The sequence below is a fragment of the Pedobacter ghigonis genome (assembly GCF_903166585.1).
GTDB classification, from domain to species: Bacteria; Bacteroidota; Bacteroidia; order Sphingobacteriales; family Sphingobacteriaceae; genus Pedobacter; species Pedobacter ghigonis.
In genome coordinates, this window is sequence record NZ_CAESCM010000018.1 from 57,672 (window position 1) to 106,640 (window position 48,969).

Consider the following 48,969-nt stretch of genomic DNA (forward strand, 5'->3'; position numbering starts at 1 on the left):
ACAGTGCTTACGATCGTTACATCAATGGCGATGATAATGCACTTTCGGCTGCGGCAGCCCGCGGGCGGCCGTTGTTTATTGGTAAGGCCAACTGCAACAACTGCCATTCGGGAGAAGATTTTACCGCCGATCGTTTTAAAAATATTGGCCTTTATAATGGTAAAACCCTCAAAGATGCCGGACGTTTTACCATCACGAAAGACAGCACAGCCATTGGCGAATTTAAAATACCGGGACTGCGTAATGTGGCTTTAACCGCTCCCTATATGCACAACGGGCAGTTCAAAACACTTAAAGAAGTTGTGGCATATTATAACAATCCATCGGCGGTGGTACACGATGGCATTAACCGCGATTTATCGCTCGATAAACCACTCAATCTATCCGATGGCGATATCAACGACCTGGTCGAATTTCTGAAAGCGCTTACTGATGAAAGATTTTTAACCGCTAAAAACAACCCGGCCAAAAACTAGACAATTAAAGGAATGGCACATCGTTTTTGCGCAAAAAAAAAAAGCGCAACAGCCCTTGTTATGCCCAAATTTTAACACATAAAATGAAAAAAAACATACTATTAATAACCACAATACTCTTTTTTGCAATCAATACCTTTGCGCAAAAAAGGCTTATAACGGGTGTGGTCACTTCGGCCGACGATCAAACACCTATTCCCGGAGTATCGGTAAAAGTAAAAGGCCTTAACGAAGGTGCCTCTACCACCAAAAACGGCAGTTATCAGGTAGCCATCCGTAATGGTAAAATTCTGCAGTTTTCTTTTGTAGGTTATAAAACACAAGAGGTAGAAATTGGCCAGCAATCGGTCATCAATGTTAGTTTAGTACCCCTGGCCAGCAGTTTGGATGAAGTAAGTATTGTAGGTTCGCACAATGCCAACCGTACCAAATTAAACTCGGCCAACCCGGTTGATATTATTGATCTGAAGGCGCTGCAGGAGTCGGCACCGCAGGTGAGTGTAACGCAGTTGCTGCAATATGTATCGCCCTCGTTCCATTCGTCGGTTTCGGGTGGAGGCGATGCAGCCTCGGCTACTTCAACCGCACAGTTGCGTGGTTTGGGTGTCGATCAGTTATTGGTGCTGATTAACGGCAAAAGACGCCACAAAAGTTCCAACATTAGCTGGGGTGGCCTGGGTAATGGTGCTACTGGTTACGATTTAAATGCCATTCCAACCGGAGCCATCGAACGCATCGAAATCCTGCGCGATGGTGCCGCTGCACAATATGGTTCTGATGCCATTGCCGGTGTAATTAACATTGTACTGAAGAAAAGTACCGAGGAACTTTCGCTTACTTCAACCGCGAGTGCGCGCAAACGTGGCGATGGTTTAACTACCCGCACCAGCAGTAATTACGGACTTAAACTCGGTAATAAGGGTGGTTATTTAAATGTAACGGGCGAGTTTGCCACCCAGGCAGTTTCGTTACCGGTTGGCAATTCTGAATCTGGTTTGTACATTGGCCCGGCTTACGGTGGTGGTGCCAATACCAGGGGATTCGACCAGATTTATACTAAAGATATAGACGATGCCATTTTAGCCAGCAGGGGGATAGACCGCCATTATTTCGATCAGCGTGGAAGTACCAACAAAGCCATTGATGGTTTATTGTTTTTTAATGCTTCCGTTCCGCTAAAAGATGATGTAGAACTTTATTCATTCGGAGGCATCAGTCACCGCACCTCACAATTTACTGCTGTGTACCGCCCGCCAGGCTGGACTGAGCGGAACAATACCTTTATTTATCCCGACGGTTTTTTACCAGCTATGGATAACATTCTTTCCGATAAATCGTTGGCTATTGGTGTAAAAGCCAAAGTGAAAAACTGGAAGGTGGATATTTCCAACGTATATGGCATCAACGATTTTTCCAATGTAATCAGCAATTCACTCAATGCCAGCCTGGGCCAGCGAAGTCCGCGTAAGTTCGATGCAGGAAGCTACAATGCTAGCCAAAATACTACCGGTTTAGATTTTAGCCGTTATTTCGACAAGGTATTGAGCGGCTTGAACGTTGCTTTTGGCGGCCAGTACCGGGTAGAAGCCTATCAGATCATCGCTGGTGAGGAAGGTTCGTATTCAAAAGCCGATCTCCGCACCATTTATGGCATTGATACTACTGCAACCGGTATTCCTTACACAACTTCGCTGGGTTTAACGCCTTTAAACGGGCTTTCTCCGGGTTCGCAAATTCATGCCGGTTTTCGTCCTTCAAACGAAGTTAACGTAAGCAGGTCTATTTCTGCGGCTTATTTAGATGCCGAATTAAATATTACGCCTAAATGGCTGGTATCTGGTGCATTAAGGGTCGAAAACTATTCGGATTTTGGTAGTGTATTTACCTATAAAGCTGCTTCGCGCTTTGGCATTACCGATTGGTTAGGCGTAAGGGCTTCCATTAATTCGGGCTTCCGCGCGCCCGATCTGGCCCAGTTTTACTATACCGAAACCTCTACTACTTTTCAGAATGGGGTAGCTATCGATCAGGTTACGGCCAATAATGTAAATCCGGCTACTACAGCCTTGGGTATTCCTGCCTTAAAGGCCGAGAAATCGAAAGGTTACACAGCCGGTTTTACCGCTTCGCCATTGCCAAACGTAGAACTTACGGTCGATGCCTACCAGATTGATATTAATGACAGGGTGGGAAATACCGGGCGTTTTTCGGCAACCGATACCAATTTACCGGCCGATGTACGGGCACTATTTGTACAAACCGGAACCGTGCAGGCCAAGTTTTTTTATAACTCTTTCAGTACCCGAACCAGGGGGATAGAAGTAGCCGGTAGCTATAAATTTCTTTTCGAAAACGGTGGAAATGCCTCTTTTCTGGCCAGTGCCAATTTCTTAGATACCAAGCTCACCAACGTAAATACGCCCAAAGGATTGGAAGCTTACCGTTACATTATATTCGACGAGTCGGAACAGGCACGTGTAACCAACAATATTCCCTCAACCAAAATCAGTTTACAGGGTACCTACAATTATAAAAAATTAAACCTCTTATTACGTACCGTGTATTTTGGATCCGTGGTATCAGTTTCGCAGCTTAATGCCAATTTTCCGAAACCCGATTATTACTACCAAACATTTAGCCCGATTTGGGTAACCGATATTTCGGTCGGCTATAAATTAACCAACTACCTGCTGGCCACTGTAGGCGCCAATAATTTATTTAATGTATTGGGCGATTATAGCGTTCCGGCACCGGGAAGCAACATTACCCGTAATCCTGGTCCAGGCGGCGCGCAGGCAGGTACCAATGCCGGCATTCAGCCATTTGTAAGATTATCGGCCAAATTTTAATCCTTAAAACAAGCACATGAAATTTTTAAAGAACATACATCAGTTAAAACAGTTGACGTTTATCCATAAACTGGTACTGGCTGCCTGGGTTTTAATTGCGGTTTTACCATCGTGCAAGAAAACCGAATACCTAGATACCGATAATGCCGATCGCGAACCTTTAAGCGCGAAGGTGAAACTGGTAAATGCACTCAGCATTACTGCGCCGGTTAATTTTCTGGATTTTACCCGGCAAATTAATACCACACTGGTTGCCCATAATGTGGCTACCACTTATCTCGATACCCAGTTTGGTAAAGTACAGTACAATACTACCGAGGGCAGCAATACCAGTTATAAATCTTCCTATATTTTTGGCGGCGCGGCTTCTTTTGCACAGGAAACAGATAAAGCATCGTTCGCAGGGCCGAATGGACCAATTGCCGGTTACTACCATACTTTGTTTACCGTTGCCAAGCGCAGGCCAAGCAAGTTAAATCCGGGTAACCGAGATAGTTTGGTGCTGGTGTACGACGATTTAACTGCACCGGCTGCCGGTAAAGCCAAAATCAGGTTTGCCAATTTCTCACCCGATGCACCTAACCTCGATTTAAAAACCACTGCAGGCACTTCCTGGTTTGCCAATGTGGCTTACGGTAACTTTGGCGATCAGGTGCAACTAAGCTACGATGCCAATGGAAAAGCACCAGCTACCATTTCGGGGCTGAGCTGGAAAACGCTGGGGCCATTTAAGGAAATTGCTGCAGGTTCCGCACAAAACCTCGAGCTTAGAAACAACAGCACAGGTACGCTGGTACCGGTAAAAACTGCGGCTTTGAGCAATCTTAATTTTGAAGAAGGTAAAATCTATACGCTGTTTATCAATGGCAACCTCGCTACTGATGCCGCCTTGCAAGCTACACTGATTGTACACACTAAATAATGGATACTGATGAGAACAAATAACAGAAGGAATTTTATTAAAACCTCCCTCACCGCAGTTGCAGGCCTGGCTTTGAGTCCGGCTTTATCGCATGCTTTTGTTTTGCAATTCGTACAAGAGCGATTAAAATATCCCTTTAATGCGTTCGAGCCTTATATCGATGCGCTTACCACCGAGATCCATTATACCAGGCACCATACGGCTTACATCAAAAATGTAAACGAAGCCATTGCGGCCGAAAAAATACCTTACACTACTGTCGAAACTTTTTTCGAAAATGCGGCCAGTCTTTCGCCTAAAGCGCGCAACAACGGTGGCGGGGCCTGGAACCATAATTTCTTTTTCGCTACGCTAAAGCCCGGTAGTGCATCAGTACCCAAAGGGAAATTAAAAGCAGCCATTGATAAAGCTTTTGGCTCGGTTGATCGTTTTAAAGAACAATTTGCACAAGCAGCAGCCAGCCGTTTTGGCTCTGGCTGGGCCTGGCTGGTTAAAGATAAGGGACAGCTTAAAATCACTTCTACGGCCAATCAGGATAATCCATTGTTTGGTTCGGCAGAAGTGAAAGGCACTCCTTTACTCGCACTCGACGTTTGGGAACATGCCTATTACCTCAAATACCAGAACAAAAGGGCCGATTACATTGCTAATTTCTGGAATGTGGTTGACTGGGATGTAGTAGCAGGCAGGTTAACCTAATAGTTTGAATACAAGGCCATTTGATGGCTTAAAGAAGCCCTGCTTTCTGCAGGTTATATTTGGTTAGAAGAGCGGAACTCGCCCGGATAGGGAGTTCCGCTAATTTATTATGGCTGTTATCCTTTTTTGAAATGTTTGTTCAATGCATTCTGAACTTTAGCCACATCAGTTTCGATGGCTTTTTTTACGCCCGCACCAAGTGCTTTGGTAAAATTAGGTGCAACATGGATGGCTGAAGCATCATTTACAATAATCAATTCGAGTGGATTAGCCCCAAATTTTAATGCTACTTTTAATTTAGAAACCTCTTTTTCAACGTTTTTGCTAAATTCATAGCTATCGCTCAACTCGTCAAAACAGTCGCGTGCAGCCTGAAATACCAGCTCAGTTTCAATATCTAAACCGTTTATAATGATGGTAGTGGCCTGTAATTCTTTTTTTAGGTCTTCGTTTCCTTTTACTGTGGTGTGGATGGTTTGCAAAGGCTCCAGTAAATCTTCGCTGATCACGATTAATTTTTTATCGGTGATTACAATTTTTGCATGATTGCCGGTTTCATCAAACAACTGTTCTACGTGAATGATATCGTTACCATCTTTAACTACAGATACATTTTGTGATTGTTTTTCAACTTTCGAATCGGCGATGGCATTTTTCAGTACGTTTACCAGATAATCGAGAACCGGATATTGATTAATTTCAGACATGTATTTAATAATTTTTTTTGCAAAGATAGGTTTGCAAACGGATCAAAGAAGTTTTAACAGGATTTTTTTTGGAAGCAGGACAATACAGGATGAAACTGAAGAATTTAATCTTTAATTTTATAAATAACCACCCTAACCAAATTGATATGAGAATTAGCCATTTAACATTTCTTGCTTTTTTAACCTTGCTAACCGTTTCGGGTTTTGCACCCGATAAACAGTATGCCCAACGTTTGGGTATTATGTCGGGCTTAGGGCAAGACAGTATTGCCCATGCCGGTGGTTTTACCATGATTGGCGAATCGGTAAGGAAAATGCTTGCCCCTGCTGTAACCGACGATGCTTTTAACGCCAACCTGAAACAGATGAAAGCTGCCAGGTGTAAAGTAACCGTGTGTAACCTGTTTTTTCCGGGGAACATTAAAATAGCAGGTCCAGATGTGGTAGAAAGCAAGGTTTTATCGTACGCCGATTCGGTACTTTCGAGGGCAGGGCAGGCAGGCGTAAAGCTGATTGTTTTAGGTAGCGGAGGTTCGCGCAATATCCCGGTAGGTTACGATCTGGCTAAAGCTAAAACAGATTTTGTGGCACTTTGTAAAAAAATAGGGCAGCTTGGGGCAAAATATAAAGTGGTAATAGCACTCGAAAACCTCGAAACCACCGAAACCACTTTTATTACATCGCTTAAATCGGCTGCCGAGATTGTAAAAAGAGTAGATCACCCCAATTTCAGACTTAATGTAGATATTTTTCACATGATGCGCGAAGGAGAATCGCCTGATGAAATATGGGCTGCAAAAGGCCTGGTAGGCTATTGCGAAGTGGCAGAAAAAGAAAAACGTACACTACCAGGTGTAATGCGCGACGATTTTAAACCTTATTTCCGCGCCTTGCGCGATATTAATTACAAGGGCCTTATTTTTATTGAAGGAAGCATTGGCAATGCTGCGGTAGAAATACCCGCTGCTTACAAATATTTATCGGCGCAACTGGCCGAAGTTGATGCAGAAAAGGGATAGCCTATATGCGGGTTAAAAACAATGCACAGGTATATCAGGTGGGTGAGGACACCCACCTCTAGCGTTGCTAATGGGCGGTGTCTCCACCGCTCAATTGATATTTCGCAGAAATTTAAACGGTTTCTAAATATGATTTCAGTCTGGTTTGATATAATTAGATAGTAATTTCCTGGTTAGTTCTTATAGCAGCCTGAAGCCTTCAGTTTCTACAGGCAGCTTAACAGGACTTTCGTTAGCTAATTACTTTCTCTACATTCTACAACGCTCAACTTGAGTTAATTACTTGCCTATCAATATAAAACTACATCCGGTTTACTGTTAATTTCAGTGCAAACTGACCGAATAATATTATCTTTGCAACCGATTGCGATGGACACTTACAGCTCATTTTCGGATAATGAACTAGCTTTCTTACTGACTAAGGATGATGAGCTGGCTTTTACCGAAATTTACAACCGTTTTTACGGTTTGTTGTTTATCCATGCCAGTAAACGCTTAAACAGCGAGGAAGAAGCCAAAGACCTGGTACAGCAATTATTCGAAACTTTATGGATCAAAAGGGCACAGGTAGCACCCGACGGTAATTTATCTGCTTATCTGTATGCAGCCACCCGAAACAGGGTGATTGATGTATTTGCGCATCAGAAAGTTGAGGATAAATACATTGGTTCTTTACAGGGCTATCTTGATCGGGAACATGTATTAACCGATTACCTGGTGCGTGAAAAAGAAATGGCTGCTTTAATAGAGCGCGAAATAGATGCTTTACCCCCGAAAATGCGCGAAATCTTCTTAATGAGCCGCATGGAGAATAAAACCCACAAAGAAATTGCCGAATTACTCGAAATTTCTGAGTTAACAGTAAAAACGCAGGTAAAAAGAGCGCTTAGAATTTTGCGTTCGCGTTTAGGTTTGGTTACCTATCTTCTTTTTATGCTTAAAACCTATCATTAAGGGGAAAATCCTGCTTTTTGGCGAGATAAAGGTTGTGATTTAAAGATTTTGAGTGTCAGATTTTTAAAATGGGCAATCAAATTTTATACCTTCTGAAAAAAAAAGTAAAAAAATATATTTCCGCGTACCCCCAGGCTATACCCTTCGCCGTATATACATTATCAACCCTAAAAGATTGTTGTTAATGGAGAAAAATGCGAAAATATTGTTGGATAAGTACTTGTCAGGTAATTGTACCCCCAACGAAAAAGCCATTGTAGAACAATGGTATCAGCAACTTCCTTTTGAAGGCGATACGCCAAAGCAACAACGCATTACCGCTACCCAGGCTGAGGTTTGGCAACAGTTACAACTGGGCAGAAAAAGGGCAAAGCAGCTGGTGCTGTATAAGCGCATTGCAGTGGCGGCCAGTATCTTATTGTGCCTGAGTGTTGGTCTTTACCTGGCAACGCGTACCAATGTGCAACAACAGCTTGTAGTAAGTACTTTAAACGATGTTAAGCCCGGTCGCAACAAAGCCATTTTAACCCTGGCCGATGGTTCTGTTATTGATCTGGATAATGCCAAAACCGGTCAAATAGCCATGCAGAACGGTATTGTTGTTCGTAAAACAGCCAATGGTAAACTCGAATATATTATTAAAGATGCCGCAGGTAACACCAATCAAACAATCAGTAACAATCTAATTTCGACCCCAAGAGGTGGCGAATATCAGGTAACCTTACCCGATGGTACAAAAGTTTGGCTAAATGCAGCTTCCACTTTAAAATATCCTTCATCATTTGCTAAAAACGAACGGAGGGTATCGCTGCAGGGGGAGGCTTATTTTGAAGTTTCAAAAGATAAAAACAGACCATTCAGGGTTGTTACGAATCAGCAAACTGTAGAAGTGTTGGGTACACATTTTAACATCAATGCCTATAATGATGAGGCAGTGGTTAAAACCACGCTTTTAGAAGGTGCCGTGAATGTTTCGAATGGTACAAACAGCTTAAAACTAAAACCTGGCCAGCAGGCGCTATTTAACCTTGCCGATGCAAAACTCCGCATAAACCCGGATGTAGATGTGGATAAAGAACTGGCCTGGAAAAACGATCTCTTTGCTTTCGATAACGACGATTTGAAAACCATTATGCGGCAGATATCGCGCTGGTACGACCTCGATGTGGTATATCAGGGTAAAATAACCGACGAAAAATATGTGGGTGAAATCCCAAGAAACAGCAATTTATCCGAAGTATTCAAAATATTGGAACTTAACCACGTTCATATTGATGCCAAAGGTAAAGTGCTTACTGTATCTGGCAGTAAAACCAGATAGACTTTGCCCGTCACTAAAAAGGCAATAAACCAAACAATTAATCAACTAATTAAACTAAACTGTATGATGAAAAAATTACCTGAAATCTAATTTCGTACCGCAAAAAAAACCGAAAGCGTCGCAACGCTTCCGGCAGAAATTTTGGACACAGCAGCTTGCTTCGAAACCCAGCTGCTATTTATTAACCTCATTCAAAACAAAGGTATGAAATTAACTACCCTTTACAACCCCGTATGCGCTATACGGAGGGTAAGGATTAAATTTTTATTGGTCATGAAATTGACTGCTATATTACTACTGGTCGGCACTTTGCATATTTCTGCCGCCACATTTTCGCAAACTGTAACCCTATCCCGTAGAACAGCTCCGTTAAAAACGATATTTAAGGAGATTAAAAAACAAACCGGTTACTTTTTCTTTTACAAAGGTCAGCTTTTAGAAGGCAAGCCCGAGGTTACTGTAGAGTTAAAAAATGCCAGCCTAACCGAGGCCTTAAACTCGTCGTTAAAAGGGCTAAACCTCAATTTTAATATTGTAAACAAAACCATTGTAATCAGCAATAAAGAGAACCAGCCCCTGGAGCCGCTTGCTGTAGTCAGCCAGATCGAAGTTAAAGGTAAGGTGGTAGATAAAGACAATGACGAAAGCTTGCCTGGTGTTAATATTTCCGTAAAAAACGGCGCCAGTATTGGCGTAACTAACGAGAAAGGCGAGTTTAAGGTAACGATTGCCGAAGGCGCTACACTTGTTTTTAGCTATGTGGGCTACGAAATACAGGAAGCCAAAGCAAGCGCGGGCAAAACACTGAATATTAGGCTCACGGCTAAACAGACGCAGATGACCGATGTAGTGATTACCGGTTATCAGGCCATCAAGAAAGATAACTATACCGGTAATGCCATTACGATATCCGGAGATCAGCTGAAAAGGGTAAATCCGCAAAATTTGCTTCAAAGTATAGGCACATTCGACCCATCGTTTAAACTGATTGATAATAACCTTGCCGGCTCAAATCCTAATCGAATTCCGTCTATTAATGTCAGAGGCGCTTCAGCATTACCCAGTGGCGATGGTCAGGTACTTAGACGGGATGAAATTCTTGGAACAGCCAATATGCCGGTTTTCATGCTTGACGGGTATGAAGTAAGTGTGCAGAAAGTGTTTGATCTTGACGTTAACAGAATTGCCTCTGTTACCTCATTGAAAGATGCTGCTGCTACCGCTATCTATGGTTCGCGCGCAGCCAATGGCGTAATTGTGATCACTACTAAAACACCTTTGGAAGGCAAACTAAGGGTTGAATACAATTACGAATTGAATCTAACTGCTGCAGATCTAAGCGATTATCAGGTTTTAGATGCAGCTCAAAAACTGGATTATGAAGTTCTGGCAGGTTTATATAATTCTGCTAAGCAACAGGTATCTCAGGATCAGCTGGATGAAATTTATTACCACAAAAAGGCAAATGTTGTGGGTGGTGTTAACAGTTACTGGCTTTCTCAACCCTTACGTAATACGATCGGAAATAAACATGCTATAAATCTTGATGGAGGTTCATCGGCCTTTCGGTACAATGTTAACCTACGCTACCAAACAAGACCTGGAGCAATGAAAGGATCGCAAAGAGACCAGTATTCAGGTGGAATGAGTTTCCAGTACAACGTTAAGAAAATTCAGTTCAGAAATGAATTATCTGTAACCCAGGTAGGGGCTACAGAATCCCCGTATGGTGATTTTTCAAGTTATGTAAGGATGAATCCCTACTATCCTTTGCAAGATGCGAATGGCATGGTTATGCGAATTTCAGATGTCTACGAAAAACAGGACCGATCAAAAGAATATGTGTTTAATCCACTGTATGATGCCAGTTTAAGTAGTTTTAATAAATCAAAGTATACCGAAATCATTGATAACCTTTCTGCCGATCTGGAAGTGGCAAAGGACTTGAGGTTAAGGGCTCAGATGAGCATAACCACGCGATCAAACGCCGATGATGTATTCACATCTCCCATGGCAAATAAATATTATCTGTACACTTCAGATAAAATCGACGAAAAGGGCGAGTACACAAATAGGGAGATGAAAGAAACCTATTGGGACAGTAATATCAGGTTAACCTGGTTAAAGCAGATAGGCGGCCATTATTTTAATGCACTAGTAGGTGTAAACGCCAGGACAGAACTTCGCGATCAAAAAGAATTTACCGCAATCGGATTTGCGAACGACCGCTTTACCAGTATAGGATTTGCCAAGGGATATGCCGAAGATGGAAAACCATTAAGTAAGCTCGAAAAAGCAAGACTTTTCGGTTCTTTCATCACCATGAACTACTCTTACAAAAACCGTTACCTGATGGATGGAACTGTTCGTATCGACGGTTCTTCTAAGTTCGGTGTAAACAACAGGTTGGCTCCGTTTTGGTCGTTCGGATTAGGCTGGAATGTACATCAGGAGGAATTCTTTAAGGATAATAAAGTAATCAGTCAACTGAGAATAAAGGCCTCTACAGGTCTTACTGGTTCAGTAGAGTTCGATCCCTATTTATCGCGGACCATTTATAAATATAATACCGGAAACTGGTATTCATCAGGCATTGGTGCTAGTGTAAACAGTTATGGTAATGAAAACCTGGGTTGGCAAAAAACACGGATGACGGATATTGGCGTAGATATCGGGTTATTTAAAGACCGTATTATGATTACGCCAAGGGTATACAAGAAGTTTACCAAAGATATTCTGGCCGATATCACCTTACCTCCTTCAACAGGTTTCTTATCGTATAAAGAAAACCTTGGAGACATGGAGAATAAAGGAGCTGAATTAGGACTTACAATAGATGCGGTGAGGAGCAAAGACTGGTCGGTAAACCTGAATGCCAGTATGGTTTCCAACAGAAATAAGGTGGTAAGGATCTCGAATGCCTTAAAGAAATATAACGATAGGGCCGATGAATTGCAGTCGGTAAAACCTGGAGATGGCGGCTACAGGGGGATTCCATTACTTCGTTTTAGCGAAGGACAACCTTTCAATGCTATTTATGGTGTACGTTCATTGGGTATTGATCCGGAAAACGGACGTGAGTTATACCTCAAAAAAGACGGCAGCATAACCTACGATTATGATAAGCGCGATTACGTTGTAATTGGCGATCCTAACCCTAAAGTGAGCGGTTACTTTGGCGGAACGGTTAACTACAAAAGATTTAGTCTTTATGTGCAGTTTCAAACCTTTTTCGGAGGCGACAAATATAATTTAACCCTGGTAGAGCGTGTTGAAAATGCAGATCCACGCTATAATGTTGACAGCCGCGTGTTTGAAGAAAAATGGAAGAAGTCTGGTGACCTCTCTTTTTACAAAAATATAGCTGATATCGGCGAGACCGATGTAAGTTCAAGATTTATACAGCCTGATAATCTGATCAACCTTCAATCAGTCAACCTTTCTTACGACATGAGTAAAAAAATAGCATCCAAACTATCGATGTCAAGTTTGATGTTCCAGGTAACTGCAAATGACGTGGTGCGCTGGTCGTCGGTTAAAGAAGAAAGAGGTATTAATTACCCGTTTACCAGGAGTTTAACCTTTTCTGTTAGAGCAGCTTTTTAAACTTTTTAATCACAGATTTAAAATAAAAAACATGAATATTAGATTATTAATCTGCCTTATTTTAGTAACAGGATTATTCAGTTCCTGCAAGAAATGGCTGGAAATTGAGCCGGAATCAGAAATCGCCGCCCCAATTTTATTCAGTACCGAAAACGGTTTCATGGAAGCAATAAATGGCGTGTATAACCGCAGTACCGAATCAGATCTTTATGGTAAAGAACTTACCTTCGGTACAACCGAGGTATTGGCGCAAAATTTTTCGATGCGTGATGACGGACAGGATTACAGGCAGACCTCCTTGTACAATTATAAACATGGCGAGTTTATCAAACGGAAGGATAAAATATGGGCTGGTTTATACAATTCCATTGTAAACTGTAATTTGATCCTTGAAAATGTTGATGCGAAAAGGAATGTTTTTACAGGCTCAAATTATGCCATTGTAAAAGGAGAAGCACTTGCATTAAGGGCCTACCTACATTTTGACTTACTACGTCTTTTTGCGCCATCGTATTTGCGAAACCCTGCTGCAAAAGGAATTCCGTATGCCAGCAAGTACACAAAGGAAATTACGCCTATGTCTACAGTGTCGGAAGCCATCGAGTTAATCATCAAAGATCTGGAAGAGTCAAAACAACTTTTAACTGCAGATCCCATCCGGAGCGCCGGTTATATTGTAAACTACCCTTTGGTTAGCGATACACTGAAAAATACAGAGGAGAAAAACGCTAGTCTTTTTTTACAGAACAGAAGACACCGTATGAATTATTATGCAGTATGCGGAACATTGGCCAGGGTTTACCTTTATAAAAATGATAAAGTGAAAGCCTTGTTAAATGCTAAAGAGGTAATCGATTCTAAAAAATTCCCATGGACAGCAAAAAGTGATTTTGAGGCTTTTGAAGATTCAAAAAAAGACCGTATCCTTTACAAGGAACTTGTTTTCGGATGGTATATACCTGGTGCTGCAAAAGAAATAAAAGACAATTGGTTTCAAAGTGGTACCAGAGGATTTTATTTAATTGAGGATGCTGCTGATTATATCTATGAAAAGGCAACAGCTGGCGCAAGTGATTCGCGCTACAAATACTGGCTATCTGCTACTTCAAATCAATCGTCGAGATCTTATGATATTGTTAAATACCGCAGAAACCCCTTAAGTGCAGAGGCGAATGCAAATCTACATTACCTGATGGCACCTGCAATCAGGCTGAGTGAGATGTATTACATTGCTGCCGAGTGTTCGTACTCCACCAATCCTGCAACCGCAGTCAATTACCTTACACAGGTTCGGGAAGCCAGACAAATTGGCGATCCTTTATCTATAAACAGTGAAGAAGATTTATTAAAAGAGCTACTTAAAGATGCACGTAAAGAATGGCTGGCAGAAGGGCAGTTGTTTTATATGTACAAAAGGCTAAATAGGGGTATTGTAGGGCAAACCGGCGTAATTATTCCTCCTTCCGATAATATTTTCGTACTTCCACTGCCTAACGATGAAATCGTTTATGGTGGCAGATAAAACATGTGAAATTTTTGAATAGCAAATTATGAAAAAATATATATTAATATTCGCGGTATTCTGCCTTGCTTCCTGCAAAAAAGCAGAAGAGATGCGTTTTGATCACAACGCTAATGTTTATTTCGATATTTATAATGGTGATAAAGATAGTATCGTAAGAACTTTTGCCTATAACCCTACATTAGCTCAGGATACCGTTTGGCTACCGGTGCGTTTATCAGGAATCAGGACCGTTGAAGACAGGAAGTTTAGTGCACGGGTAGACGCTGATTCTTCTACAGCCACTGTTGGCGTTCATTATGAAGCACTAAAACCCCAATATTCCATTCTTCCTAACAGGGGAATAGGATACATTCCATTGGTAATTTATAATAAGGATAAGGAACTGGAAAACAGATCGGTTTCGATACTGATCAAATTAACTGGTACACCCGATCTGGGCATCGAAAATCCTTATCTCATTAGGGCGAAAGTCGTATTCTCGGCCAAACTGGAAAAACCGGGTTGGTGGGATACCTGGCCGCTTCCCCCTTATTCGAGAACCAAACATGAATTGTTCATTCTGGTAACCGGACAAACCTCACTCTCAACCGACGGTTTGGATGCACCAAAAAACCTCTATTATATAGGCCTGTTAACCACGATGTTAAACAATCCTTTTAATTGGGTTACCAAAAATGAAGCAAAAGGATATGTGATTGAAGAGGTAACTGCTGGCAATACAGATAGGTACTATTTCTACAACAAGAAAAATCCGTCCAAAAAAACACTTTTACGGAAAAATATGCAAAATGGTAAATACTATTTTATAGATGAAAACGGCAATGAGGTTATTTAAATATAAAAACATGGATATTAAAAAAATAATATTGCTAATTATAGCAGTGGTATCTATTGCCGCATGTCATAAAGACCTGGGTAATTACGATATCAATATGCCTGTCGAGCCTAAGGTGATTAATCTCGATTCTGTTTATACAGCAAGTGTGGGCGATAGTCTGATCATCAAACCAAAGATAGAAGGTACTGATGCTGCTAATGTAGACCTTGAATGGCGAATCAGTGTAATTGAAGGAAACGATGTGCTTTATAAAGGGCCCGCATTAAAAATCATATTTGGTTTGCAGGCTAAAAGATATGCTGCCCGCTTAACCGTATTCAATAAAGCCAACGGAATGAAATATTTCCATAAGTTTTATATAGATGGCGGGACAGAATTTGCCAGCGGTACAACAGTGTTGAGTATAGAAAACGGAACAACGCAGTTTTCATTTGTAAAACCTGACGGCAGTGTGCAGGCGCGTTTATACAGGGCCATGCAAGGCAAGGATCTGCCTCCAAACCCTACAAATTTATTTCTGCTTAGAAATACATTTACCGGAGGTACCTTATTAGGCTATTGGATTATTACAAAAAACGGAGGCATCAGGCTGGAGCCAAATACCATGCAGGAAGATCCGAAATACCCCAATACACTTAAGAATAACTTTTTTACCACACCTGATAATCTTGAAGTCGGCTCCCTGATATCACACCCTCAGGGGGTAATGATGGGCGTGGTAAATGGCAAATTTTACGGAGGCACCACCAGCACCTGGGATCAGGCTGCTACCTATGGTATGTTTGGTTTACCTGCTGATGGCGATTATGAATTGGCTTCCTCCTTTGTAATGAGCTTTACGCAATCGGCCACTTATTTTATTGGTTTCGACCGGAACAGGAAACAATTTGTCAGAATCAATCTATATGGAGCGCCTGTTTATTTTGGTACCCAATACTCGGTTAGCACAACAACTGCTTTCGATCCTACCAATGTAGGTATGGATCTTGTTCATTTAGAGCAGCTCAATAACGCAGATTGTTTTGCCTTTTGCAAGGGAACCGACGGAAAGATTTACGAGCTTAAGTTTAATGTTCAGTTTAATGGTCCGTTTACTTTTACCCCTCAGCATAAACGCCTTTTTGTGCGTCAAGAGTTGATCAACGAAAATACAAAATGGAGCGGTGCTAAAAATGGGGTAATCTATATTGCCAATGGCAGTAAAGTTTACCGGTACAATCCTGTAAATGAAGAACTCAGAGAACTGGCTACAAGCTTTACCGGGAAAACGATTTCCATGCTAAAACTTAGCGAAGACGAAGAAACGTTGATGGTAGGAACAGAACAGACTGTTTCCTTTCTAAACATAGCTACCGGAATGAACGGCGTATTCATTAAAAAGATCGAAGGCATTCCAGGTGCTCCTGTTGACATCGCAATCAGAAAATAACCCTATTCCATGTGCGTAGCTTTTTAAAAGCCACGCACGTGGAAATTTTAACCATAAAGAACGAACAAATGAAAATTATAAAATTAGCCGCATTGGCCTTATTATTCCCGGTTTTAACCTCGGCGCAAACACCAAACTTTAGCCTTTCCGGCAAAATAGGCAACCTGAATGCCCCGGCAAAAGCTTACATCGATTATATGGACAACGGCGTGGGCCATGAAGATTCGACTGTAGTGGTAAACGGAACTTTCCGCTTTACCGGTCATGTTTCTGGTATAGCTTATGCCCGTATGGCACTCGATCATACCGGTGGAGGCAAACAACGCGCAGTCTACACAGGCGATGTAATCTATTTCTACTTTGGTAAAGAGCAGGTTTTAATCAGCTCAAAAGATTCGTTAGATAATGCAAGCTTTACCGGTTCGAAAGTATATAACGAATATGCTGCTTACAACAAAACCATTGGCGGTACCATTATGGCTCTAACCAAAGCCGTAAATGCCGATTTCAATAGCGGAACACCAGAGCAGCAAAAAGATCCGGCTTATATGAAAGCGGTTGATACCCGTTACCGCAACAACATCAAAGCCCGCGAGGAGAAACAGTTTCAGTTTGCAAAAGACCATCCCAATTCATTTTTTGGTTTAGTGGCTCTGTCTGAGTCGGCAGGGGCAAAAGTAGATGTAAAGAAAGTAGAACCTGTATTCAATGCCTTAAGTAAAGAATTGCGTGCTACCGATCTGGGAAAAGAACTTGCGCAACGCATTGCAGCCAATGGCATAACGGCTATTGGAGCCAAAGCACCTTTGTTTACACAGAACGATGTGCTGGGAAAACCAGTCTCTTTAGAAAGTTTAAAGGGTAAAGTAGTATTGGTTGAGTTTTGGGCAAGTTGGTGCAGTCCTTGCCGTGCCGAGAACCCTAATCTGGTTAAAGAGTATAACCTGTATAAAGATAAGGGCTTCCAGATTTTATCGGTTTCGTTGGATAATGTGAAAGAAAACTGGTTAAAAGCCATTGAAACAGATGGTTTGCCCTGGTTGCATGTTTCCGATTTAAAAGGCTGGAACAACGAAGTAGGTCGTTTATATGGTGTTAGGGCTGTGCCTGCCAGTTTCCTGGTTGATCGTGACGGAACAATTATCGGCAATGGTTTAAGGGGCGAACCTTTAAATAAAAAACTGGCCGAAATATTTAAGAATTAATCGTCCACCTATTTTATAACGCTCAGAGGCTGTCCGCAAGTTGGATAGCCTCTTTTTTTAAAGAACAATAAAAACTAACATATTATATGAGGAGATATTTTAGGCTGCTGGCCTTATGCGTGTTGCTGTTTTCTACAAATGTTTTTGCACAGCAAAAGGTAGCAAGCATCATTTCTGCTGCAGTTAAAAAGGCTTACCCCGCAAGCGTCAGGATGTGGGGCTTTGATACTACCCGTAACGAACGTAACTCTGCACAGTTTAGTGGCGTAGTGGTAAGTGCCGATGGGTATATTTTAACGGCTGCACATACCGTACAGCCCGGCCGTAATTACAAAGTTTTTTTTACCGATGGTCGCGAAGCCATTGCCGAAGCTTTGGGTAAAATTGAAGTGAAAGAAACTCCGGGTGCACCAGATGTGGCCATGATGAAGATCTTAACCAAAGGCAGCTGGCCTTACGCCGAAATGGGGTATTCGCAAAGCCTTGTTAAAAATGAAATGTGCCTCAGCATTGCCTATCCGGAAAGTTTAAATCAGAAATTGCCCACCTTAAGACTGGGGAAGATTGCCGAGGTGAAAAACACCTATGGTTTCATTCAGTCAACCTGTAAAATGGAACCCGGCGATTCTGGCGGACCCTTGTTCGATTATTTAGGGCGGGTAATTGGCTTGCACAGTGCCATTGATGTAGCTGAAGACATGAACTTCGAAATTCCTGTTGATTTGTACCGTAAATATTGGTCGGCTTTGCAACAGGAGAAAATTTATACAGCGTTCCCCGATCAAAGCGATTTATTTAATGCCGATAACCTCGCCGCGCAGATTAAAAAAGATACCGAAAGTGGCAAGATTGATTTCGGTAAAGTAAAGTTTAGTCCAAAATTTAAAAATACCAGTTTTGAGGTCAGCAGCAGGTTAAATGGCGAAATGAAAACGGTTAGCGCTACACTTTTTAACCTAACAGATGTTGCGGGAACGCACAAACAGGTATTGGTTACCAAAAACAGCATGACTGGTGAAGCCATTGGTCTAAAATTTAAGGATAAAACGCTTAATCTGTCCGTAATTGCCCGTGATAAAGAGAACGATTTGATATTGTTGGGTTTGAGCGAAGCCATTCAGGGTGGGATTGATCTGAAAGCGATAAAACCGTTAATCAGCGAAAACCCTGTCGGGCAATTGTTGTTTACAGCAAAGTACGATGCAACTTATTTGCAGAGTGTTTGGAGCAGCACAGCACTAAACTTACCGAAAGTATCGGCTATGCCTTATTTTGGGGCAATGGTGGCTTATAACACCAGTCCGGTAGTGTTTTCGCTTATTAAAGCCGCAAGCCCCGCCGAACAGTCCGGATTAAAAATGGGTGATGAACTGGTAAGTATAGATGGGCAGGCGATTGCTAAATCGGCCGATTTTGTACCTTTTATGGCGAAGTACTGGCCTGATGATGAAATTACACTAAACTGGACGAGGGAGGGGAAACCTTTCACTAAAACCGTAAAGCTGGCCGGAATAGGGCAGGGCAGTTCAAACCATCCGGCCGAAAAGTTTGCTGGTGGTAAATCGGCCCGGCGCGATGGATTTAGCGCAGTGTATGCACACGATCTGGCAGTAACTCCTGATTTAAATGGTAGCCCGGTATTTGATATTAAAGGTAATTTTTGTGGACTAAACATTGCCCGTTTTAGCAGAACGGTAGCTTTGTTTTTACCGGCCAGTGTGGTTTGCAGTTTTATAAACGAGCATATTAAATAAGCAGTTCAGGTCAAAATCAGATTCTTGTTGCAGGCTTAACAGTAGTTTCATATTCACTTGGTTCATTTGTTTTTAAACAAACGATTAAATGAAAAAAGATTTACTTGCCCTATTTACAGCGGCAGCCATCGGTATGGTAGGCTGCAAAAAGAATCACGAAGAACCTGCCACAGATATCAGCTATCCCGATGTGGCCGAAGTTTCAGATCCTTCGGTTTTATTTACCACGGCAGCTGGTGTAAAAGTGTATAATGGTGGTTTTGGTTCGGCAGTTGCCACCGACCCAAATGCACCCGATGTTTTCTACATGCTTACCGATAGGGGATCGAACGTTGCCGGACAACTGGCCAATTCTATCATTATCGGTAAGCCTGATTTTGATCCGCAGATTGGTAAATTCAGGCTAAAAGATGGTAAACTCGTATTGGAACAGGTAATCGAGCTGAAAAATGCTGCGGGTGGCAAACTCAATGGTCTTCCAAACCCCGCAGGTATGGGTGCTTCGGGCGAGATTGCCTACGATTTAAACGGACAGGTAATTGCACCCAGTGCTGATGGGATTGACTCAGAAGGCCTGGTAAGGGCTGCAGATGGTTCATTTTGGATTAGCGATGAATATGGACCACATATTGCCCACTTCGATGCATCAGGTAAAACCATTGAGCGCATTAACCCCTTTGGAACCGGAACCGGTGGACGTAAAATTCCGGCTGTATTCGCCAACAGGAGAGCCAATCGCGGGATGGAAGGACTAGCCATTACGCCAGATGGCAAAACTTTGGTAGGTATGATGCAGTCGCCGATGTATAACCCTACTAAGGCGGCCACAGCAAATTCGGTAGTGCTGCGGATTTTAACTTTCGATATTGCAACCGGAGCAACCAAACAATACGCTTATCTGATGGATAATGTATCCTTAACCGGGGTGAGTGATATTGTTGCAATAAACAGTACTACATTTTTAACTATAGAGCGAGATGGTCTTTTTGGCGGTGCAGCAACTAATCCGGCGGCCTTTAAAAAAGTGTTTAAAATCGATATCAGTGGCGCAACCGATATTTCAGATGCAGCAGATGGTGCTACAGGTAAACTTTACGGCGGAAAAACTGTCGAGGAACTTAACAATGCGGCTGGTTTAAGTACTGCAGGCGTTGTGCCGGTAATCAAAACACTGGTTTTGGATTTACTGAAAGATTTGCCAAAAGTATATCCACACGATAAAGCCGAAGGTTTAGCATTACTTCCCGGCAATATCCTGGTAATTTCGAACGACGATGATTTCGGCGTGGTAGACAATGGAGCAAGCGGATTTGCACAGAAGATTTTGCCTTTAACCAATGCAGTAGATCGTAATCGACTGTATTTTGTGAAAATTAAACTTTAAAATATTTAGCCCCTTATCTTACAGGTAAGTGGCTTTTTTTAGTGCTTTTGCCTGGATTGAGTATAAGCGTTTACAACTTATGGGTGTTGAGGGTTGGCTTTTAAGGTACGGTTGCTTACCGTAATTTTACCCTTTTTTGCTACAGGTGTTGTAAATTAGACAGACATTAACAAGATTTGTATTGTCTATCTTAACTTATTCATATGTATTACACTTGTGCGATTGTTGATGACGAACAACATGCTATTGATGTGTTGACGGATTACATTAACGACACCCGCTTTTTAAGAGTAACCAATAATTTTAACAACCCGATTGATGCCCTGGAAAGCATAAGTGCAGGCGATAAAGTTGATTTCCTTTTTTTGGATATTGATATGGATGGGATGCAGGGTACTGAACTTTCAGCGCACCTGAGGTCGAAGGCGAGGTTTATTATTTATGCCTCTTCCAACCTCGAGCACGATGTAAAGGAAACCAACTCGGATTTTGAATGTTATCTGGGTAAACCGATATCGATGAAACGCTTTTCGGGTACCATAGAAACATTGATGCGGTTGAATAACCTGCCCATAAAAAACTGAAATAAAAAAGATTATGATTGAGCTCTCTTACTCATTTGAACACGAATTTTTAGCCAATACCGCTTATCAGCTGATGCGCGTAAACATGAACGACCCCTGGCTGGTGCTTTCGGGAAGTGATGTGGTTGGCATTATAGATCAGGATGAAAACGACGGCTGGAAACAGACTGTAGGGGAGCAGATGCCAGAAGACGTGGTTAAAGGTATGGGCGACCTGATTGCCATGCAACAGTTTAGCTGGCTGCCCAAGCTCATTAAAAAACAGTGGCCCGAGTATGTGCAGGAAGTTATTGTAGAGAACGAAAAAAATTACGAAGTGGTTTGCCACAAAGATACCTGTCCCGATCGCTTTAAACAACGTTTTACACCAGGCATTCATGCCTTAGCCAAACGCGAAACCGAGCTGGTATTCAAAGTTCGCCGCTTTAAAGTTTCAGGCCATTATCACGTAGTTAAAACACGCACCGCCGACCGCTACGCTTAAAAGTGATTGAAGGCTTGAATGTTGGAAGGTTTGAAGGTTGAAAGGTTGGAATGTTTGAAAGTTGGAATTTAAAACCATTCGATCATTCACTAATTCTATGATTCTTTTATTAGTGATTGAGTGTTGGAATTTTGAATGAGTGAATTTAAAGTCATTCAACCATTCACTAATTCAATCCTTCTTTTATTAATGATTGAGTGTTGGAATTTTGAATGAGTGAATTTAAAACCATTCGATCATTCGCTAATTCAATCCTTCACTTGCTCCTTCTCTAAATCAATCATTCAAAATTTCTTGCAAATAAATCGCTAGTTGGGTTTTTATTTAGACTAATTCTTGTTAGTTTTGGGCGTTAAATCTTATCAGTAGATCCCAAACAATGAAAAAACTCTTACTAGGCCTAACTTTATTATGGTCTGTTTCTGCACAGGCACAAAAAAACAGCTTGCTCGATCAGGCTTTTTGGCAAGGCAAACCAGATGTAAACAGTGTTAAAGCAGAAATCGAAAAAGGAGCAAATCCTGCCCAGTTAAATGGTTCGAGCTTCGATCCGGTAGTGATGGCCATTAATGCCGAAGCACCCAACGAAACCATTAAATATCTGTTGGTTCAGCCCGGAAACGAAGTAACCAAGCTTACGCACGATGGCCGTACTTATTTACATTGGGCAGCAAACAGGGGGAACGACGAAATATTAAGTTACCTCTTATCAAAAGGCATTAACGTAGGCTTAAAAGATAGCCATGGCGTTACTGCATTAACTTTTGCAGCCGGTTCCGGTCAGCAAAACACCAAAATTTACGACTTACTTTTAGCCAATGGTGCCAATTTAAAAACCGATGTAAACGGTAGCGGAGCAAATGCTTTGCTTTTAGCTATTGGCAGCGATAAGGATTTTAAACTTACCGATTATTTCGTAGGTAAAGGACTTGATTTAAAAAGTACCGACGCAGATGGTTTAAATGCTTTCGGTTATGTAGCCAGAAGTGGTAATATCGAAGCGCTTAAAGCTTTACTTGCAAAAGGCATCCCTGTTGATCAGTCGGCCTTAATAACAGCAAGTGAAGGTAGTCGCAGAGGCAGCAACGGTATAGAAGTTTACCAATACCTGGAGAGCTTAAAAATTAAGCCAACCAATACCAACAAAGAAGGCCGCAACGTATTGCACGCCCTGGTTCGTAAACCTAAACAAAATGATATTATTGCCCATTTCATTACAGCAGGCGTTGATGTTAACAAGGCTGATAACGATGGCAACACACCTTTAATGTATGCTGCTGCCACTAACCGCGATACTGCAGTACTGGCTTTATTATTGCCAAAAGTGAAAAACATTAACCAGGTAAATACCAAAGGACTGAGTGCCCTGGCTATGGCGGTGAACAGTAATTCGCCTGCAGTGGTAGCTTATTTGCTTGGTAAAGGTGCCGATTTAAAAACAACTGATAAAGACGGTAATAACCTGGCTTACTACCTGATCCAATCGTATAGAAGTGCAGAGGCAGGCCGTGGTTTCAATGCCGGCGGACCTTCTAAAGCTGAAGAATTTGAAGGTAAACTTAAATTGTTGCAGGCCAAAGGTTTCGACCTGGCTGCAGCACAGAAAAATGGCAATACACTTTACCATTTAGCAGTTGCCAAAGGCGATTTAAGTTTGGTAAAACGTGTGCAGGATTTCAAAATTGACGTAAACAGCCCAAACAAAGAAGGCATAACCCCTTTACATAAAGCCGCAATGATCTCTAAAGATGATGTGATGCTAAAATACCTTTTAACCATTGGTGCTAAAAAAGAAGCCAAAACAAGTTTCGACGAGAGTGCTTTTGACCTGGCCAGCGAAAACGAATCGCTAAGCAAAGGAAATGTATCACTAAGCTTTTTAAAATAGAATATGAACAACTTAATTAAAATAACATTACTTTTTTGTGCGCTTGCCTTTTTTAAACCAACACAAGCCAATGCACAAGCTGCCGCGAAATACAAATGCATGATCCAGATGAAGAGCTATATGGGCGAAGGTGCTTACATCGTTATTTCGCTGGTAGATGCCAAAGGACAGTACAACAAAACGCTTTATGTGCTGGGTTCTGATAAAAAATGGTACAACAGCTTAAAAGAGTGGCATAAATTTTACGCGCAGAAACCAACCAATATCAGTGCGGTTACCGGTGCATCGTTAACAGGCGGCGACCGTGGTGTTTCTGTTATCGAAATCGAAAAAGCTAAAATCAATGCCGGTTACAAACTGCGTTTCGAAACTGCGGTTGAAGACAAAGAATATTTCGTTAAAGATCTCGAAATCCCATTAACAACTGAGGCACTTTCGGCCAAAACTGATGGTACAGGATTTATCAGATACGTACGTTTTAGCGCGAATTAAAATTCAGTTAAAACTATGACTACTAAAGTTTGGAGATACAGCCACTTAACCCTGGCTGTATCTTCTTTTATTTTTCTATTGCTTGCTTCCGTTACCGGCATTATCCTTTCTGCTGAGCCAATCAGCCAAAAAATGAAACCTTACGGGGTTGCTAAGCTCCAAAATACCGATGTTGCCACGGTTATCCCCATTCTTAAAACCAAATACAGCGAAATTACCAGTATTACTGTTGAGAATGGTCAATTTGTATTGTTGCAGGCCATTGATAACAATGGTGATGATGTAAAAGCATATATCGATCCTAAAACGGGTACTATTTTAGGTACACCCGGTAAAAAGAACGAATTTTTTCAGTGGGTAACCACTTTGCACCGTTCGCTTTTCCTGCACGAAACCGGTCGTTTTTTTATTGGTTTAACAGCATTTTTACTATCACTCATTGCCATTTCCGGTATTTTGCTTACCATTCAAAGGCAAAGGGGCATCATGCGTTTTTTTGCCAAAATACAAAGGGATGGCTTTTCGCAATATTATCACGTAATTTTAGGCCGTATTTTACTCATTCCCATCCTGATTATTGCTATCAGCGGTACTTATCTTTCGCTAAATACACTGGGGATTTTAAAAACCGTTAAAACCAGTGTTGATGTTAACCTCGATAAGCTTAAAGCTACTCCGGTAAAAAACCTGAAAGATTTTACAGTTTTTAAGAATATCAGTCTGGCCGAAGTACAGTCAATCGAATTTCCTTTTTCAGAAGATGTAGAGGATTATTTTATCTTGACACTTAAAGACCGCGAAATAGCGGTAAACCAACTTACTGGTGAGGTGCTGGCCGAAAACAAATATCCTTTCGCTTTATTGCTTAGTAATTTAAGTCTCGATATCCACACAGGCAGAACCAATGTGGTTTGGGCGGTGGTATTGGGCATATCATCGATCGGGATTTTGTTTTTTATCTATTCGGGTTTCGCCATTACGTTAAAACGCATATCGAAACGCAGTAAAAACAAATACAAGGCTGTAGAGGCTACGCATATTATTTTAACCGGATCAGAAAACGGCAGCACGCAGGGCTATGCCGCTGCCCTCCATAAACTGTTGCTTAAGCAGGGCAAAATCTCGTACATCACCACACTGAACACTTATACAGTTTTCCCTAAAGCAGAACAGCTGATTATTTTTACCTCCACCTATGGACTCGGCGATGCACCCTCAAACGGGAGCCGCTTTTTGCAAAAGATAATCGATACGCCACAAACGCAAGCACTTCATTATGCCGTGTTGGGATTTGGATCTAAAGAATACCCCGATTTTTGCAAGTTTGCCTTCGATGTGCATAACCTTCTTGCTAAAGAGAGCTGGGCTACTCCGCTGATCGATATCCATACGGTGAACGATAAATCGCCACAGGATCTGCAGTTGTGGGAAGAGGCCTGGTCGCAAATGAGTGGTATTGAGGTGAATGTACTTTCCGCTCAAAAAGCAGCGAAGCCTAAAAAGTTAAAAAAATTCATCGTTCAATCGAATACGGGCGAAGCTAAAAAAGAGGGTGTTTTTCAGGTTAAGTTAAATGCTGTTGGTAAACTAAAAGCAAAATCAGGCGATTTACTGGCTATTTATCCGGCAAACGATCACCGCGAACGGTTGTATTCAATAGGCGTGATCGATAATGCCATACAACTGAGTGTGCGTTTGCATCCCGATGGCTTGGGATCTGGTTTTTTACATGATCTTAAACCTGAAGCTGTTTTGAAAGCCAAAGTGGTTAAAAACCCACATTTTCATTTCCCTGCAAAGGCGGGTAGGGTGATTATGATTTCGAATGGTACCGGTATTGCCCCGTTTTTAGGGATGATTAACCAGAATGCCGCTAAAGTACCTTGTTATTTGTTTTGTGGTTTCAGGGAAAATTCATCTTTCGAGCCCTTTCAGCAGTTTTTAACCGAAATGCATACCCACGCAAAGGTGAGCGACCTTAAAATTGCTTTCTCGCGCGAAGGGAATAAGCAGTACGTAAGCGACCTGATTCGTGCCGAAGCCAATTTTGTAGCCGAAAGTCTCACGCAATCAGCGGTAGTAATGATCTGCGGATCGCTGGCGATGCAAAAAGATATTGTACAGATACTGGAAGAAATATGCCAGGAAAAAACCGGACATCCATTGTCATTTTATCAATCGCGAAACCAGGTGTTAACCGATTGTTATTAGGTAATTCAACCTCGCAGGATTTTAAATCCTGTGAGGTTTTTTATTTAGTAAAAGATTGTTTCAATTACTTTGCTTACTTGCCAATTGCATGGCCTGGTAACTTAATATCCTTTGAGGTTAATATTTCGCCTTTATCGGTAATGATGATGTAACTGTATTGCGGGTATTTTTTTATTAGCCGGGCGCCGGCAATTTTACCCAAAACCATGGTCGAGGTACTTAAACCATTAGCCATTTCGGCACTCGGCCCAAATACCGTTACGCTAATTAAGCCTATAGCGGGATAACCAGTTGCCGGGTTAATAATGTGGGCGTATCTTTTGCCCTTAAAAACTACATATTTGCGATAACTGCCCGAGGTAACCACAGCATTCTTTTTGAGCTTAATTACAGCCAATAGTGCATCTTCTTTCATCGGATTGGTAATGCCGATGCTCCAGTCGTCGCCATTGGGTTGTTTGCCCCATGTACTCATATCGCCCGATGCATTTACAATACCGGCTTTTATGCCTTTGGCCAGCATCATCTCACGGCACCTATCGGCAGCATAACCTTCTCCCAAAGCACCAAAGCCAATTTTCATTCCTTTTAACTTTAAAAAAATGGTGGAGTTTTGTTTGTTTAAGATAATGTTTTGGTAACCTACTTTGGCTACGGATCGTTTAATCGCTTCAGGCGAAGGCATTTTGGTCATAGAGCCATCAAATTTCCAGATGCGGTCCATCGCGGCGAAACTAACATCGAAAGCCCCTCCGGTAGCCTTAGAAAGCGCAAGGGCACGCTCGGTTAAGGCAAATACTTCAGCATCTACTTTTACAGGTGCAATGCCGGCATTCTGGTTTACAGCCGAAACCTGCGAAGTGCTTTTCCAATCAGAAATAAGATTTTCTATCCGGCTTATCTCTGCAATAACGGTATCAATATTGTTTTGGGCCGAAAGTGAATCCTGAGCAGAAATGGTAATGTCGAAACGGCCGCCCATTAAAAGCGTGGTTCGCTTTCTGATGATCTGGGCACTGGTATTTAAACAGGATAGGAGAAGGGCAGCTAAGAGTATTCTTTTCATTTGCATTAAATTCGGTGCAAATATACGGTAAATGCAGGTGCTTCCTCTATTGCGGTCTATCCCATATACTGGCTGTGCGGAAATATATTCCCATCAAAAAAGGGCAATACCATCCGGTGATTGCCCTTTTCTAATAATAAAATTAACTAACTATTTCTATTTTTTGATAACGTCTGGAAATTTTACTTGTATAACATAAGTTCCCTCAAGTTTTAATTGCCATGACCATCTTGGATTTACCGAAAAACCTGGCGATGCAGGAAAGCCATCTATTGACTTTATAAAGGTACTTGGTATTCTGTAATACATTAAGAAGCCCCAATCGGTAGTTGGTGTAACATATTTTGTTAAAGGAAATGGTGCTACCTCGAAATCGCAGATCATGGCGGTATCGGTTTGAATAACCGGGTTAAATTTGGCATAATTTTCAAAAATTGGCCTATCTCCCCTGGCTATAATTTCGCCTGCTTTGGGGTTAAAAACCTTTCCGTTTTTATCTACCATCTTTAAAATGGCGCGGGCGCCCTCGTTAGATACCTTGGTACAGGTAATTGTTGGGTTTTTCATTGGTGTTGCAACACCTGTAACATCATTAAAACCGTTAGCAACATTATCTGTAATCACAAATAAATCATCGATACCTGGATCTACCACATTGATTGTAGCAATTTTAGGGAAAATTTTGGTGCCGGTAACGTTGCTCATCTCTACATCAAAAATATATCTGCCCAATGGCAAATTAGCCGAAGCTCTATTAAAGCTAAGCTGGCCGCTATTTTCATTAAAGTACATGGGTAACCGCTTAACTAACTCTCTCTTTTTATCCAGTTGTTCACGCGTAACATCTGTTTCCGGATCAAAATTCATTCCTGTTTTAAACACCAAAATTTCGTATTCTTTTGAAAATTCTGCCGGTGCCGGAGAGCCGTCCTCTTTTCTCAGGTTTAACATTTTAAAGGTGTAAGGAGGTGTAGATCCATCAGCATTAATTCTATCAGACTGAAAAAGGCTTAATCCCCTTTTTGCAAAAATATCATTGTCTTTATAACGAATTCCATCGCTTTGGAAACCTTTCTCAATTTTTGTGCAGGCATATATGCTTAATAAGAATAGTAGGCCTAAAATATATTTAACTTTCATATTTGATAATATTTATGGTTTAATTCCCTAAAGGTTGTGCATTAAAGAACAAACGATGATTTCCAGTTAAAACATGAACAATTCCGGTTTTGGTTACGATGCCGGAAGTTTGAACATCCGCGGCTTTATCTTTTTGATTTTCGGGTATAGCATTCACATCGGCTTCTTTATCATCACGTGTACCAATTACCTTAGTATAAGTTACATAATCAACGTAATTTATATACTGACCGTATTCATAAGAACGTCTGAATTTTATCATATACTGGACGTTTGGAATTACACCAAGTATGCTGTTGTATAATTTACCTCCAAGCGTAATCTGATCCCGGTTTATTTTTCCAGCAAATAAATACGTTTTTAAGGAATCGCTGAGTTCCTGTGATGGAATATCCTTTATTCCGAAATTAAAGTTCTCGTTGCCGGTTTCGATGGCTTTCTGATTTTTCTTTGCCTTTACATAATCGGCAACACTATAGTTGGTGGTGGCAAAGAAGGTAACATCGCCATTCACAGCATCTTTTAAACCAGCCTTGTCGATAACTTTAACCAACGAATCAAAATTGCGGTTAGATTTTAAGTAATCGTACGTAGTCATATCTACATAGGCATTACTTGGCCCTCCATCTCGCTTATAATCGTCCTTTTTACATGCCGATAAGGCAGTTAAGGCCATAGATATATATATTAAAATATTATTTTTCATGATTTTTAATCTTTAGGATCAAATTTATTTACACTTTACCCAACCAATAGGTAGTTTGTTTCAGATACGGATTATTCCTGAATAGGGCAGGATCTAACGGCCAGTAAAAGCCTTCTTTTCTAAACCTTGCCTCAGGAAGCCAATCAACAATAAACCCATATCTCCGGGTACGCAGTAAATCATAAAATAAATGTCCTTCCAAAAACATTTCCCTTCCACGTTCAATAATATATTCGTCCATTACCTCGCTCACCGTTAAGCCAGCATCTACTAATACAGGGTTTGGATCGTTCCTTTTTCTAAAGTTGTTAATAATCGTAGTTGCAGTGGCGGCATCACCTTTGTAAAGTGCAATTTCTGCTTTTAGTAACTGCATATCCCCTAATCTGAAGATGATGATGTTATTGCTTAAATAAGGGCTTAATTTTTGCCCGGGGTTTCGGTAAGTTACATTGCTGTATTTAATACACATTGGTTTTTCGGGCAGTGTAAAATCAAAACCTTTTTTTAACCTGATGTCGGTATCCGTGTAAAAATGATCATTTATATATCTTGGCACAACATAAAACCTGGGGTTATTACCAAAACCATTAATGTAGCTTCCGTTTAAAAATTCTGCACCTACAGAACTTGCCGATCCCTCAAGCGTATTTTCGCTAATATTAATCTCAAAAATACCTTCCGAAGAGCGTCCTATAAATGTATTTTTATAATTGGCCGTATCGGTTAAGATATAACCTCCGCGACTAATCAAGGTGTTGATAGTTGTATCGGCACTGTTTACATCTACCATATTTGGTGCATCTGTTGAGACATTAGACATGGTTGCCCGCCACAAATACAAATGGGCTAAAAGTGCATAAGCAGATCCTTTATTAGCCGTCACTTTCGCATCGCCAGTATTGCTATAGGTCCAACTCAACAAATTAATGGCCTTATGACAGTCATCCTCTACCAGTTTCATTACCTCTGCTCTTGGTTTTCTGGGTAATTGAGGCGCATTAAGCGGATCTTCATAAGATTCGGTAACAATTGGCACATCACCCCAAACGCGTACCATCATAAAATAACTTAAGGCTCTTAAAAAATAAGCCTGACCTAAAATGTTGTTTCTGAATTCAGTAGCATCATCTTCAGTAGATAATTGTGCATCTGTCATACCTGCTGCTTTCTGCAAGATAAGATTAGACATGGCTATACTTTTATAGTAAAGTGTGTAATTAGCCAATGTGTTTAAGTTGTATTGAAAGGTGAAATCGCCGTTCTGTATCCCCTCCAGCCCATCGCCGGTATACTGCATGGTAAAGTAGTTTTTAGCAATGGCATCGCCATACATATAGTAGCGGTTATTTTTGTTGGTAATGGCATTGCGGAATAAGGCATAATTACCAGCCATAGCACCTCTTGCATCTTTAGCTGTTTTCCAGAAAGTTTGCTCGTATGGCGCATCTTTAGGCTCTTCGTAAAGTAGCTTTTTACAAGCACTCGTACTTAAAATAATGATTACGGTGCTTAATATGCTGAGTTTTGTTATTGTATTTTTCATCTTAGTAGTATTAAAATTGAACTTGAAGACCTAAAGTATATTTTTTCGGGATCGGATATCCCGTTCCGATATACTCACCATATCCGTTTACAGCCTCTGCATCTGGCAATTTTTTTGATTGCTGGAACATGTGCACATTATCAATCATAGCAAACACTTTAAACTGACTAAGCCCCCACTTACTAAGGGTTTTGGCACCTAAATCGTACCCCAGTGTAATATTTTTTATCCTCAAATACCCTCCCTTTTCTAAGAAAAACGTTTGTGCACCTGTATAATAATAACGGTAAGTACCCAAATCGTATTTGGCATACTCCGCGTTATCACCCGGATTTCTCCAAATATTTAATTTATCCAAATCAGGAGTAGAGAAACTGGCAAATTGGTAGATTGCATTTCCATCCTGAGAGTTTGCAAAACGGTCTGAATCGAACAAGTTTAGCACATCTCTTTTAAAGGTAAATGTTGCAAAAACACTCAATGAGAAATTTTTGTAGCTAAAATTATTGGTCCAACCACCTGTAAAACGAGGATTCGGATCGCCAATTGGCTGTTTGTCCGGATTAATACCATCATTAAAAATATCTACAAAATAATCACCATCTAAATCGGCCAGGTAAAAATCTCCTTCGTTAAAAGTGCCGTTGCTGTTCCGGTAACGTTCGCCGGTAAATGGATTTTGGGGAATATCTCCGGTTCTTGAAAATACACCCTTGGTTCGGTAAAGGTAAAATGCATTAAGGGGGCTACCCACTGATAGGATATGGGTTTTATCAAACCGATCACCTCTCAAAATGATATCGCGGCCACCATTAGGCAAGCTCATAATCTGGTTCTTATTATAAGAAATATTAAATGAAGTATACCACTTAAATGGCTTGCTGATCAGGGTACCGTTAAAAGTAAGCTCCAAACCTGAGTTACGTACTGAAAAAGCATTGGTAAAAGCCACATCGTAACCCGAGGTAACCGGCAAATCAACATTAAATAGCTTATCCTTTACTTCTTTATTATAAACATCAAAGGTAATGGCATACTTCCCATTTTGAATTTCTAAATCTGTACCAATATTCCACTGTGTAGATTTTTCCCAGCTCAGATTCTTTTGGGCTACACCATTATTAAAATTAGGTGTGATAGCCGTAACACCATTGTAAGAGGATGCGCCGTCATTACCATTAAAAATACCATTGTTAACCAGATACTTATTGTATTGGACGTAGGCATTATTTAGATTTTCGTTACCTGTAACACCATAACTACCCCTGATTTTAATGAGGCTGAATGGATTATTGGTCATGTTTTTCATGAAATTTTCTTCAGTCAAGATCCAGCCAACAGATATTGACGGGAAAAAACCATATTTGTTGTTTTCACCAAAACCCGATGAGCCATCAGTCCTGATCGAGCCAGATAACAAGTATTTATCGGCATAATCATAGCTAAAACGGCTATAGTATGCAATTAATCCATGGCCACGGTATTGTGATGAGGCAAAAATGTTAGCCTGCTGAAAACCAGTTACAACGGTTATATTATCAGAAGGACCACCAAAGCCAGCAGCTTGTGTATTTTCGTACTGATTATATTCTATATCTTGCCCTGCTAAAACATTAAATGTATGTTTACCCAGCGAACCGCTATAGTTTAAATAATTAGAAGCTCTTAATCCTATTCCGCTTGAAGAAAAACTGCTGGCGCTATTTCCCAATCCATTGTTTAACAGGCTACTAAAACTACCATCTCTTCGTTGATTATCTGATGTATATGATAATTGGGAGTTTAGCGTAAAATGTTTATTAAACTCATAACTTAAATTAAGGTTGATACCAAACTGGTTACTGATATTACGGTCTATGTTTTCGCTATTTGGGCTTACATAATATTCCAGTTTTTCTGGCGAAAGATTGATCAGTGATGAAGGTAAATTGCCCGCACCAAGCCTGGTGGGATTTGATGAGTTGTTGGGATCTTCGCCACCCCTGCCTCTGTCAGTTCTTGAATAATAAAATTGAGGATTGATCGTCAATTTTTTATTAAGTGCTTTTGTTGATAAGTTGATTCTGGTACTATAGCGTTTAACGCCTGTACCTTTTACAATCCCCTGCTCATTGTAATAGCCACCGCTAAAACGATAAGTCATACCGTTTTCGGAACCACCCGTTAAGCTGATGTTGTTGTCGTTTATTTTAGCCACACGATAGAACAGATCCTGCCAGTCGGTATTTCCATTAAATACCGGATTCAAGCTATCAGTAAGCAAATAAGGTAGTTGTCTTCTCTGGTCGTAAGTGAGTTGCCTTTGCAAAACTTCCATTTTTTGTCTGCGTTCAGTAGCGCCAATGGTAGCTTCACGCAAATCAGGCCGCTGCGAAAAACCTACATAGCTACTTATATTAATTTTAGTGTCGCCAGTTACTCCTTTTTTCGTAGTAATTAATATTACGCCATTGGCCGCTCTCGAACCATAAATGGCAGCAGCAGATGCATCTTTTAATACATCGATAGATTCGATATCGTTTGGATTTATACCCGCCAAATAGTTGGTACCGGTACCTGTTCCTGGTGGAACAAAATCCTCAGAAGCCTGAGGTACTCCATCTACAACATATAGTGGCGATCTTACCGTATTAACCTGGTCGTAACTGGTGCTACCTGTTGAGTTACCACGAACCGATACGGTTGGCGCTACACCAGGCTGACCACTAAAGTTCTGAACATTTATACCGGCAAGTCTACCCTGTAGCAGCTGGTCGAAACTTGGCGAAGGCAAATTGGCAAGTTCTTTCCCTGAAATACTGGAAATAGCGGCTGTTGATTTTTTTCTGGTTATTTTCTGATAACCAATTAATACCACCTCATCAAGTGTTTTGTTATCGTCCTGCAAAGAAAAGTTTAATGTGCCATTTGTCCCTAATGGTTTTTCCGCAGGTAAAAAGCCAACAATTCTGGCTATAATTATTGCCTTATCACCTTGCACAGTTAATACGAATTTTCCTTCCGCGTTCGTAGAAGTTCCGTTTTTTGTGCCCTTTTCCAAAATGGAAACACCAGGAATTGGTTTACCACCCTGATCTAAAACAGTTCCTCTCACTGTTTTTTGCGCAAAAGCCTGCCAGGGGATTAATAAATAGAATAAAAGTCCAAATAAAATTTTCGGAGTAGTTCCAGTAAAGTTTAGTTTCATAAAATTTGGGATGTTAACGGTTTAGTTAAGACTAAATTATATCCATTATTTTACAGGGAATTAACGTATTTTAACATTAGGTAGTTGGATTTTAACGTAAAAACTCTTAAAAGGTGATTTTCGCTCAAAATGGTAAGAAATTTATGTTATATGTATGCAAATACTAAACAACTTTTACGTTAGATATTTAATAGTAAACTAATTTTACGTTTTATTATTTTGGCTAAATAATTGTCTTATTTATATTTACAAAACGTTTTAGTAATACTACTTTTTGCTGGGAAATAAGATGTTTTTCTGCTGTTCGCGCAAGACTTCCACGCGTAAAAAATAAGGTCAAGCCTTGGTCTTATACGTGTATAAATTTACAACTATAAAAACCGTAGCTAAAATTATCATAACCGTACTTTGTTTTATAATAACTGCGTGTTGCTTTATTATAAATGCATACTGCTTTATCCTCGGGCCCTCACTAGCGCAAATCTTAGTGATTTGGGTTGTGTGGAGTGGATGACTTGTGCTTTTAGATTTATATAGATAAATTTTAGCTTATAGGTTGCTTTTGGAGCACAAGTCAGTCTATGCTCGGGTTAAGTGCGCTAAGACTTGCGCCAGTAGGGGGATCAGGGACTCTCATTAGAGATGCTGAAACAAGTTCAGCATGACGATATGGGAAAGTGTGGACTCATTCAGACCAGAGCTATGGCCTGATTCGAACTGCACCTTAAATTATAAATGATGCACCTTACTTTATCATATGTGCACCTTAAATGATCAGAACTGTACCTTAAATTATAAATGATGCACCTTAATTTATAATATGTGCACCTTAAATGATCAGAACTGCACTTTGATTTATAAATAATGCACTTTAGTTTATCAGAACTGTACCTTAATTTATAAAAGCTGTACCTCAATTTATCAGAACTGATTTAATAATCTGGAGCAGCTGTTTAAATAAACGGTGTCAAAAAGAATATTTAAATTTGGCCGATAAAATTCTTCTTCCTCATGACTTTTGTAGAAAAACTACAGGCCTTACGCACCTTAATGGCCGAACAAAAAATAGATGCTTATATCATTACCGCCGCCGATCCGCACATTAGTGAATACCTGCCCGCACATTATAAGGCGATCCCTTTTGCAAGCGGTTTTACAGGCTCGGCCGGAACTTTGGTGATTACACAAGATTTTGCCGGTCTTTGGACCGATTCGAGGTATTTTACACAAGCCGAAACACAATTATTGGGTTCTGGTTACGAATTGGTGAAGCTAAAAATACCGCATACTCCTGAGTATATTGAGTGGCTAACCGAAGTTATGCCTAAAAATGCAACTGTTGCTTTCAATTATCAGCTCATTTCAATATCGCTGGCACTAGAAATACAGGCTAATTTCGAAAAGCATCAAATCAATACCTTAAATGCCGATCTATTAAGCGGTATTTGGTTTGACAGACCAGCACTTCCGACCGAAAAAGCGTTTCTGATTGAAGATAAAGATGCCGGTTTACCCATCGCTGCAAAACTTGCACAGGTAAAAGCACAGTTAGCAACTAATGATGCCGACAGCCATTTAATTTCTTCGCTCGATGATATCGCCTGGCTTTTTAATATCAGGGGAAAAGATGTTGATTATAATCCTGTAGCCTTAAGCTTTGCTTTAATTACCCCCGGCGCAGTGAAACTCTTTATTGATGCTGAAAAGCTATCAGAAAGCGATGCTGATACCTTAAAACAGCAAGGTGTAACACTTTATCCTTACAACGCTATCACTGAGGCTTTAAAAACGCTATCGGCCGATGCATCGGTTTTTATCGATTTTAAACGCAACTGTTTTGGCATGTATCAACTGCTGCCTGCTACTGTTAAAGTAATTTCGGGTACCAATCCAAGTACGCACTTAAAAAGTTTAAAGAACGAAACTGAGGTTAATCACATCCGTAAGGCTATGGTACAAGATGGAGTGGCCATGACCAGATTTTTTAAATGGATGGAAGAAAGGCTGGGGGAGGAGCAGATTACGGAATGGTCGGCAGCAGAGAAACTGGCTACTTTCAGGGCCGAGCAGCTCGGTTTCGCTGGCTTAAGTTTTAATACCATTGCCGGCTTTAATGCCAATGGGGCTTTGCCGCATTATAGTGTAAGTTTGGAGAGTAGTCTCGAAATACAGCCAAATGGTTTGTTTCTGGTCGATTCGGGAGGGCAATACTTATATGGTACAACCGATATTACCCGGGTAATGCCTATGGCAAATTATTCAGCGCAGCAAGCCGACGATTATACTTTGGTATTAAAAGGATTGATTGAGGGATCGAAACTAATTTTTCCGGAGGGTACGAAGGGGTATCAGATCGATTCGATTTGCCGAAAACCTTTGTGGGAACATACCATTAACTTTGGTCATGGCACAGGCCACGGTATTGGCTTTTTCCTTAACGTACACGAAGGACCTCAGAATATTAGCCCTGCCAATGTTGATGTGGCCTTTAAACCGGGCATGGTAACCTCCATTGAGCCGGGGATTTATAGGCCGGGCGAACATGGGGTAAGGATCGAAAACCTGGTATTGTGCATTAACCACAACAATAGTGCTTTTGGTAATTTCCTAAGTTTCGAAACGCTTACTTTGTGTTATATCGATACCCGGATCATTAATAAAACGCTTTTAGAGGCCAATCAGCTTCGCTGGTTAAACGACTACAATAGCAAGGTGTTTCATCAGCTTCAACCACACCTTACAACTGGAGAAGCAAACTGGCTAAAAGAGAAATGCCGGCCGATATAGTTATTCATAATCTTTGATATTCAAAAAGCAGCGCCCCATTTACCTTAGGACGCTGCTTTTTTGCATTATATGATGTGCAGTTTGCTAACTGACTTGAATAAAACACAGGCTTAGCCAAACTTGCCATAAATGCACCAATTCTTTACCGATTTTGCGCTATTTCTACAGATGGTATGCGCTTTATTTTTTTAAATATATTTTTGGATAAAACGTCATAAATACGTTTTTTCATCATGATGAATATAAAACCAACAAAAAGATCTGCTGTAATAGCTTTTAAAGCAATATTTTGCTTAGCCTTATCTCTACTACACATTCAGGTAACTTTAGCTCAATCTCCATGGATTGCATTAGGTAAAAAGCCATCCACACTGGGTTTAGCAAAAGGTTTCTCGCAGTTTGATGCAGGTCCGTTTAAACTCAAACTGGTTAAAGCATCGCAAACGGTAGCGGGTTTACAGCCTAAAATGGTTGAAGGTTTCGATTTTGTGCCCAGCGACAGTCTAAAAGTACGCAGTTCGGATGGTTTGTACCATTTGGGAGATATTAACCTGAAACTACGTAGCACCGGCAATGAAACCTGGACAAGCTATAGCACTGCAGCCAAAAGAGCTGAGGTTAAAAGTATCGCTGCAGGTAAAAATGTGCTCTCAGCTGCCGATCTTGCTGCCACACTGCCTGCCGATATTCCCCTGCAAATTATCCGTAGCTGGGAAATGCAGCAAGGTAAATTAGTGCTTCGTTTCGAACTAAAGAACAAAAGCAGTAAAACAGTAGAAATTGGCGCATTGGGCATCCCGATGATTTTTGATAACATTTTAGAAGGCAGGACCCTGGAGCAAACCCATGCCAAAAATGTGTTTTACGATCCTTACATCGGTCAGGATGCAGGCTATTTACAGGTAACACGTTTAAGCGGTCAGGCACCTTCGCTAATTGTGGCTCCGCTGGGGCATACCCCTTTCGAAGCATACAACCCGCTAAACGACGATCGCACACCCCGTGGAATTGCTTTTGAGGGCTTTTACGAGTGGATGGTGCACAGTAAAGCCTATGCCGAAAACGAATGGAAAAGCGCCGAACAATGGAATAAACCTACCAGTGCGTTTTTAAAACCGGGCCAAAGTAAAAGTTATGCACTTCTGTTTATCTTATCGGGTACAGCAAAAAATACAGAAAGCAAGCTGATTGAAAATAAAAGACCGGTGGCCATATCGGTACCGGGTTATGTATTGCCAAAAGATGTAGACGCTAAATTATTTATCAATTATGCTAAAAAAATTAAATCGCTTAGCGTACAACCCGAAAATGCCTTAACTATAAATGCCACAGGTGTAACCAAAAATGGCTGGAAAAGCTATTCCGTAAAAGCCAATACCTGGGGAAGAGCGCGTTTATCGATTGTTTACGAAGATGGCCTCGAGCAAACCATTAACTATAAAGTAATTGAGCCCGAAAATGAGGTGATTGCCAGTTATGGTCACTTTTTAACCACCAAACAATGGTTCAATCAGCCCGATCCTATCTTTAAAAGAAGCCCTTCGGCGATTACCTACGATTACGAAAAACAACAACAGGTAACGCAGGATAATCGCGCCTGGATTGCCGGTTTAAGTGATGAGGGTGGCGCGGGTTCGTGGCTGGGTGCCATGATGAAACAACTGGTGCATCCCGAAAAAGAAGAAGTAGCTAAACTGAAACAGTTTGTAGATACGGTAATGTTTGGCCATATACAGCTGAAAGATGGTCCTCAGAAATACGGAGTGAAAAAAAGCTTGTTTTATTATGCGCCTGATTCGTTGCCTAAAGGTACTTACGCAGAAAACATAAACTTTAAAACCTGGTCGGCATGGCCTAAAAAAGAAGCCGATAACCTTGGCCGTTCTTACAACTATCCGCATGTGGCTGCCGCGCATTGGATAATGTACCGTTTGGCTCGTAATTACACGGGACTGGTAGAAGAGGGGAGTTGGAAACAACACCTCATTAATGCCGCCGAAACGGGGATGGCCATGGTTAACATTGCACCTTACTATGCACAGTTTGGACAAATGGAAGGCACTATCTTTTACCTCATCTTAACTGACCTTAAAAATGAGGGCTTGACAGAAGAGGCAACCAGACTGGAGAACGAAATGAAAAAGCGTGCCAACCACTGGCGCTCATTGCAATATCCCTTTGGTAGTGAAATGCCTTGGGACTCTACAGGTCAAGAAGAAGTTTATGTATGGTCGAACTATTTTGGCTATGCTGATAAAGCCAATGTTACCCTAAATGCCATACTGGCTTACATGCCTGTGTTGCCACATTGGGCCTACAATGGTAATGCCCGCCGTTACTGGGATTTCTTGTATGGCGGTAAACTTACGCGTGTAGAACGCATGATTCACCATTACGGATCGGGCCTGAATGCCATACCGGTACTGATGGATTACCGTAAAAACCCTGATGATTTTTATCTGCTGCGTGCCGGATACGGTGGTTTAATGGGGACCATTTCGAACATTACACAAGATGGTTTTGCACCGGCTGCCTTTCATGCTTATCCTTCTACTTTAAAGAACGATGGTATTACCGGCGATTATGGATCGGGATTTTTTGGTTATGCGGTTAATACCTCGGCTTACGTAATTAAACACCCTGAGTTCGGTTGGCTGGCCTTCGGTGGTAACTTAAAGGAAGCAGGTGCTACCGTTAGCGTTAAATTAACCACTGCAGCAAAATCGGCGGTGTACATTGCTGCTGCAGGCCTTTACATTACGCTCGATGCAGGTATGATAGATGAACTTACTTATAATAACCAAAGCGGCGAAATTAAGCTGAAACTAAATGCAGCAAATGCTTATACACCTGCTGCACTGCTCAGGTTATCGCAATCGGTAAAGCCTAAAGATGGTGCCGTTTATACCCTAAAAGACTATACGGTTAATGAAAGAGGTGCTTATCAAATTCAACTGGAAAAAGATAAACCTACAGAGATAACCATTAGAAGATAATACCAATTTCTCAACTCTCGGAGCCCTGTAAATAATTGTTTACGGGGCTTTCTTTTTTCATTTTGTTTTTATAATCAATATTTTGTTAGGGCTAATTCTAGTTTTAATTAATCTGTTTTATGATATTCTTTTATTAAACAATGTTATAAGAATTTAATTTTCAGCCTTATTGTTGATATATCTGGCCACAATCTGGGTAAGATAAGCTTTTAAAATGCTCAAATCACTTGTATCAATACTTTATTTTATAGGCTTAAATTTTTGATTATAAAATGAATATTTATTTTAAAGATAATATTGTACAATAACGCTAACCTGATCCGTAATTTAACAAACCGATTGTTTGTCATTGCTGTGCAGATTTTGCTGCTATTTTTCGCTTAAAAGAAATTAATTGTGATTTTTACATCCAAAATCTAGCTTATAATTTGCAGATACCGCCCATATTTTAGCCATTCAATTGTTAAGTTGTTTGAATGAAAATTGCATTTGGGATATTTGCCTAACAACAAAAAATATGTTTCAAAAGGAAGTTTACCTCCAACGGAGAGCAGCATTAAAATCAAAAGTAAATTCGGGTATTTTACTCTTTATGGGTAATGAAGATAGCCCGATGAATTATAAAGACAATACCTACCACTTTAGGCAAGACAGTACTTTTTTATATTATTTCGGTATAAACGAACCTTTATTGGGTGCGGTTATCGACCTCGATGCCGATAAAACCATTTTGTTTGGTAACGAAATGGGGATTGATGATATTGTTTGGATGGGCAGGCAGAAAACCCTGAAAGAAAAGAGCGTCGATTCGGGTTTAACCGAAGTACAGCCACTCGATAAGCTGGATGATTATCTTCAAAAAGCTGTCGAAAAAAAACAGCAGGTACATTTCTTACCACCTTACCGTGCCGACAATAAAATTAAACTCAGCCATTGGTTAAACATTCCAATCGGCCAGTTAAAAGAGCAGGCATCATTAAGTTTTATTAAAGCGGTTGTTGCGCAACGATCAATTAAAGGGCCTGAAGAAATAGCAGAGTTAAACCATGCGGCAGCTTTATCGGCCGATATTCATTTAATGGTGATGCAGCAGGCCAGACCAGGTATGTACGAGCGCGAACTTGCCGCAAAAATTGAAGGTGCTGCATTGGCTACAGGTGGAAATATCGCTTATCCGGTTATTTTAACCGTACGCGGCGAAATTTTGCATAACCATTTTCATGGTAACCAGTTGCAGGATGGTCAAATGGTTTTAAACGATTCGGGTGTAGAAACTGCTTTGGGTTATGCCGGCGATCTTACCCGTACTTTTCCGGTAGGTAAGAAGTTTACCGCTGAGCAAAAAGATGTGTATGATGTGGTATTGAAGGCTTATACCGATGCCAAAAATATGCTGGCCCCGGGCGTAAGGTATTTGGATGTGCATTTAACCTCTTGCAGAACATTGGCACAAGGTCTCAAAGACATAGGTTTAATGAAAGGAAACGTTGAAGATGCGGTAGCCGCTGGTGCGCATGCCATGTTTTTTCAATGCGGAACAGGTCACATGATGGGGCTCGATGTACACGATATGGAAGACCTGGGCGAACAATATGTGGGTTACACAGACGATTTGCTTAAAAACACCACACAATTTGGTTTAAAATCTTTAAGGTTAGGCAAAGCACTCGAAAGCGGCTATGTGTTAACAGTAGAGCCTGGAGTGTACATTATTCCGGAACTGATAGACCGCTGGAAAGCCGAAAACCAGTTTAGCGAATACATTAATTACGATAAATTAGAACAGTTCAGGCATTTTAGCGGTATTAGGGTTGAAGATGATTTCCTGATTACCGACACCGGAAGCACCATGCTGGGTAAACATCTGGCGATTACTACCGATGAAGTGGAGGCTGTGAGAGGTGAAGCCTACTAGCGGAGAAGTCGTATTGGGCACAATCCCGCATTAAATAAACCTGATAGAACGGATGCTCCCGGTTTTTACCGGAGCAGGAGAGATAGCAGGACTGGACTAACCCATGAAACACTGCAATTGCTTTTCAAAATAAATTGGCTGATGCCGGTAAATGATATGAAAAAAACAACACTTGGCTGCATAACAATGCTTATGGCTTGTTTTAGTACACAGCTTTTGGCACAAAGCCCCAAAAAGGCTTATACATTGGCCGATACCCTACGAGGCAGTTTAAATGCCGAGCGTACCTGGTGGGATGTGCAACGTTACGAACTTTCTGTAACACCCGATTATAACGGTAAAAGCATTAGCGGTTCGAACAAAATTGTATACAAGGTGGTAAAACCCAACAATGGTAAAACCCGTATGCAGATCGATTTGCAGGAGCCTTTAATTATTGACAGTGTTTTGTATAACGGAAAAGCACAGCTAAAATTTGAGCATACCGGAAGCGTTTGGTATGTACATGTTCCTGCGCAAAAATTATCGGTGCTCAATAATGTAGAGTTGTTTTATCACGGCAAGGTACACCAGGCCAAAAGGGCTCCCTGGGATGGCGGCTTCATATTTACAACCGATTCGCTTTCGCGGCCTTGGATGACGGTTGCCTGCCAGGGGCTGGGTGCTTCGGTTTGGTACCCCAATAAAGACCACCAGAGCGATGAGCCCGACCGCGGGGCTTCTTTAACCATGACAGTGCCCGATACGCTTGTGGCAGTAGGAAATGGCCGTTTGGTATTTAAAAAGAATAACGGCAATGGTACTGCAACCTACAAGTATAACGTGCAGAATCCAATCAGCAATTATTGTATCATCCCCTACATTGGCAAGTATGTTAATTTTAAAGAAAAATATGCCGGCGAAAAAGGTGCACTTGATGTAAATTACTGGGTGCTGGATTACAATTATCCTAAAGCCAAAACCTACATGCCCGATCAGGTTCATAAAATGATGAAAAGCCTGGAGTACTGGTTTGGACCATATCCTTTTTACGAGGATGGCTACCAGTTAATTGATGCTTCGCATACCGGAATGGAGCACCAATCGGCCGTTTCTTATGGCAACCGCTATAAATTTGGTTACATGGGGCGCGATATGTCGGGCAATGGCTGGGGATTGAAATGGGATTTTATCATCATTCACGAAAGCGGTCACGAGTGGTTTGGAAACAACATTACTACCAACGATTTGGCTGATATGTGGGTACATGAAGGCTTTACCAATTATAGCGAAACCCTGTTTGTTGATTATATCTTTGGCAATAAAGCCGGTAACGAATACAATTTCGGAATTAGAAAAGGCATTCGCAACGATAGCCCCATTATTCCGGCTTACGGGGTAAACGCCCAAGGCAGTGGCGATATGTATCCTAAAGGCGGTAATATGCTGCACGCCATCAGACACAGTTTAAATAACGATGCCCTTTTCAGGTCGGTTTTACGCGGACTTAACCAAACCTTTTACCACAAAACCGTTACTACAAGCCAGATAGAAAACTATATTTCTAAAAAAACAGGGTTTAACTATGCCAAAGTTTTTGACCAATACCTGCGCACTACACAAGTGCCAACCTTTGAGTATTATGTTGAAAAAGGCAAGGCTTTTTATCGTTACAGCAATTGTGTAAAGGGCTTTAACCTGCCTTTATCGTTAAGCAAAGCGGGTGTTAAAACCTTAAAAATTATCCCTTCCCAAAGCTGGCAGCAAGTTGCCCTGGCTAAAGGTCAGGAAGCGTTGTTTGCCAAAACCGGTATCGAATTTATGTATTATCTCGATGTAAAAAACACGAAGTAATTTTAAAACCAGCTGCAGTTAAGATTTAATGGCATTCTTTTTTAAGGATGCCATTTTTTGTGTCATCAGGTTTTGCTGATGCGCTTGCGTTTGTTACTGCTCACAACTGATCCAAATTGCATATTTATAGCCAATATTGGTTAAAATCCAATAATACGGGCGCAGCACGATCAAGTACCTTTGAATGTTGTTTAATAGGTTAATTATTGAAAATAACTTAACCAATGTTTAGCGATTTTAAACTTTAAAGTTTACAGGCAACCGCTAATTTTTTAAATCTTAATTATTAAAAACATAATAGTACAATGAGTATCAAATGGACAGGGGTTTTCCCAGCTGTAACTACAAAATTCACAGCAAACGACGAATTAGATTTTCCGGCCTTCGATTTAAATATTGAAGCACAATTAGAAGCAGGTGCTGAGGGAATTATTTTAGGCGGATCGCTTGGCGAAGCCAGTGTATTAAGCGATGAAGAGAAATTCGGATTGTTATCGCATACCTTAACATTGGTAAACGGTCGTGTACCTGTTTTATTGAACATTGCCGAGGCTACCACAAAAAAAGCAATTGAAGTAGCTAAAAAAGCCGAATCGCTGGGTGCACAAGGTTTAATGTTGCTGCCGCCAATGCGCTACAACGCTGCACCTGATGAAACTTTAGCCTTTTTTGGCGCGATAGCCGAAAGCACCAGCCTGCCAATTATGATTTATAACAACCCGGTTGATTATAAGATTGAAGTAACCTTAGATATGTTTGAGGTGTTAACCAAATACGATAATATTCAGGCGATTAAAGAATCGACCAGAGATGTATCTAACGTAACCCGTTTAATTAACCGCTTTGGCGATCGCTTTAAAATTTTTACCGGGGTAGATCCGCTGGCAATGGAAAGTATTGTAATGGGTGCACACGGTTGGGTTGCTGGTTTGGTTGATGCTTTTCCGAGAGAAACAGTTGCAATTTTCAGGTTGATTAAAGAAAACCGCATTGCTGAAGCTTTAACCATTTACCGTTGGTTTTTACCCGTACTTGAGCTGGATATCCATGCTAAACTGGTACAATACATTAAACTGGCCGAAGTGGCTACCGGTTTGGGAACTGAAGCGGTTAGAGCACCACGTTTACCAATCAGCGGTGCAGAAAGAGAAAAAGTACTTAAAATTATTAATGATGCATTAGCTGTTCGTCCGGTATTACCTGCAGGTAGCTGGGGCAAATAGTTTGAATAACCAGATATGAACGGAAAAAATATTATAGCCGGTACTTATTCAGAAATTAATGAAAAAAGCCTTAAAGCCGTTAATCCTGCAACAGGATTAACGCTTGAAGGCGATTTTTTTAAAGCCAGCCAAAGCCTTGTTGATGATGCACTAACATCGGCAACAAGTGCTTTTCAGGTGTATAGAAACTTAAATAAAGACCTTAAAGCCGCTTTTCTAAATGCCATAGCCGATGAAATTACAGCTATTGGCGAAGAACTGGTAAACCGGGCTTCGGCCGAAAGCGGTTTACCTTTGGCGCGTTTACAGGGCGAGTTGGGGCGTACTACAGGTCAGTTGAGGTTATTTGCCAATGTGGTAGCCGAAGGCTCGTGGGTTGATGCCATTATTGATACGGCATTGCCTGAGCGGCAGCCTTTACCTCGTCCTGATATCAGAAGAATGCTGGTTCCAATTGGTCCGGTAGTGGTTTTTGGGGCGAGTAATTTCCCGCTGGCCTTTTCGGTGGCCGGGGGCGATACTGCTTCGGCATTGGCTGCCGGTTGTCCGGTGGTGGTAAAAGCACATCCTGCACATTTAGGTACAAGCGCCTTGGTAGGTGGTGCCATTGTTAAAGCTGCCGAAAAAACGGGTATGCCCAAAGGTATTTTTTCTTTGTTGTTCGATGATGCTTATACTGTTGGCGCAGCTTTGGTGCAGCATCCTTTAACCAAAGCAGTTACTTTTACCGGTTCGTTTAAAGGCGGTATGGCTTTGATTAACCTTGCGCAGCAGCGCGAGCAGCCTATTCCGGTTTTTGCCGAAATGGGCAGTATTAATCCGGTAATCTTTTTGCCAAAGGCGATCGAAAACCAGGCCGAAGAACTGGCTAAAAAATATGCCGCATCCATTACTTTGGGCGCTGGTCAGTTTTGTACCAACCCGGGTTTGCTGCTTGCCGTACAATCGCCGGAACTGGAAAATTTTAAAACTACTTTAAAAGAAGCCATCGCTGTTATTCCGTCAGCTACCATGCTTACCGAAGGCATTGCCCAAAACTATGGTAAACTTTCGGCTGGTATTGTAAATGAAGGTGGTGTTGCACTTTTGTCGGCATCGACCGTGAAAAACAACGAACTTCAAAATCAATCGGAAGCTAAAATAGCGCAGGTAAGTGCCAGCGATTTTATCCGTAACCCGAAGCTCCGCGAAGAAATTTTCGGTCCATATTCTTTACTGGTTGTGGCAAAAGATGTAGCCGAGCTCGAAAATGCGGTTGAGGTATTGGAAGGACAACTTACTGCTACTTTGATGGCCGATAAGCAGGAACTTCAAAACTATCAGGCTTTAATCAATAAACTAACCGATAAAACCGGAAGGATCATCCTGAATGGTGTGCCAACAGGGGTAGAAGTTTGTGCAGCCATGCAACATGGCGGGCCGTTTCCGGCCACGAACGATAGCCGCTTTACTTCGGTAGGGTCGACCGCTATTAACCGTTTTGCGCGCCCATTGGCTTACCAGGATTGGGAACAGGATTTATTGCCAGATGAACTGAAAAACGAAAATCCTTTAGGCATTTTCAGAACGGTGAACCAGAAATTAACGAAATCTTATGAGTAAAACATTTTTTTGTGTAGATGCACATACTTGCGGAAATCCGGTTAGGTTGGTTGCCGGTGGCGGCCCACAGCTTATTGGTGCCAACATGAGCGAGAAACGGCAACATTTTTTAAAAGAGTTTGATTGGATCAGAACGGGTTTAATGTTCGAGCCAAGAGGGCATGATATGATGTCGGGCAGTATTCTTTATCCACCTCACGATCCGAAAAATGATGTTGCTGTGCTGTTTATCGAAACCAGTGGTTGCCTGCCTATGTGCGGTCACGGTACAATAGGCACCATTACCATTGCTGTTGAAGAAGGCTTGATTAAACCCAAAGTACCGGGCGTAATCAGAATGGAGGCACCTGCAGGATTGGTTTTAATCGAATATAAGCAAGAAGGCAAAAAAGTAAAATCAGTGAAGCTTAAAAATGTGGCTTCTTACCTGGCTGCAGAAAACTTCGAGGTAGAATGCCCTGATTTGGGGCTGCTTACTTTTGATGTAGCTTATGGGGGAAATTTCTATGCCATTGTTGATCCGCAAAAGAACTTTCCCGGGCTCGAAAATTATACCGCTTCGCAACTGATTACCTGGAGCCAGACCATCAGAAAACGCATTAACGAAAAATACACTTTTGTACATCCTTTAGATCCGACCATTAACGGCTGTAGCCACGTTTTGTGGACCGGAAAAACAATCGACCCTACATCAACTGCGAGAAATGCCGTTTTTTACGGCGATAAAGCGATAGACCGATCGCCGTGCGGAACAGGAACCTCAGCCCGTTTGGCACAATGGTTTGCAAAAGGAAAACTTAAACAGGGTGAAGATTTTATCCACGAAAGTTTTATTGGCAGCAAGTTTATTGGCCGCGTAGAAGAGGTAGTAGATTTAAACGGGATTAAAGCCATTATTCCAAGCGTAGAAGGCTGGGCAAAAGTATATGGTTACAATACCATTAAAATCGATGCCGAGGACGATCCCTATGCACATGGATTTCAGGTGATTTAGTGTTTTAAACTTAAAAGAATGTCGAAAGTATTAATAATTGGAGGTGGAATAGTAGGTTTAACTTCTGCATACTATTTGCAGAAAAAAGGCTACGAAGTAACCGTTTTAGATAAGGGGGATATTACTGACAACTGCTCTTTTGGTAATGCAGGTATGATTGTACCCAGTCATTTTGTGCCACTGGCTGCGCCAGGTATGATAAAGCAGGGAATCAGGTGGATGTTTGACAGCAAGAGCCCTTTTTATGTGCGGCCATCGTTAAATGGCAGCCTCATTAACTGGGGACTGAAATTTATGAAACATGCCACCGCAAAACATGTTGAAGCTGCTGCAGTTCCGCTGCGCGATTTATCTTTGCTTAGCAAAAAACTATATCAGGATTTAGCTAAAGAACCCGATTTTAATTTCGAGCTCACCAATAATGGCATCCTGGCTTTTTATAAAACTGAAAAAGCTGGCGAAGAAGAAGCTCACCTGGCCGAAAAAGCCATTGATCTGGGGCTGGATATGGCTGTTTTAAGTGCCGATGAATGCCGTGCTTTGCAGCCTGGTTTAGCACTCGATGTTTTAGGGGCTGTACACTACCGTGATGATGCGCATTTGTACCCAACTAAACTGATGAATGCTTTGCTGACTTATTTAACCAATAACGGGGTTAAAATTGAAAGGAACAAAGCCGTTGATCGAATCGAAATTGCCGGTAACCGCATCATGAAGGTTTTTACAGGTAATCAGGCCTGGGAGGCCGATCAGTATGTGCTGGCTACCGGCTCATGGTCGCCTGCTGTTGCTAAAATGGCCGATTTAAAAATATCCTTAATGCCCGGTAAAGGCTATTCGTTTATGGAGCCAGAGCCTGAACACCGCTTAACAATACCCGCACTTTTATGCGAGGCAAGGGTAGCCATTACGCCAATGAACGGGCAGATCAGGTATGGCGGTACAATGGAGCTCGATAAAATTAATACCCGCGTAAATATGCAAAGGGTTAAAGGGATTGTAGAATCAGTTCCCAATTATTTTCCCGATTTAAAACCGGCATTACCTGCCGAAAAAGATATTTGGTACGGTTTCAGGCCTTCGTCTCCAGATGGTTTGCCTTATATTGGCAGAAGTACCAAAAGAGAAAATTTAATTATTGCTACCGGTCATGGTATGATGGGCTTAAGTTTAGGGCCTGCAACTGGATTACTGGTAAGCCAGATCGTTGCAGAAGAAGCCAAAGCTATGAAACTGGAACCTTTTTCGGTTGAACGTTAAGAATTTTATATCTTGTCTCGTGGTGTCAGATGGAAACATCTGACACCACTTTTTTCATCCCCCAACCCCCTTCGAAGGGGGACGAGATTCCCTCGAAAGTAAACCGCATTTGAGATCACTTCCCTCACCATATTTTAAAGCCAATCATTTCCCCCTTTGAAGGGGGTAGGGGGATGAAATTAAACTACTTTTAATTTATAATTATTTCCGTGCAAATCTGAGCCTCCTATGTTTGTTGTGAAATTTAAAAATAATAAATTTAACATATTTAAGTGAAAAAGAGTGAGAGTTGATTTGTGCCCAAACAACTTCTTATAGTATGTTCTCACGGAGATATTGCCTCACTCTTTTTTGCCTTTTAGAATCT

General features: G+C 41.2%; 33 protein-coding genes (1 of these 33 cut by a window edge). 27 read left to right on the forward strand and 6 right to left on the reverse strand.

What is annotated here, in order from left to right:
• From HWV58_RS21240 to HWV58_RS21255, 4 genes are all read left to right on the forward strand, one after another.
• Window positions 1-476 carry the 3' portion of a cytochrome-c peroxidase gene (locus HWV58_RS21240; RefSeq protein ID WP_175636018.1) on the forward strand. It extends 499 nt beyond the left edge of the window, so the window shows 476 of its 975 coding nt (coding positions 500-975); the start codon falls outside the window, past its left edge; it ends in the stop codon at window positions 474-476.
• 83 nt (window positions 477-559) lie between these two features.
• A complete protein-coding gene (locus HWV58_RS21245) occupies window positions 560-3,325 on the forward strand; it encodes a TonB-dependent receptor (protein WP_175636019.1) in 2,766 nt (921 codons plus the stop codon).
• A 16-nt stretch (window positions 3,326-3,341) separates the two neighbouring features.
• Window positions 3,342-4,247 carry a DUF4397 domain-containing protein gene (locus tag HWV58_RS21250; protein ID WP_175636020.1) on the forward strand — a complete coding sequence of 302 codons (906 nt, stop codon included), beginning with the start codon at window positions 3,342-3,344 and terminating at the stop codon, window positions 4,245-4,247.
• Window positions 4,248-4,256: 9 nt separating this feature from the next.
• A complete protein-coding gene (locus HWV58_RS21255; protein ID WP_175636021.1) occupies window positions 4,257-4,946 on the forward strand; it encodes a superoxide dismutase in 690 nt (229 codons plus the stop codon).
• Between the two features lie 116 nt (window positions 4,947-5,062).
• Here the strand turns inward: HWV58_RS21255 and HWV58_RS21260 are convergent, their stop codons facing one another.
• A complete protein-coding gene (locus HWV58_RS21260) occupies window positions 5,063-5,653 on the reverse strand; it encodes a hypothetical protein (RefSeq protein ID WP_175636022.1) in 591 nt (196 codons plus the stop codon).
• Window positions 5,654-5,799: 146 nt separating this feature from the next.
• Here HWV58_RS21260 and HWV58_RS21265 point away from each other — a divergent pair, with 146 nt between their 5' ends.
• The 15 genes from HWV58_RS21265 to HWV58_RS21335 all read left to right on the forward strand — a co-directional run bounded on the left by HWV58_RS21265 (window position 5,800) and on the right by HWV58_RS21335 (window position 26,347).
• Window positions 5,800-6,672, forward strand: coding sequence for a sugar phosphate isomerase/epimerase family protein (locus tag HWV58_RS21265; RefSeq protein WP_175636023.1), 873 nt, complete (start codon window positions 5,800-5,802; stop codon window positions 6,670-6,672).
• Between the two features lie 369 nt (window positions 6,673-7,041).
• Window positions 7,042-7,626, forward strand: a complete 585-nt coding sequence (locus HWV58_RS21270; protein WP_175636024.1) for an RNA polymerase sigma factor — start codon at window positions 7,042-7,044, stop codon at window positions 7,624-7,626.
• A gap of 184 nt (window positions 7,627-7,810) precedes the next feature.
• The gene (locus HWV58_RS21275) at window positions 7,811-8,947 is read left to right on the forward strand and encodes a FecR family protein (RefSeq protein WP_175636025.1); all 1,137 of its coding nucleotides are present in this window, start codon (window positions 7,811-7,813) and stop codon (window positions 8,945-8,947) included.
• A gap of 273 nt (window positions 8,948-9,220) precedes the next feature.
• Window positions 9,221-12,553: a SusC/RagA family TonB-linked outer membrane protein gene (locus tag HWV58_RS21280; RefSeq protein WP_175636026.1), complete on the forward strand. Its 3,333-nt coding sequence runs from the start codon at window positions 9,221-9,223 to the stop codon at window positions 12,551-12,553.
• A gap of 31 nt (window positions 12,554-12,584) precedes the next feature.
• Entirely contained in the window at window positions 12,585-14,075 is a 1,491-nt protein-coding gene (locus HWV58_RS21285) for a RagB/SusD family nutrient uptake outer membrane protein (RefSeq protein ID WP_175636027.1), read from the forward strand.
• 28 nt (window positions 14,076-14,103) lie between these two features.
• Window positions 14,104-14,913: a DUF4843 domain-containing protein gene (locus HWV58_RS21290; protein WP_175636028.1), complete on the forward strand. Its 810-nt coding sequence runs from the start codon at window positions 14,104-14,106 to the stop codon at window positions 14,911-14,913.
• Between the two features lie 10 nt (window positions 14,914-14,923).
• The gene (locus HWV58_RS21295) at window positions 14,924-16,345 is read left to right on the forward strand and encodes a PKD-like family lipoprotein (protein ID WP_175636029.1); all 1,422 of its coding nucleotides are present in this window, start codon (window positions 14,924-14,926) and stop codon (window positions 16,343-16,345) included.
• A 68-nt stretch (window positions 16,346-16,413) separates the two neighbouring features.
• A complete protein-coding gene (locus tag HWV58_RS21300) occupies window positions 16,414-17,550 on the forward strand; it encodes a TlpA disulfide reductase family protein (RefSeq protein ID WP_175636030.1) in 1,137 nt (378 codons plus the stop codon).
• Between the two features lie 86 nt (window positions 17,551-17,636).
• Complete coding sequence (locus HWV58_RS21305) at window positions 17,637-19,304, forward strand: S1C family serine protease (RefSeq protein ID WP_175636031.1); 1,668 nt, start codon at window positions 17,637-17,639, stop codon at window positions 19,302-19,304.
• Window positions 19,305-19,392: 88 nt separating this feature from the next.
• Window positions 19,393-20,688 (forward strand): esterase-like activity of phytase family protein, encoded by a 1,296-nt coding sequence (locus tag HWV58_RS21310; RefSeq protein ID WP_175636032.1) that lies wholly within the window; start codon window positions 19,393-19,395, stop codon window positions 20,686-20,688.
• A gap of 203 nt (window positions 20,689-20,891) precedes the next feature.
• Window positions 20,892-21,272: a LytR/AlgR family response regulator transcription factor gene (locus tag HWV58_RS21315; RefSeq protein ID WP_175636033.1), complete on the forward strand. Its 381-nt coding sequence runs from the start codon at window positions 20,892-20,894 to the stop codon at window positions 21,270-21,272.
• 13 nt (window positions 21,273-21,285) lie between these two features.
• A complete protein-coding gene (locus HWV58_RS21320) occupies window positions 21,286-21,756 on the forward strand; it encodes a hypothetical protein (protein WP_175636034.1) in 471 nt (156 codons plus the stop codon).
• 379 nt (window positions 21,757-22,135) lie between these two features.
• Complete coding sequence (locus HWV58_RS21325; RefSeq protein WP_175636035.1) at window positions 22,136-23,644, forward strand: ankyrin repeat domain-containing protein; 1,509 nt, start codon at window positions 22,136-22,138, stop codon at window positions 23,642-23,644.
• 3 nt (window positions 23,645-23,647) lie between these two features.
• Window positions 23,648-24,136, forward strand: a complete 489-nt coding sequence (locus HWV58_RS21330; RefSeq protein WP_175636036.1) for a DUF2271 domain-containing protein — start codon at window positions 23,648-23,650, stop codon at window positions 24,134-24,136.
• A gap of 15 nt (window positions 24,137-24,151) precedes the next feature.
• Complete coding sequence (locus HWV58_RS21335; RefSeq protein ID WP_175636037.1) at window positions 24,152-26,347, forward strand: PepSY domain-containing protein; 2,196 nt, start codon at window positions 24,152-24,154, stop codon at window positions 26,345-26,347.
• A 73-nt stretch (window positions 26,348-26,420) separates the two neighbouring features.
• Here the strand turns inward: HWV58_RS21335 and HWV58_RS21340 are convergent, their stop codons facing one another.
• The 5 genes from HWV58_RS21340 to HWV58_RS21360 form a co-directional block, all read right to left on the reverse strand.
• Window positions 26,421-27,413, reverse strand: coding sequence for an FAD:protein FMN transferase (locus HWV58_RS21340; RefSeq protein ID WP_217707042.1), 993 nt, complete (start codon window positions 27,411-27,413; stop codon window positions 26,421-26,423).
• Between the two features lie 156 nt (window positions 27,414-27,569).
• A complete protein-coding gene (locus HWV58_RS21345) occupies window positions 27,570-28,553 on the reverse strand; it encodes a DUF5007 domain-containing protein (protein ID WP_175636038.1) in 984 nt (327 codons plus the stop codon).
• 19 nt (window positions 28,554-28,572) lie between these two features.
• Complete coding sequence (locus HWV58_RS21350; protein ID WP_175636039.1) at window positions 28,573-29,259, reverse strand: hypothetical protein; 687 nt, start codon at window positions 29,257-29,259, stop codon at window positions 28,573-28,575.
• A gap of 28 nt (window positions 29,260-29,287) precedes the next feature.
• Window positions 29,288-30,805, reverse strand: coding sequence for a RagB/SusD family nutrient uptake outer membrane protein (locus tag HWV58_RS21355; RefSeq protein ID WP_175636040.1), 1,518 nt, complete (start codon window positions 30,803-30,805; stop codon window positions 29,288-29,290).
• A 10-nt stretch (window positions 30,806-30,815) separates the two neighbouring features.
• Window positions 30,816-33,992, reverse strand: coding sequence for a SusC/RagA family TonB-linked outer membrane protein (locus HWV58_RS21360; protein ID WP_175636041.1), 3,177 nt, complete (start codon window positions 33,990-33,992; stop codon window positions 30,816-30,818).
• 1,011 nt (window positions 33,993-35,003) lie between these two features.
• On the opposite strand from HWV58_RS21360, the gene HWV58_RS21365 reads away from it, so the two are divergent.
• From HWV58_RS21365 to HWV58_RS21400, 8 genes are all read left to right on the forward strand, one after another.
• Window positions 35,004-36,779, forward strand: coding sequence for an aminopeptidase P family protein (locus HWV58_RS21365; RefSeq protein WP_175636042.1), 1,776 nt, complete (start codon window positions 35,004-35,006; stop codon window positions 36,777-36,779).
• 233 nt (window positions 36,780-37,012) lie between these two features.
• Window positions 37,013-39,775 (forward strand): DUF5695 domain-containing protein, encoded by a 2,763-nt coding sequence (locus HWV58_RS21370; protein ID WP_217707043.1) that lies wholly within the window; start codon window positions 37,013-37,015, stop codon window positions 39,773-39,775.
• 517 nt (window positions 39,776-40,292) lie between these two features.
• Entirely contained in the window at window positions 40,293-41,690 is a 1,398-nt protein-coding gene (locus tag HWV58_RS21375; RefSeq protein ID WP_175636043.1) for an aminopeptidase P family protein, read from the forward strand.
• A 156-nt stretch (window positions 41,691-41,846) separates the two neighbouring features.
• Window positions 41,847-43,523 carry a M1 family metallopeptidase gene (locus HWV58_RS21380; protein ID WP_175636044.1) on the forward strand — a complete coding sequence of 559 codons (1,677 nt, stop codon included), beginning with the start codon at window positions 41,847-41,849 and terminating at the stop codon, window positions 43,521-43,523.
• Between the two features lie 305 nt (window positions 43,524-43,828).
• Window positions 43,829-44,746 (forward strand): dihydrodipicolinate synthase family protein, encoded by a 918-nt coding sequence (locus HWV58_RS21385; RefSeq protein WP_175636045.1) that lies wholly within the window; start codon window positions 43,829-43,831, stop codon window positions 44,744-44,746.
• Window positions 44,747-44,761: 15 nt separating this feature from the next.
• A complete protein-coding gene (locus tag HWV58_RS21390; protein ID WP_175636046.1) occupies window positions 44,762-46,348 on the forward strand; it encodes an aldehyde dehydrogenase (NADP(+)) in 1,587 nt (528 codons plus the stop codon).
• Window positions 46,341-47,342 (forward strand): 4-hydroxyproline epimerase, encoded by a 1,002-nt coding sequence (locus tag HWV58_RS21395; protein ID WP_175636047.1) that lies wholly within the window; start codon window positions 46,341-46,343, stop codon window positions 47,340-47,342. The genes HWV58_RS21390 and HWV58_RS21395 overlap by 8 nt, the downstream gene beginning before the upstream one ends.
• An 18-nt stretch (window positions 47,343-47,360) precedes the next feature.
• Complete coding sequence (locus HWV58_RS21400) at window positions 47,361-48,602, forward strand: NAD(P)/FAD-dependent oxidoreductase (protein ID WP_175636048.1); 1,242 nt, start codon at window positions 47,361-47,363, stop codon at window positions 48,600-48,602.
• Window positions 48,603-48,969: the final 367 nt, after the last annotated feature.

Bases quoted from the DNA above. Each gene is read 5' to 3' on its own strand.
- HWV58_RS21245 (WP_175636019.1), top strand. From the start codon at position 560: ATGAAAAAAAACATACTATTAATAACCACAATACTCTTTTTTGCAATC.
- HWV58_RS21250 (WP_175636020.1), top strand. From the start codon at position 3,342: ATGAAATTTTTAAAGAACATACATCAGTTAAAACAGTTGACGTTTATC.
- HWV58_RS21255 (WP_175636021.1), top strand. From the start codon at position 4,257: ATGAGAACAAATAACAGAAGGAATTTTATTAAAACCTCCCTCACCGCA.
- HWV58_RS21260 (WP_175636022.1), bottom strand. From the start codon at position 5,653: ATGTCTGAAATTAATCAATATCCGGTTCTCGATTATCTGGTAAACGTA.
- HWV58_RS21265 (WP_175636023.1), top strand. From the start codon at position 5,800: ATGAGAATTAGCCATTTAACATTTCTTGCTTTTTTAACCTTGCTAACC.
- HWV58_RS21270 (WP_175636024.1), top strand. From the start codon at position 7,042: ATGGACACTTACAGCTCATTTTCGGATAATGAACTAGCTTTCTTACTG.
- HWV58_RS21275 (WP_175636025.1), top strand. From the start codon at position 7,811: ATGGAGAAAAATGCGAAAATATTGTTGGATAAGTACTTGTCAGGTAAT.
- HWV58_RS21280 (WP_175636026.1), top strand. From the start codon at position 9,221: ATGAAATTGACTGCTATATTACTACTGGTCGGCACTTTGCATATTTCT.
- HWV58_RS21285 (WP_175636027.1), top strand. From the start codon at position 12,585: ATGAATATTAGATTATTAATCTGCCTTATTTTAGTAACAGGATTATTC.
- HWV58_RS21290 (WP_175636028.1), top strand. From the start codon at position 14,104: ATGAAAAAATATATATTAATATTCGCGGTATTCTGCCTTGCTTCCTGC.
- HWV58_RS21295 (WP_175636029.1), top strand. From the start codon at position 14,924: ATGGATATTAAAAAAATAATATTGCTAATTATAGCAGTGGTATCTATT.
- HWV58_RS21300 (WP_175636030.1), top strand. From the start codon at position 16,414: ATGAAAATTATAAAATTAGCCGCATTGGCCTTATTATTCCCGGTTTTA.
- HWV58_RS21305 (WP_175636031.1), top strand. From the start codon at position 17,637: ATGAGGAGATATTTTAGGCTGCTGGCCTTATGCGTGTTGCTGTTTTCT.
- HWV58_RS21310 (WP_175636032.1), top strand. From the start codon at position 19,393: ATGAAAAAAGATTTACTTGCCCTATTTACAGCGGCAGCCATCGGTATG.
- HWV58_RS21315 (WP_175636033.1), top strand. From the start codon at position 20,892: ATGTATTACACTTGTGCGATTGTTGATGACGAACAACATGCTATTGAT.
- HWV58_RS21320 (WP_175636034.1), top strand. From the start codon at position 21,286: ATGATTGAGCTCTCTTACTCATTTGAACACGAATTTTTAGCCAATACC.
- HWV58_RS21325 (WP_175636035.1), top strand. From the start codon at position 22,136: ATGAAAAAACTCTTACTAGGCCTAACTTTATTATGGTCTGTTTCTGCA.
- HWV58_RS21330 (WP_175636036.1), top strand. From the start codon at position 23,648: ATGAACAACTTAATTAAAATAACATTACTTTTTTGTGCGCTTGCCTTT.
- HWV58_RS21335 (WP_175636037.1), top strand. From the start codon at position 24,152: ATGACTACTAAAGTTTGGAGATACAGCCACTTAACCCTGGCTGTATCT.
- HWV58_RS21340 (WP_217707042.1), bottom strand. From the start codon at position 27,413: ATGAAAAGAATACTCTTAGCTGCCCTTCTCCTATCCTGTTTAAATACC.
- HWV58_RS21345 (WP_175636038.1), bottom strand. From the start codon at position 28,553: ATGAAAGTTAAATATATTTTAGGCCTACTATTCTTATTAAGCATATAT.
- HWV58_RS21350 (WP_175636039.1), bottom strand. From the start codon at position 29,259: ATGAAAAATAATATTTTAATATATATATCTATGGCCTTAACTGCCTTA.
- HWV58_RS21355 (WP_175636040.1), bottom strand. From the start codon at position 30,805: ATGAAAAATACAATAACAAAACTCAGCATATTAAGCACCGTAATCATT.
- HWV58_RS21360 (WP_175636041.1), bottom strand. From the start codon at position 33,992: ATGAAACTAAACTTTACTGGAACTACTCCGAAAATTTTATTTGGACTT.
- HWV58_RS21365 (WP_175636042.1), top strand. From the start codon at position 35,004: ATGACTTTTGTAGAAAAACTACAGGCCTTACGCACCTTAATGGCCGAA.
- HWV58_RS21370 (WP_217707043.1), top strand. From the start codon at position 37,013: ATGATGAATATAAAACCAACAAAAAGATCTGCTGTAATAGCTTTTAAA.
- HWV58_RS21375 (WP_175636043.1), top strand. From the start codon at position 40,293: ATGTTTCAAAAGGAAGTTTACCTCCAACGGAGAGCAGCATTAAAATCA.
- HWV58_RS21380 (WP_175636044.1), top strand. From the start codon at position 41,847: ATGAAAAAAACAACACTTGGCTGCATAACAATGCTTATGGCTTGTTTT.
- HWV58_RS21385 (WP_175636045.1), top strand. From the start codon at position 43,829: ATGAGTATCAAATGGACAGGGGTTTTCCCAGCTGTAACTACAAAATTC.
- HWV58_RS21390 (WP_175636046.1), top strand. From the start codon at position 44,762: ATGAACGGAAAAAATATTATAGCCGGTACTTATTCAGAAATTAATGAA.
- HWV58_RS21395 (WP_175636047.1), top strand. From the start codon at position 46,341: ATGAGTAAAACATTTTTTTGTGTAGATGCACATACTTGCGGAAATCCG.
- HWV58_RS21400 (WP_175636048.1), top strand. From the start codon at position 47,361: ATGTCGAAAGTATTAATAATTGGAGGTGGAATAGTAGGTTTAACTTCT.